Annotated in this window: 37 protein-coding genes, 1 tRNA gene and 1 CRISPR repeat array (2 of these 39 cut by a window edge); of the genes, 5 read left to right on the top strand and 33 right to left on the bottom strand. The window is 39.4% G+C overall.

Annotated elements, in window-relative coordinates; all coding sequences use genetic code 11:
• The 3 genes from TEL01S_RS05550 to TEL01S_RS11180 form a co-directional block, all read right to left on the bottom strand.
• Window positions 1–431, bottom strand: the start of a protein-coding gene (locus TEL01S_RS05550; RefSeq protein WP_028844059.1) for a DEAD/DEAH box helicase. The gene continues 2077 nt to the left of window position 1, outside the view; 431 of the gene's 2508 nt are visible here — the first part of the coding sequence; its start codon is at window positions 429–431; the stop codon falls past the left edge of the window.
• Complete coding sequence (locus TEL01S_RS05545; RefSeq protein WP_232504341.1) at window positions 432–2249, bottom strand: DNA methyltransferase; 1818 nt, start codon at window positions 2247–2249, stop codon at window positions 432–434. It lies immediately after the preceding gene.
• Window positions 2250–2251: 2 nt separating this feature from the next.
• Window positions 2252–7284: direct repeats of the CRISPR family, unit length 30 nt; unit sequence GTTTCCATCCCTCTAAGGTTCGATTGAAAC.
• A 309-nt stretch (window positions 7285–7593) separates the two neighbouring features.
• Complete coding sequence (locus tag TEL01S_RS11180; RefSeq protein WP_269764063.1) at window positions 7594–7716, bottom strand: hypothetical protein; 123 nt, start codon at window positions 7714–7716, stop codon at window positions 7594–7596.
• 54 nt (window positions 7717–7770) lie between these two features.
• Between TEL01S_RS11180 and TEL01S_RS05540 the strand changes: the two genes are divergently transcribed.
• Window positions 7771–8514 carry an MBL fold metallo-hydrolase gene (locus TEL01S_RS05540; protein ID WP_028843188.1) on the top strand — a complete coding sequence of 248 codons (744 nt, stop codon included), beginning with the start codon at window positions 7771–7773 and terminating at the stop codon, window positions 8512–8514.
• A 15-nt stretch (window positions 8515–8529) separates the two neighbouring features.
• Complete coding sequence (locus TEL01S_RS05535) at window positions 8530–9783, top strand: SLC45 family MFS transporter (RefSeq protein WP_012003138.1); 1254 nt, start codon at window positions 8530–8532, stop codon at window positions 9781–9783.
• 1 nt (window position 9784) lies between these two features.
• On the opposite strand, the gene TEL01S_RS05530 is transcribed toward TEL01S_RS05535, so the two are convergent.
• The 13 genes from TEL01S_RS05530 to TEL01S_RS05470 all read right to left on the bottom strand — a co-directional run bounded on the left by TEL01S_RS05530 (window position 9785) and on the right by TEL01S_RS05470 (window position 22228).
• Window positions 9785–11686, bottom strand: coding sequence for a VWA domain-containing protein (locus TEL01S_RS05530; RefSeq protein ID WP_232504340.1), 1902 nt, complete (start codon window positions 11684–11686; stop codon window positions 9785–9787).
• Entirely contained in the window at window positions 11683–12252 is a 570-nt protein-coding gene (locus TEL01S_RS05525) for a vWA domain-containing protein (protein ID WP_012003136.1), read from the bottom strand. Before TEL01S_RS05525 ends, TEL01S_RS05530 begins: the two co-directional genes overlap by 4 nt.
• 79 nt (window positions 12253–12331) lie before the next feature.
• On the bottom strand, window positions 12332–13501 hold the full coding sequence (locus TEL01S_RS05520) for a phosphopentomutase (RefSeq protein ID WP_012003135.1): 1170 nt from the start codon (window positions 13499–13501) through the stop codon (window positions 12332–12334).
• The gene (gene lnt, locus TEL01S_RS05515; RefSeq protein WP_012003134.1) at window positions 13498–14991 is read right to left on the bottom strand and encodes an apolipoprotein N-acyltransferase; all 1494 of its coding nucleotides are present in this window, start codon (window positions 14989–14991) and stop codon (window positions 13498–13500) included. Before lnt ends, TEL01S_RS05520 begins: the two co-directional genes overlap by 4 nt.
• Window positions 14992–16152, bottom strand: coding sequence for a DegT/DnrJ/EryC1/StrS family aminotransferase (locus tag TEL01S_RS05510; protein ID WP_012003133.1), 1161 nt, complete (start codon window positions 16150–16152; stop codon window positions 14992–14994).
• A 2-nt stretch (window positions 16153–16154) separates the two neighbouring features.
• On the bottom strand, window positions 16155–16982 hold the full coding sequence (locus TEL01S_RS05505) for a Cof-type HAD-IIB family hydrolase (protein ID WP_012003132.1): 828 nt from the start codon (window positions 16980–16982) through the stop codon (window positions 16155–16157).
• A gap of 49 nt (window positions 16983–17031) precedes the next feature.
• A tRNA-Leu gene (locus TEL01S_RS05500) sits at window positions 17032–17118 on the bottom strand.
• 45 nt (window positions 17119–17163) lie between these two features.
• Entirely contained in the window at window positions 17164–17991 is an 828-nt protein-coding gene (locus tag TEL01S_RS05495; RefSeq protein WP_012003131.1) for a DegV family protein, read from the bottom strand.
• Window positions 17988–18878 (bottom strand): acetamidase/formamidase family protein, encoded by an 891-nt coding sequence (locus TEL01S_RS05490; protein WP_228368993.1) that lies wholly within the window; start codon window positions 18876–18878, stop codon window positions 17988–17990. Before TEL01S_RS05490 ends, TEL01S_RS05495 begins: the two co-directional genes overlap by 4 nt.
• The gene (locus TEL01S_RS05485) at window positions 18862–20172 is read right to left on the bottom strand and encodes a replication-associated recombination protein A (RefSeq protein ID WP_012003129.1); all 1311 of its coding nucleotides are present in this window, start codon (window positions 20170–20172) and stop codon (window positions 18862–18864) included. Before TEL01S_RS05485 ends, TEL01S_RS05490 begins: the two co-directional genes overlap by 17 nt.
• A 16-nt stretch (window positions 20173–20188) precedes the next feature.
• A complete protein-coding gene (locus TEL01S_RS05480) occupies window positions 20189–21106 on the bottom strand; it encodes an NAD-dependent epimerase/dehydratase family protein (protein WP_012003128.1) in 918 nt (305 codons plus the stop codon).
• Between the two features lie 2 nt (window positions 21107–21108).
• Entirely contained in the window at window positions 21109–21639 is a 531-nt protein-coding gene (locus TEL01S_RS05475) for a metal-dependent transcriptional regulator (RefSeq protein ID WP_012003127.1), read from the bottom strand.
• A 4-nt stretch (window positions 21640–21643) separates the two neighbouring features.
• Window positions 21644–22228 (bottom strand): uracil-DNA glycosylase, encoded by a 585-nt coding sequence (locus TEL01S_RS05470; protein WP_012003126.1) that lies wholly within the window; start codon window positions 22226–22228, stop codon window positions 21644–21646.
• A gap of 231 nt (window positions 22229–22459) precedes the next feature.
• Between TEL01S_RS05470 and TEL01S_RS05465 the strand changes: the two genes are divergently transcribed.
• The 3 genes from TEL01S_RS05465 (at window position 22460) to cutA (ending at window position 24408) form a co-directional block, all read left to right on the top strand.
• On the top strand, window positions 22460–23017 hold the full coding sequence (locus tag TEL01S_RS05465) for a LemA family protein (RefSeq protein WP_012003125.1): 558 nt from the start codon (window positions 22460–22462) through the stop codon (window positions 23015–23017).
• Between the two features lie 9 nt (window positions 23018–23026).
• Window positions 23027–24001 carry a M48 family metallopeptidase gene (locus TEL01S_RS05460; RefSeq protein WP_012003124.1) on the top strand — a complete coding sequence of 325 codons (975 nt, stop codon included), beginning with the start codon at window positions 23027–23029 and terminating at the stop codon, window positions 23999–24001.
• Window positions 24002–24087: 86 nt separating this feature from the next.
• The gene (gene cutA, locus TEL01S_RS05455; protein ID WP_028843190.1) at window positions 24088–24408 is read left to right on the top strand and encodes a divalent-cation tolerance protein CutA; all 321 of its coding nucleotides are present in this window, start codon (window positions 24088–24090) and stop codon (window positions 24406–24408) included.
• Window positions 24409–24721: 313 nt separating this feature from the next.
• Here the strand turns inward: cutA and TEL01S_RS05450 are convergent, their stop codons facing one another.
• The 17 genes from TEL01S_RS05450 to TEL01S_RS05370 form a co-directional block, all read right to left on the bottom strand.
• The gene (locus tag TEL01S_RS05450; RefSeq protein ID WP_012003122.1) at window positions 24722–25516 is read right to left on the bottom strand and encodes an alpha/beta fold hydrolase; all 795 of its coding nucleotides are present in this window, start codon (window positions 25514–25516) and stop codon (window positions 24722–24724) included.
• Window positions 25517–25518: 2 nt separating this feature from the next.
• Window positions 25519–26502, bottom strand: a complete 984-nt coding sequence (locus tag TEL01S_RS05445) for a 3-oxoacyl-ACP synthase III family protein (protein WP_012003121.1) — start codon at window positions 26500–26502, stop codon at window positions 25519–25521.
• A 13-nt stretch (window positions 26503–26515) separates the two neighbouring features.
• Window positions 26516–28201 carry an alpha/beta fold hydrolase gene (locus TEL01S_RS10705; RefSeq protein ID WP_028843191.1) on the bottom strand — a complete coding sequence of 562 codons (1686 nt, stop codon included), beginning with the start codon at window positions 28199–28201 and terminating at the stop codon, window positions 26516–26518.
• Between the two features lie 3 nt (window positions 28202–28204).
• Window positions 28205–29083, bottom strand: a complete 879-nt coding sequence (locus TEL01S_RS05435) for a branched-chain amino acid ABC transporter permease (protein WP_012003119.1) — start codon at window positions 29081–29083, stop codon at window positions 28205–28207.
• A gap of 2 nt (window positions 29084–29085) precedes the next feature.
• A complete protein-coding gene (locus TEL01S_RS05430; RefSeq protein WP_012003118.1) occupies window positions 29086–29784 on the bottom strand; it encodes an ABC transporter ATP-binding protein in 699 nt (232 codons plus the stop codon).
• A complete protein-coding gene (locus tag TEL01S_RS05425; RefSeq protein WP_012003117.1) occupies window positions 29777–30547 on the bottom strand; it encodes an ABC transporter ATP-binding protein in 771 nt (256 codons plus the stop codon). Before TEL01S_RS05425 ends, TEL01S_RS05430 begins: the two co-directional genes overlap by 8 nt.
• Window positions 30548–30597: 50 nt before the next feature.
• On the bottom strand, window positions 30598–31761 hold the full coding sequence (locus TEL01S_RS05420; protein WP_028843192.1) for an ABC transporter substrate-binding protein: 1164 nt from the start codon (window positions 31759–31761) through the stop codon (window positions 30598–30600).
• A 14-nt stretch (window positions 31762–31775) separates the two neighbouring features.
• Complete coding sequence (gene fabG, locus TEL01S_RS05415; RefSeq protein WP_028843193.1) at window positions 31776–32522, bottom strand: 3-oxoacyl-[acyl-carrier-protein] reductase; 747 nt, start codon at window positions 32520–32522, stop codon at window positions 31776–31778.
• Window positions 32523–32535: 13 nt separating this feature from the next.
• Window positions 32536–33240 carry an ABC transporter ATP-binding protein gene (locus TEL01S_RS05410; protein ID WP_028843194.1) on the bottom strand — a complete coding sequence of 235 codons (705 nt, stop codon included), beginning with the start codon at window positions 33238–33240 and terminating at the stop codon, window positions 32536–32538.
• On the bottom strand, window positions 33240–33956 hold the full coding sequence (locus TEL01S_RS05405) for an ABC transporter ATP-binding protein (RefSeq protein WP_028843195.1): 717 nt from the start codon (window positions 33954–33956) through the stop codon (window positions 33240–33242). The genes TEL01S_RS05410 and TEL01S_RS05405 overlap by 1 nt, the downstream gene beginning before the upstream one ends.
• A 14-nt stretch (window positions 33957–33970) precedes the next feature.
• The gene (locus TEL01S_RS05400; protein ID WP_028843196.1) at window positions 33971–34882 is read right to left on the bottom strand and encodes a branched-chain amino acid ABC transporter permease; all 912 of its coding nucleotides are present in this window, start codon (window positions 34880–34882) and stop codon (window positions 33971–33973) included.
• Entirely contained in the window at window positions 34879–35793 is a 915-nt protein-coding gene (locus TEL01S_RS05395) for a branched-chain amino acid ABC transporter permease (RefSeq protein WP_028843197.1), read from the bottom strand. The genes TEL01S_RS05400 and TEL01S_RS05395 overlap by 4 nt, the downstream gene beginning before the upstream one ends.
• A 52-nt stretch (window positions 35794–35845) precedes the next feature.
• Entirely contained in the window at window positions 35846–37075 is a 1230-nt protein-coding gene (locus tag TEL01S_RS05390; RefSeq protein WP_028843198.1) for an ABC transporter substrate-binding protein, read from the bottom strand.
• Between the two features lie 21 nt (window positions 37076–37096).
• Window positions 37097–38398, bottom strand: a complete 1302-nt coding sequence (locus TEL01S_RS05385) for an acetyl-CoA hydrolase/transferase family protein (protein WP_028843199.1) — start codon at window positions 38396–38398, stop codon at window positions 37097–37099.
• Between the two features lie 11 nt (window positions 38399–38409).
• Window positions 38410–39441, bottom strand: a complete 1032-nt coding sequence (locus tag TEL01S_RS05380) for a 3-oxoacyl-ACP synthase (protein ID WP_028843200.1) — start codon at window positions 39439–39441, stop codon at window positions 38410–38412.
• Between the two features lie 181 nt (window positions 39442–39622).
• Entirely contained in the window at window positions 39623–40816 is a 1194-nt protein-coding gene (locus TEL01S_RS05375) for a TetR/AcrR family transcriptional regulator (protein ID WP_028843201.1), read from the bottom strand.
• Window positions 40817–40850: 34 nt separating this feature from the next.
• Window positions 40851–41743, bottom strand: partial view of a sigma-54 interaction domain-containing protein gene (locus TEL01S_RS05370; RefSeq protein WP_051366175.1) — the 3' portion only. Its footprint extends 820 nt past the window's final position; 893 of the gene's 1713 nt are visible here — the last part of the coding sequence; its start codon lies off the right edge, out of view; it ends in the stop codon at window positions 40851–40853.

Genomic DNA, 41743 nt, shown 5'->3' with positions numbered 1-41743 from the left:
TCCCAAATTGTATATTGCCTTGTATCGGACTTAGTTGTTAATAACTTGTCAGAACCGAGTTTTTGTGTGTTAATAAAATAAATACGTCCACCCTCCAAATACTCGGTATCAAAGTTTGAATCTACAGTTACTAAGTCCCGTACACGAATTTTGTCTGATTTGCTTTCAATTTTTAATCGCGTTTGCTCGTTAAGTTCCGGCGAATCGGAAAGCCAAACAAACACTGAATTCGGATCGCCGATATTATCTGAACCTCCATATAGGATTTCTTCAAAAAGTGCAGTCATAATTATAGTTTTTCCAGAACCCGTAGGTGCGGAAAACGATATTACCTGAGGGTCTTTTTCGCTCCACATTAAATGAGCTTTATTAATTTTCTCATGCAATTCTGCAAGAGCCGTTTCCTGAAATGGAAATAAAGTAACTCTCATTTATGAATCCCTCCTACTTCCCAACACAAAGTTATCAATGTAATCTCGGTATAGTTGGTATGTATTTTTTATTTTTATGCCATCAGTCATTTCGCGGAAAGCTTCCTCCGAGTTTGTTACAAAATATACCACTTTAATATTATTTACTTCTGAAATCTTTTTTGCAAACTCGGCATATTTTGCTTCATCAACCAGAACTGCAAAGCCGTTTTGAGGAAGAATTAACATATCTGGTTCTTCATCGCTGTTTATTTCTGGCCTCCGGCCGATAGCACCGGATTTTAGCCAAAGCAATGGTAATATTTCGCGGAATTGTTGACCTAGTGATACGCTGTTTTTATCTAAAAAACCTAGTTTAAAATACTCAACATTTGCAGGAAAACCATCGCTCATGGGACGTTTAACTTGCAATGTTACATTCATTGGACCGAGCAAGTTTGATACCTGTGCTTTAATTTCCTTGAAAGTGGCAGCAGATTTTACCACTATATAAAAGTCTGTGATGTGGTCTTGATCTTCTAAAGCTTCCAGCCATTCATTAACAGCATTTACATCAAACAAGATCGTCGCCGAATGTTTATCCGAAACAATGAATTTACTATCTGCTTTGACTAATGATTGTGGTAATTGCGACTTTCCATCCTTACCGCGTAGCAAAGAAACAAGCTGCTTTTTTGCATTAGTTGTTAGTTCCGTAGGATTATCAATAAAGCCAAGCTGATAGAATGAACGCTCTACCTCTTTTGATACTGTTTGGTTTGTGTAATACTCTCCTGATAGGATAGTGCCATCATCACGTTTTCCAAGGATACTATATTTTATCCTAGGCCAAGTAACCGAGCGACATATACCATGTTTTTCCCATTCTGGGTCGCCAGGTTGATATCCTTGTTCGCGTAAAGCTTTTGATTCTGCGTCTGATACTTCGTTATTTGTTACTAAAATACAACGACGGTTACCATTATCCTCTACGTTTAGTAAATTTACCGCATGGAGCGTTGTTCCACTACCAGCAAAAAAGTCGACAATTAAAGCATTTTTCTTTCCTGATACAGCGAATAACAATGCATCATGGACAGCATAGAGTGATTTTGGGTAAGAAAAACCGCCACCAATTATGGTTTTAAGCATATCTGTACCATGGGCTTCTGCATTATATAAAGGATCAGTCCAAACCGTTTTTGGAGGTTCGCTTTCTCTACGTAAAATAATTTCTATTCGATTTCCTCTTTTTTCAATAAACATTCTATCTTTTACTGATTCTACGGTATCACGTCCATATCGCCATTTCTTTTCAATGCCATTCTTATCAATTGGCCAAACATAAATTGTACCATCTGCATTATATTCTACTTGAGCTGTAGGGTGTAACTCTTCATCGAGTAAATCACCAAAACCGATGATGTTATAGTTAGAGTCTAGAATTACTGGATAAAAACATGTTGCACCTTCGTAGCGACCTGAAGTGCTTCCCCAACGTCTTAAATTATATACATCTCCACCAGTATGTTGCTTGCGAAAAATAGTACTTTCTGATGAATATGAAAATATTGCATATTCATGAGTCACAGAAAATTTTTTGCCCTGAGTTCCGCCGGGATTATGCTGAATGGTTATGCAGGTATGAGTTAGGTTTGGAAAAATTTCGTGAAGGAGAATCCATAGATGAGCATATTCATTGTCATCTATTGTAGTAATCAAAACACCATCATCAGCAAGTATTCTTTTTGCTATCTTTAAACGTTTCTGCATCATGGATAGCCATTTACTATGACGCCAATTATCAGTGGAATCAACATAATCATTATTATATTGCACACGTTTCCATCCCTCTAAGGTTCGATTGAAACTATCAAAAAAGTTCCAGAAGAAATTCCTTTTGGTGCGTTTCCATCCCTCTAAGGTTCGATTGAAACCGGATATGCATTACAACAAGGGGCTTGGCAAACTTAGTTTCCATCCCTCTAAGGTTCGATTGAAACTTAATCGCTGCAATCACGTTATCACTTCCTTATATAAGTTTCCATCCCTCTAAGGTTCGATTGAAACACGAAATAGAACACTCTAATTTTGAACTTCCTATAGGTTTCCATCCCTCTAAGGTTCGATTGAAACATCAGTTAGATCTCTCAGCATCTTGTACCATTGCTCGTTTCCATCCCTCTAAGGTTCGATTGAAACTTAAAGAAAGTCGAATAAATGATATTGTATATGTTATACGTAGTTTCCATCCCTCTAAGGTTCGATTGAAACTCATACTTCTCAAGATTTACAACTTTACCAAGCTCTTGTTTCCATCCCTCTAAGGTTCGATTGAAACAATTAATCCTTTTTGTTGCAGCCTGTTTCTTAGCCTGTTTCCATCCCTCTAAGGTTCGATTGAAACGTATTTGGGTCTATTTCAAGGATCTGTGTAGCACTAGTTTCCATCCCTCTAAGGTTCGATTGAAACAGGTACCCCCCATGGCTTTGCTTGGCGGAAGAATTTTGTTTCCATCCCTCTAAGGTTCGATTGAAACAAGATCTTGTGTATACCCGCTTCTGTGGCAAAAAAGGTTTCCATCCCTCTAAGGTTCGATTGAAACGTTGCTCATCACATCTGTTTCTCTGCTTAACCAAATTGGTTTCCATCCCTCTAAGGTTCGATTGAAACTATTTCCTGGAACTTCGAATTTTACTAGTGTATCGGGTTTCCATCCCTCTAAGGTTCGATTGAAACTTAAAGAAAGTCGAATAAATGATATTGTATATGTTATACGTAGTTTCCATCCCTCTAAGGTTCGATTGAAACTCTTCCCTGAAAATTGGCACCTGATAATCTTCGACGAGTTTCCATCCCTCTAAGGTTCGATTGAAACGTTCTTTCTCTACTCTTTTCTCTTAAAGGGGTTCTTTGTTTCCATCCCTCTAAGGTTCGATTGAAACAACAGCTTGTGTTAAGGCTAAATTGCTACTTGACGTGTTTCCATCCCTCTAAGGTTCGATTGAAACTGGAGAAGCTCGGTACTACTGCAAAAGATGATTTGGGTTTCCATCCCTCTAAGGTTCGATTGAAACTAGACTGCCAACCATATTCACCATTATGCAATCTTTGTTTCCATCCCTCTAAGGTTCGATTGAAACTCCTTAACACTCCATCCATTACCAACCAAAACATTAGTTTCCATCCCTCTAAGGTTCGATTGAAACTGAATATGTTTCTGTTCGCGATTTGCCGCGTGTTCGGTTTCCATCCCTCTAAGGTTCGATTGAAACACGAACAAAAATATCCAAAAGCGACACTACAGCATGTTTCCATCCCTCTAAGGTTCGATTGAAACTTCAATCATAGTTCTCGCAGCTTCCATTTCAGCTGCAGAAGGGTTTCCATCCCTCTAAGGTTCGATTGAAACTTCAATCATAGTTCTCGCAGCTTCCATTTCAGCTGCAGAAGGGTTTCCATCCCTCTAAGGTTCGATTGAAACAGAAATCCAACCAATCTGCACTGCAAGGAAAGTCGAGTTTCCATCCCTCTAAGGTTCGATTGAAACTTGATAATTCGAGCCGAAACTGTAGGATTTTGCTGTGTTTCCATCCCTCTAAGGTTCGATTGAAACTTTGAAGGGGGTAGAAAAATGACGATAAAAGAGAAAAGTTTCCATCCCTCTAAGGTTCGATTGAAACCAGACGCGCGTACAGCGAACTTGTTGAGCAAACTGAGTTTCCATCCCTCTAAGGTTCGATTGAAACATAAAATGAGAGGATATGTTTAGTTTTTTATCTCCAGTTTCCATCCCTCTAAGGTTCGATTGAAACAAATAACAATTGACCTCGATACTTCTTTGCTACCAAGGTTTCCATCCCTCTAAGGTTCGATTGAAACTAGAAGATTTATAATCAAAGAATAGGAGGGGAAAGTAGTTTCCATCCCTCTAAGGTTCGATTGAAACGTGCAACAATTATTGGATCCAATCGGAACAATTATTGTTTCCATCCCTCTAAGGTTCGATTGAAACAGAATAATGCCCTTCTAACACAGTTAGAAAGCATCGGTTTCCATCCCTCTAAGGTTCGATTGAAACGCGATTCTGAGATTGCTTTATTCTTTGCCATTTTGTCGTTTCCATCCCTCTAAGGTTCGATTGAAACGTAAACTTACAGGGCTAAAACAATTTCTGGAAGAAGGGTTTCCATCCCTCTAAGGTTCGATTGAAACTGGGAAGTTAAAATAGAAGTTGAAGTTGACAATACAAGTTTCCATCCCTCTAAGGTTCGATTGAAACCGATTATCGGGCAATTTGATCCAAAATGGCTTCCATGTTTCCATCCCTCTAAGGTTCGATTGAAACTTCAAAAAGGTGATGTTGTAGTTGAGGATTTTATTTGGTTTCCATCCCTCTAAGGTTCGATTGAAACAAGATTGAAAAGGGAAGAATTGATGATGAATGAAATTGGTTTCCATCCCTCTAAGGTTCGATTGAAACGCGTAGGAGACCCGATCTATGAGGATCTCAGAATGAGTTTCCATCCCTCTAAGGTTCGATTGAAACTTGATTAGTTGCCACAGCTCCGTCTTTTCTTTATAGTTTCCATCCCTCTAAGGTTCGATTGAAACCATCTCCGAAGCCTTTGCATTCGGTTATGCAGTGTTGTTTCCATCCCTCTAAGGTTCGATTGAAACGTGATCGCGTGACGCTGGAACTCATAGAGGTTCCAGGTTTCCATCCCTCTAAGGTTCGATTGAAACAGACCTCAAAAAGTTCTGCTCGGCAAATACAAGGGGGTTTCCATCCCTCTAAGGTTCGATTGAAACTGCGCTTCCAGCGCAGCCGCAAGGGCGAGTTATCGTGTTTCCATCCCTCTAAGGTTCGATTGAAACGGAAATTCAAAAAGCTCGGATAAAAAACATGGCACGGTTTCCATCCCTCTAAGGTTCGATTGAAACGTTGTACGAGCCCATTTCATGCGGATTTTCGAAAGTTGTTTCCATCCCTCTAAGGTTCGATTGAAACTTTAATGCATATATATGTAATATTCCATTGTATGCTGAGTTTCCATCCCTCTAAGGTTCGATTGAAACATATTCGGCGACAATTTTGAACTTGTAGTACCAGAGTTTCCATCCCTCTAAGGTTCGATTGAAACTCTTGCTTTGGCTCTGTGGTAGGTCCATAGAACTGGAGTTTCCATCCCTCTAAGGTTCGATTGAAACTCTTGCTTTGGCTCTGTGGTAGGTCCATAGAACTGGAGTTTCCATCCCTCTAAGGTTCGATTGAAACAGGACCAGTAGCGAAAGGGGGTGTATGTAGTAGGCCGTTTCCATCCCTCTAAGGTTCGATTGAAACGCGCTCTTGGATACAAGGCATATTACGTTACAATTTGTTTCCATCCCTCTAAGGTTCGATTGAAACATATTCGGCGACAATTTTGAACTTGTAGTACCAGAGTTTCCATCCCTCTAAGGTTCGATTGAAACTCTTGCTTTGGCTCTGTGGTAGGTCCATAGAACTGGAGTTTCCATCCCTCTAAGGTTCGATTGAAACAGGACCAGTAGCGAAAGGGGGTGTATGTAGTAGGCCGTTTCCATCCCTCTAAGGTTCGATTGAAACGCGCTCTTGGATACAAGGCATATTACGTTACAATTTGTTTCCATCCCTCTAAGGTTCGATTGAAACGATAAGATGGGGTAGGCTCCATTCCAAGGATTATCCGGTTTCCATCCCTCTAAGGTTCGATTGAAACGGAAAGTGCTCTGACAATTTCCAAATGGTTATTCTCGTTTCCATCCCTCTAAGGTTCGATTGAAACCGATATTAAAGATCTCCAAGGAAAGTTGAACGGTTACTGTTTCCATCCCTCTAAGGTTCGATTGAAACATGGCTATCACGATGACTGTGTGATGGCTCTCGCGCGTTTCCATCCCTCTAAGGTTCGATTGAAACTCCCTTCTTCAATCAATATAGCTCCATCTTTATACCTGTTTCCATCCCTCTAAGGTTCGATTGAAACTAATTGCTGGCTGCGTTCTCGCAACTACTTTTGGTAGTTTCCATCCCTCTAAGGTTCGATTGAAACGACGACTATGCTCTTTGGCATTTCGTTGGCGGTTACTGTTTCCATCCCTCTAAGGTTCGATTGAAACTACAGATGCTGTATAGATTGATGTATCATTTGGAAGGTTTCCATCCCTCTAAGGTTCGATTGAAACAAGGCTATGCGATAGCACGTATCTGCATCGAAATTTGTTTCCATCCCTCTAAGGTTCGATTGAAACCCGTCTGATGATATGCCATCTACGGTACTATCTATAGAGTTTCCATCCCTCTAAGGTTCGATTGAAACGCGAGCGCGTAAGCGGCTCTTTGCATTGCTTTATCAAGTTTCCATCCCTCTAAGGTTCGATTGAAACTATTGTTTTAAACCAAGATGGTAAATTAGTGTATTTGTTTCCATCCCTCTAAGGTTCGATTGAAACGTGCTCGCTGAACACTAGCTTCGACTGTTTTTTGCCAGTTTCCATCCCTCTAAGGTTCGATTGAAACAAATTGAGAATGGTGCACTTGTGGAGGTACCGATTTGTTTCCATCCCTCTAAGGTTCGATTGAAACGGAAACTGTCTTTCCAACTCAATCTTTCACTCCCTGTTTCCATCCCTCTAAGGTTCGATTGAAACAAACTGTCGTTAAGTTACACATACATTGCGGATGAGCGTTTCCATCCCTCTAAGGTTCGATTGAAACACAAGCTTTGCGAGTTCGGTCGGAAGCCCAGAGTTTGTTTCCATCCCTCTAAGGTTCGATTGAAACACCGCAAACGCTCTTTATCAAGTCATTTCCGCTGGTGTGTTTCCATCCCTCTAAGGTTCGATTGAAACCCATAAGATACTGAATAAATAATAATTCCCAGGAACAGATTTGTCAATAAATATTATACTATATGGCATGCAAGAATATATAAAGGCGAGCATTAAAAGCGGGAAAATTTATAAAGGCACATAGTAAAAAATGTACGGGGAAAAATTACCTATCGGAGGTTTTGAAAAAAAAGGCGATTTTTGGGGTGTTTGTTAACAAATCTTAGAAATTCAAGTGAAATGTCACAAGGTTATTGAATACAATCTTAATAAAAATTATTCAATCCACAAATTGCTATTCTATATAATAATTCACAAGGTTAGAATTATTTAATTTATAAATCTATCAATCACTTCTCTTAAGTAATTCTCGTCTATTATGCCAGGTTTTTCATGTATTTGTTTCTTCACTTTTGCAAAATGATGAACTCCACTTTCATAGAAATCAAACAATGAAGTGTCCTGGTTCAAAAAAATTCCAATATAATCTGCTTAGGAGGTTAGAAAATGAGAATAGCATTCTTAGGAACTGCTGCAGCTATAACCACAGAAAATAGAGACAACACCTCTTTTTTAGTTGGTGATACTCTCATTGAATGTTCGGGCAACGCTTTTGGAAAGATGAGAAAACTTGGTTATAACCCTTTAAGGCTCAAAAATGTAATAATAACCCATGGTCACGTTGATCACGTTTATGGATTGCCTTCATTGGTCGAAATGATGAGATTGTCAGGAAGGGAAAATCCTTTGAAAATTTATGTTTCAGAGGTTTTTTCAAATCTTGTAAAAACATATCTCGGTATGTTCAATTTTATGGAAAAAGAAAGAAGGTTTCCTGTTGAAGTTGAGGAAATACGATATGGTTTTCAGCTAATCGATGAAGACTTGATCATCGAATTTTTTCCTGTAAAGCATTCCGTTGAAAATTTCGGATTGAAGATTAAGTCGTTTGATTCAATTGTTGTTTATTCAAGCGATACAGAACCATGCAAAGAGGTTATAGAACAATCTTTCGGTGCTGATTTACTTATACATGAAGCAACATGCAGCTATCTTTTTTCAAAACGTATTGAAGGCCATACATGCGCTGAAGATGCTGCGAGAATCGCTCAACAATGTGGCGTAAAGATTTTGTGCCTGGTGCATTTAGGTCCGGATATTAACAATGATAAAAAGCTTATTGACGAGCTTAAAAAGTTCTTTCTGGGTGACATATTAATACCAGGCGATCTGGAAAAAATCATTTTGTGATAAAGGGGTGAAGGTATGCGGTTCAAATACTGGAAGATTTTTTTGCTCGGTTTTGGTTTTTTCGGTATAAGTGTTTTATGGCCCTTGTACAACGCTTATGTACCTATTTTTTTGAAAGATTTTGCACTGCCTTCGTTCGCAGTGGGGATAGTGATGACCATTGATAATATTTTAGCCATAATAATGCTTCCATATATAGGTACGTTGAGTGATCAGACAAGGACAAAACTTGGTAGGAGAAAACCATATATTCTTATCGGAGCGCCTGCTGGTGCTTTATTTTTTGCCTTAATTCCAGTTGCAAGAAATCTCAAATCTTTACTTTTAATGATGATAATAATAATAGTTATGAATATATCTATGGCTTTATTTCGTTCACCTTTGATAGCTTTGATGCCAGATGTGACGCCATCAAAATATCGAAGCCAGGCAAATGGAATCGTTAATTTCATGGGTGGCTTTGGAGCTCTTCTGGCATATTTTGCAGGTAAACCTCTCTATGACAAAAATTACGCTTACCCATTTTTTGCAGGGGCAATTATAATGCTTATTGCAAATATACTGGTGTTACTTTTCATAAGAGAATCAAGTGAGTATACTATTAAGTCGCAGGAAAATTCAAAATTGTTCGAAATTGTAAGAAAAGGGAATAGAGAATTGTTCGATAACCTGAGAGATGTTTTCAGGGCAAAGGAAAAGAGTCTTTTCTTTATTTTGGTATCTATACTGCTCTGGTTTATAGGATTCAACGCTCTGGAGACATTTTTTACAAGCTACGCCAAGTTTCATCTGAATATCTCTGAAAGCACCGGGGCTCTTATTTTAGGGGTATTTTCACTCACGTTCATGTTGTTTTCAATTCCGGCTGGATGGATTGGCAGCAAATTTGGAAGAAAAAGAACAATAAGTATTGGCTTATTAATATTAATGATTTGTTTGACCATAATTGCAGTGCTGTCGAAATTAATAACCGATGGCATGATAATAAATATCTTTTTTGTAATGTTTTCGATTAGCGGGATCGGCTGGGCGCTGATAAACGTAAATTCTTTACCAATGGTTGTTGACATGACCAGATCTGAAAAAGCGGGGGGATATACAGGGCTATATTATTTCTTCTCTATGGCAGCAAACATATTTGCTCCCCCGCTTGCAGGTGGTTTTATAGATATTGCCGGTTACGAATCTCTGTTATTTTTCTCCTTGATTTTCATAATTTGCTCCTTTATCACCATGAGGTTTGTGAAAAGAGGAGAAATAGTTTCGTGAATCATTTGAATTGAAAAACCATGTCTACTATTTGTTGAACACGTTCACTGAGCGGATTCAAATAATCCACCTTCAAGGCCAGTTCGTACGTTCTTGTGAGGGCACCCATGGTGTCCAGCGCTTCATACAACGTTTCGAGCCCGGCTTTAATTGAAGATAGCTCAGGGTAGCGAACTTCAAACAATTCTATGAATTCTACAATCAGTGGAATCAGCTCTCTCAGTGTCGATAAACAGCTCTCCCAGTCATCTATTGAATCTTTCTCACTCAATGCTTTGTAGGAAACATCAAAGAGATCACTCATCAAATCGTTGCGCATCTGATAAAAACTTTCTCTGATCAGCGATGATCTCTCGTCAATATCCCAGTGCTTTCCGATGTTTTCTTCCACGAGTTTTTGAGTTTCAAACAGAACCTTTTCTATTTGCTGTTCCATGTGAGAAGTGAATTTCTCATAAACAAGCTCTTCTTCAACAAAATTGTAAACATTATCTCTTATTTGATCTGGACTTAATTTTTGTTTTACCCAATCTTTGACATAACTCTGAAAATAATCAATGATTTTTTCTGGATCTCTTATTACTTCTGCCAATTTTTGCTCAACTGTTTCCATAATATCGTCAAGCAAGTCGTTTTTTACATAGTTCACCAAACGATCTACGAGTTCTTGTATAGTTAAATTTGATGCAGCACCGCTCCAGTTGCCGGTAATGATGTCTATAAAAGTGTTTACGATGGTCATGATTATTTGCTTTGCCGACTCAAGTTTTTCCACAATTTCTTCAGCTTTCCGTATCATTCCATTTATCTTTTCAACCACCTTGAGTGCATCATCGCTGGCTCTTGTTTGAACTGTACAGGCGTATCCTGAGCAGTTCACTATCGCAGCAAGAGCGGTGTTAAACCTTTTCACCGCTTCCAGTTCAACGAGCGTCAAGCCATTTTCTTTGAGACCTTCCAACCATTCTTCAGCATTCTCAACAAAAGCCTCAATTTTGTCGTTGTATATCTCTAATTCTCTGAGTTCTCTGAGCAAACCGAAAGCTCTGAACAGCTCAGCTGATTTACTCTTTGTAAAAGCAATCATCTCGGTTGGTGTAGCACTATCCAACCCAACCTCGATCCAGCCCCTTGCCGTGTAACACAGCTGATCGTACCTATCAGCTGGACGTCCGTCGGCATACAGCATGTAGTAATATCTTCCAACTTGCCTTTTTCCAAAATTCACAACACCATTTTCATCACTTTCACCTGTCACGGCTTCCATTCTGTCCAATTCACCCATAACTTTGTAAAGGCTTACCGAAACATTGTTTTTTCCAAGCATTGATAGACCAGATTCATCTTTTAAAACAAGAGCTATATCTTTTTCTGATACTCTTTCAGCGATAGTAGCATCGGGGTTATACAGAGGATAATAAACGAAATTTGCAATATTACCAGCACCTGACAAAGTTATTTTTACTTCAACTTTGCTGACAAAATCATACTCGCTCCAATCACTTAGCCATGCAAAATAATACTTTGAATCAACGAGCGGCAAGTTTTTCAATTCTATTTCTCGCTGATCAAAAGGCCAGCTGAGTCTTCTGACCTGGTTGTTGATTTTTTCAAGTGCATCAAAATTAGATAGCCTGACCCTATCGTTCACGAGCTGCGAATAGGATTCTTCAAGTTCCACCTGAGCCATTTTGTTTTGCTCTGGCTGGCAATAGTATAGCTGAATACCTGTTTCTCGCAATGCAAAATCTACCGCATACATCGACGTATTACACCCTGAAAAAAATACCAGTTCGGACCATAGACGGAATCTGTAAACACATCTGTGATGATCACAACAATTTTTCTGGCATCTTCTCGCCAGTCGAGATCTAAGGTCCATAGAAATGCATCGTACGCTCATGTAAAATTCCAACCTTCTCCTGCTGTGCCAAGCTCTTGAATCTCGTGCTTGATCTCATTTATCATTGCTGGTCCCAGGAATCTGTCTGCCTCATTTCCGCTTGGCCATCCTGGTTCATCTTCAACGCTGTACTCTGCAACAACAATCCTGAAGTCTGTGTTGTTTGCTCTGAGTCTGTCCACGAACTTGAGCAGCTCTTCTTTAATTTCCTCCATGCGTTCATACATAGAACCTGTGCAATCAATCAGAAAAACTATATCCAGTTTGTCTGAGTTCACAGATTTTTCCCAGAATCCTTCTCCGTCAAATTGATAATAAATGTTGTCAAAACTAACTGGTCTTTCCTCAATCAAATCACCATATTTGTCATAAGCAGTTTCCGTAATTTCGAAGTTATTGAGAGACAAATCTGGTACAAAACTCAAACCATCTTTTACAGTTACAGAGCACCATATTGAGTTCACCAGTCCATCCCGGTCCCAGAGTTCAAATTCTCTCAGTGAAATTTCGCGTGCAAGGAGAAAATTCGTGCAGAAAAGCACAGCAAGAAGGATTGCTCTCCTCATAAATATCCCCCCCTTGGATATATTAGTATTTTATAACATGACAGCGCAGCAAAAATCACTTATCGAGGCAAAATTATATTCAATGAAGAAGCAACGATTTGAAAGAAGTACCGTTATTTAATTTTCTTACGCCAAACAAATCAGCTATAGTCTGGCCAAAATCTGCGAAGCTTTCTCGAATACCGAGATAAACGTTCTTTCTAACTTTTGAACCGCATACAAGTATTGGAACTCTCTCTCTTGAATGATCTGTTGATGGCGTCGTTGGATCACAGCCATGATCAGCGGTGATGAATAAAAAATCATCTTCTTTCATATTTTTCCATATCTCAGGTAAATTAAAATCAAATTCTTCAAGTGCCTTAGCATACCCATGAGGATCATTTCTATGGCCGTACTTCATATCGTAATCCACCAGATTTGTATAAATAAAACACGTGTGCTGCTTTTCCATAATCAACTTTATGGTTTTCTGAATACCATCTATATTACTATCGGTCTTATAGCTCTCTGTGATTCCCCTTCCTGCATAGAGATCGTAGATTTTTCCAACGCCGTAAACAGGTATATCGCTTTGAACGAGCACATCAAGGAGCATTTCATCTTCAGGCTCAAGTGAATAATCATGCCTCCTTGGTGTTCTCACATAATCTGGATAATTTCCTGTAAATGGCCTGGCTATAACACGCCCAACTTTGAAACCAAATTCATCAAGTAAATCCCTCGCTATTTCACAGCAGCGATACAGCTCTTCGACTGGCACTATTTCTTCCTTTGCCGCGATCTGAAAAACGCTATCTGCGGATGTGTAAACTATCAGAGCACCTGTTTGTTCATGTTCCAATCCGAGCTCTTTTATTATTTCTGTACCAGAAGCTGGCTTGTTTCCAATAACCCTTCTTCCAGTTCGCTTTTCAAATTCTTTTATCAAATTTTCCGGGAAACCATTTGGAAACAAATCAAAAGGTTTTTTCAATATAATACCGGCCAGTTCCCAGTGACCGGTTGTGGAATCTTTGCCAGGGCTTTTTTCAAGCATAACACCATATGCGCCTTTTGCAGGCATTGAAGGTACTCCTTCTATGGTGTCTAAATTTCCAAGACCCATTTTGGCGAGATTCGGTAGATTCAGTTTTCCTACAGCTCTTGCTGTGTTGACAAGTGTGTTGCTGCCCTGATCTCCATACTCTGATGAATCTGGCATCTCACCTATACCAACACTGTCAAGAACTATTGCAATTACTCTCATTTCCAGATCCTCCTTTTCGTGCCTAAAGTCCTTTCTCCAGGAAAGAATAACATGAAAACTACTATACCAAGGCAAAACCATATGACAAGATCACCAGTTTTTGTGTAAATGGTTATTGCTTCATTTGGTATGATATCAAAATCTACTTTTTCAAAAGATCTGATTCTCGCTACCTCTACAATTCGCCCATAGGGATCTATTGAGCCAGTGATACCAGCATTCGAAACCTGTATCACCTGACGGCGTGTTTCAACAGCTCTAATAACTGCTTTAGCAAAATGTTGTTTTAACGCTGTATCAAAAGAAAACCATCCATCGTTTGTACAAACTAAGAGAACCCGGGCTCCTTTTTTGACAAGCTGCCTCGAAGGCTCAGAAAAATAAGATTCAAAACATATCTGAACACCTATCAAAGGATAATTTTCCACAGTCAGCGGTTCATACTCCTCACCAGGATCCAGGTAATTAAGCCCTTGCAGAAAAGAAAAAATACCAAAAACCTTTTCATATGGAAGTCTCTCGACAAACGGAAATAGCTTTACTTTTGAGTATTTGCTAACAAAGCCAAGCTCATTTACGAGAAAAACGGAATTCTGAATTTTTGAATTAACTGACAAAGTACCTATGAGTATCTGTAGATTGTTTTGCCTGCACAATTCTTTCATTTGTTGAGCTATGTCACTCCCTCTTGGGTCAAATGGAAAAACATCTTCAGGCATTACAACAAGCGTGTCTTTCAATTCAACAAGCATAGGCTTAAATTGCTCATAAAGATAGTACGAAGATTGGTTATACTTCACGTCTTGAGATGTGTTGGTTTGAATTGCAGCAAGTGACTGATCTGAAGTGTGAGGTAATGGAAGAAATATATTCGCCAGATGAGAAATGACGTTTATAGCAAGTACAACAAAAACTATTTTTTCAATGGGTCTTGAACTCTTCCTCCATATAATATACAACCAGCAATTCACCGCAACAATGATAAAAGTTAACCCGTACGAACCAATGATGGGAGCCAGTTGTAAAATACCCGTGTCTCTGTACAAGGCGTCAGACAAAGTACCTCCCGTAAACCCCATTTCGCCAAGGCTCCTGATAAAATCGAAAAGAGTATAAGCCGAAGCTGTAAAAAGAACCTCTTTGATGGGGTGTTTTTTTACAGAATTCTCTAACAAACCATAAAGAAAACCAAACGCAGCAAAAGGAAGAGCCTCAAAGGCAAGCATCAGTAAAAAAACGAGAAAACCAGTTAATGCATGGAATTTTCCAAATGTCCTCGGCATGTTTTCCATCAAAACCGGCAATACCCAGTACAGATTTATTGCCGAAAATGCGTAGAAATATAGAAATCCATACAATGCCCCAAAAAGTGGCCCTTTTTTCTCAAGAGATTTTAAAAATGGGACGAGAGAAAACCAAACTATACATCCTGCCACAAAACCCGGCATTGAAAGAGCTGTCAAAAAAGAAGAAAAGAAAAGCCAGAGCACCTACCCCACCCTTTCTACCGCCTCTTTCAAAATTTCTATAACTGTTTCCTGCTCTTGCAAAGTCAAAGTTGTATAAAAAGGCAATGCAAGTGTACTTTTTGAAACTCTTTCAGTTACAGGCAACATTCCCTCGGAAAAACCGAAAAGTTTTCTGTAAAATGGCTGTAGATGAATTGGCGTGAAATAATTTCTTACCTGAATACCTCTTTTATTCATATAATCCATTACCCTGTCTCTGTTTATTTTCTCATCGAGCTTTACAACATAAACAAACCAGCCTATTTTGGTTGTGTAGTCTTCTATATGAGGTATCTGAACCCAATTATATCTTGAAAGCAATTGATTATAGCTTAAAGCAACATTATTTCTCTTCTCAAGAATTTCCTCCAGATGGGTAAGCTGCGCATATCCCAATGCAGCTGAAAGTTCATCAATACGGTAATTGAATCCCAATCTCACGTGGTTCAACCAATCTTCTTCTTCCCCTCTTCCTTGATTTCTCATACTCTTGCAAAGCATGGCTAATTCTTTGTTATTAGTAACTATTATTCCTCCTTCACCGGTGGTAATTTGTTTATTCGGATAAAACGCAAATGCGCCAGCTTCACCGAAGCTGCCACAGGGTCTTGCTCTATATTCTGAACCAAGAGCCTCACAGGAATCTTCAATGACTTTTAAATTCCAGTCGTGAGCAATTGACAATACTCTGTCGTAATTAACAGGCTGACCAAAAACATCTACAGTCATCAAAAAACGAACCTTTTTGATATCTACGCGATTGTTTCCTATGTGCACGCAACCACGTTCAATATCTCTCAAAAGCTTTTCAAGTGCATCGGGATCCATGTTGTAGGTTCTCTCGTCTATGTCCACAAAAACAGGAATAGCACGTTCAAAAAGCGCAACATTTGCTGAAGCAACAAAAGTGAAAGAGGGAACGAGCATAAAATCAAATTCTTCCACACCAAGAGCTCTTAATATGAGATGAAGTGCTGAAGTTCCGCTGTTAACTGCCACTGCATAATTGACATTTGCAACAGATGCGATTTTTCTTTCAAAAAGATTCGTATATTCTCCCATACTTAATCTGTCGCTTTTCATGACATTCATGATTGTTTCAATTTCCACATCTGTCAAATATGGTTTTGAAAGTGGAATCATATTCAAACCTCCATTAAAAACTTTTTTATAGCTAATGAGACACCCGACTCGTCATTTGACGCTGTGATAAATCTTGCATATTTTTTTACTTCATCCGGTGCATTGCTCATAGCCACAGGCAAGCCTACTTTTTGCATCACACCAAGATCATTGTAATTATCACCTATGTACATAACTTCATCGGCATTAAGATGAAATAATTCGAGCAAAAAATCAAGAGCTATTTCTTTGCCAACGCCTTTAGAAAAAATTTCTAAGAAAACCTCCCCGTCAATATGCTGGTTTTTTATTGACGTGAACTCATCTGTTTGCTCACATAGCTGCTCTAAAAATAACTCAGCTGTATCTTCTTTTCCAATAACCGCTATTTCTGCTATTTCATCGCGCGATTTAAGAATCTGAAATAAGTTGTCAACTTTGTTTAGTCTCTGGCTGTTAAAAATCAAATATGAATTGAAAGCTCCGCAATATTCTCCTTTGACAAACATATCTTTGTGACTGAAAAAAGACTCATACACAATCGGATAGAGCCCATATTTGAAAGATAGTTCGACAGCATATAGAGCAACTTTTGATGGAAGTAGCAGACAGCGAAAGATATCACTTAATGATGGCGTTGCAATGAGTGCCCCATTCTGAAAAACCACAGGTATATTCAGACCGATTTCTTTCACATACGGCAGAGCAGAATAATAACTTCTTCCAGTCATCACGGTTATTTTTATGCCTTTTTTTCTTGCAAGTTCTATAGCGGTTTTGTCTTGAGACGAGACCTTTTTCTCTTGATTTAATAATGTCCCATCCAGATCTATGCATACAAGCTTTACCATTTTGATCACCAGAAAAAGTATAACAAAAAAGGGGAGCTTTTAGCTCCCCTGGTGCCGAGGGCGGGACTTGAACCCGCACGGGCTCATACCCACATGGCCCTCAACCATGCGTGTCTGCCAATTCCACCACCTCGGCAGGCACTAAAAATTCTACCATGCTACAATAATTTTTGTCAACAGATTATGCTTTACCTATAACTAAACCAAATACCTCCGGCCCTACATGGGCACTCACGGCCGGGCCTATCCTTGATATCCCAACCAGGCTCCCAGCAGGAAAAAATGAAAGCAACCGATCTAAATGTTCTTTCATCTGCTTCAATCCATAGCCACCAACTACAACGTATTTTTCGAAATCTGCGAATTTTTTGGCTTGCTCTGCTATGATTTCTATAACGTGCTTCATTGAGCGAGCTGAACCTGTGCTATGAACTTGACCATCGGTATCTGTTGAGAGAATCGGTTTTATTCTGAGTAATTTTCCCAGCAATGCCTTAGCTTTACCAATCCTGCCTCCTTTTTCGAGGTAATCCAGGCTGGTAACGGTAAATAACAGCAGTGATTCTTCTATGTATTTTCTGAAGATATCTTCAGATATTTCAATTTCGTTCAAAATATCGTTGATAAGTCGATGTACAACATAAAAACTTTTGACACTTCCACTTTTCGAATCTATTAGTGTCGCATTTTTAATATCAAATTGCTGCAACACAAGCCTTATCATATTCCAGGTGCCACTTAATTTACTTGATATTGTAACGATATAAATATGATCGTACTCTTTTGAAAGTTTTGTCAGTAACTCGACTGTTTCTGAAAAATTTGGCAGGGATGTCCTGACTTCTTTTCCAAGTATTGCCTGGCTATAAAATTCCTCTTCAGTAATATTCACTTTATCTCTGTACTCTTTTCCATCCACGTACACATTCAACGGGAGCATAAAAACAGGTACCTTAAACTCGTAACCAACAGGAACATCAATGCTGCTGTCAAAAACGACGGCTTTCACATAATTTCTCCTTTCCCATCAAAGAGGTATTTTGGTATGTATGCACGTACCGTTTTGTTCGGATCTACAAGCTGGCTTATTTGTATATCAACTACAAGACTTGCAAGCATATAAGCCGAGTTCATAGAAAGATTTAATTTTCTACTTAAAAACTTTACTGCCTGGTACGTAACTTCTTTTAAGGCTTCTTCAACTGTTCCCATAGAGACAACTATGAAAAAACCACTCTCTGTCTCAATTAATGGCCATTCTATTTCATAATTGATCAGTTCTACCTCAACTGTCACATTTGCACAAACTTCGCAAGCAGAAACACAGACTTCTCCATCAGCCATTGCAGCGTGAACATCTCCAAGAGCCAAACAGGCACCGGGCTGGAAAATTGGTAAGTAAACTGCACTCCCGGTTTTCACATACTTAGTGTCCATATTGCCACCATGTTTGTACGCAGTACCTGTGGTAAAATGCCCGTTTTCCGGAGCAACGCCTATAACACCTATCATTGGATTGGCGGGAATACTCAGCTTATCAAATCTAACAAACCCATCTTTTATACGAAGCATTTTAGCTTTGAAACCTTTTACCAGTTCCGGAAAAACCCCGAAACCTTCCTCGCAAACTATCACACCTTCTTCTGCCAAATCTATCTTTAATATTTTTACCTTAAGAGTATTTCCAGGCATCGCTCCTTTTATAAAAACAGGACCAGTTGCAGGATTAACTTTTGAAAAATCCAAATTGATTACATCACCTTCGAATTTGATTTGCCCACCCAGTGCGTCTATAGTTTCAAAAACAATCTGATCACCAGAAGCAACTTCCAAGACAGGGCTCATTGAGGATGAGAACGCATAAACAAGATTTGTTGAACTAACCTTCTTCATCATCTTCCCCCTTCGAATACTTTTCCTTTCCCCAGAGTTCTTCAAGCCTCTTTTTGATATTTTCTTCTTTGCCGATAGATTTTGGAGTGTATATTTTAATTCTGCTTAGCTCGTCAGGCATATAACTTCTTTTCACGAAGCCACCTGTCTCATGGGGGTAAATATACTCTTCTCCATAGCCAGAATTTTTCATCAATTTTGTGACCGGATTCCTCAAGAAAAGAGGTACCTGGACACCTGTTGAACGTTTTGCAACATCCTTTGCTTTTTCAAGTGCTAAGTAGACTGAATTGCTCTTGGGAGCAGCTGCAAGATATATGGCTGCCTGAGCAAGATTCAAAGCACATTCTGGTAATCCCACATATTCAACAGCCTGAGCAGCAGACGTTGCAACCAGTAAAGCCATCGGGTCTGCGAGGCCTATGTCCTCACTGGCAAGAATTATCATCCTTCTTGCTATGAACATGGGATCTTCCCCAGAATCTATCATACGTGCCATATAGTAAAGTGCCGCGTCAGGATCACTTCCACGCAAGCTTTTGATAAAAGCCGATGCAAAATCATAATGTTCTTCTTTCCTGTAACCATGGGGTTTGTAACCGCTGCTTGCCTGAAGTACATTGAAATCAACTATTTTTTGATTCATTCCTCGAGCAGCTTCGATAGCTATTTCAAGAGTATTCAAGGCGAATCGCGCATCTCCTTGAGACATCTGGGCTATAGCCTGAAAAACCTCGTCAGTTACATTGATCTCGTAACTTGCTATTTTCTCGTCTACTATAATTGCTCTTTTCATAATTTTTATCAATTCCTCGTTAGAAAGGGGTTTTAAAAAGATCACCCGACATCTCGAGAGGAGAGGAGGAATTATCTCAAAGGATGGATTTTCAGTTGTCGCTCCAATCAGTGTTATAGTACCATCCTCTACTTTCGACAAAAGAAGGTCCTGCTGAGCTTTGTTAAGTCTGTGGATTTCATCTATGAAAATAATAGTTTGTTTGCCATATCTTTTCATCTCTTGAGCTCTGTTCATCGCTTGCTTTATGTCGTTTGCGCCGTGTAGAGCCCCGCTGAAGAAGAAAAATTCCGCATCCACATGTTTTCTTATGAGTTCTGCTATTGAACTCTTTCCACATCCGGGTGGACCATAGAGTACACAAGAAAACATCATCCCTTTTTCAAGGGCTTTCCGTAGTATACCTTCTTTTCCCATCACATGTTGCTGACCGACCAAATCTTCTACATTTTTCGGTCTCACTCTTTCAGCAAGCGGAACATTGCTCAAATTCTCTGGCATGCGGAAGCCCCCAGAATCATCTGAAAAACTCAACTGTCATCTTTAAACCGTCGGAAAGTTCCGTGACTGGATGCCAACCAAGCTCTAACTCTGCCTTTTTTGAATCAAGAATACTCTTTCTCAAATCCCCTTTCCTCGGAGATGAGTAAATTGGTTGCTTCGAGTAACCAGTTATCGTTGAAAGCATTTTGAAGAGAGCGTTCACAGATGTTCCCACGCCAGTACCTATATTGTAAATTCCCGTGAAATCTTTTTCCATGGCAAGCAAATTCGCCGTCACAACATCTTTTACATATACGTAATCTCTTACATATTCTCCATCGCCAAATATATGAACATCCTCGCCTTTAAGCATTCTTGAAGAAAATATTGCAATGACTCCCGCTTCTCCATTCGGATCCTGACGAGGTCCATAAACATTTCCATATCTCAGCGCAATATAATTCAACGACTTTTCATTTTTATAGAATTCTAAATACATTTCCACAGATCTTTTGGCAATTCCGTAAGGTGACGCAGGATTTGGGCCAATTGCTTCATTTGTCGGTAAGGGTACGTTGTCACCATAGATAGCTCCACCAGTGGAAGAAAAGATAAATTTTTTGACGCCATGCTTAACACTTTTCTCAAGTAAAACAAGACTGCCCAAGATGTTAGTTTTTGCATCCTTAATGGGTTCTTTCACAGAAACACTGACACTTGCCTGAGCCGCGAGGTGAAAAACAAAGTCAAATCTGTGCAGCATGAAAACACGTTCCATCATTTCATCATCTTCTATACTCTGTTGATAAAAAAGCGCATTTTTGTTTAAATTTTCTATCTTTCCGCTGACTAAATTATCAACTACAACAACACGATGTCCTTTTTCAATTAAGGCATCAACAAGATGTGATCCTATAAAACCAGCCCCACCAGTCACCAGAACGGAAGCCATAATCATTCACCTTCTTCTTCGTCTTCTTCTGTTTCAACAGCTTTAATGTCTTCAAGAACCTCTGCTGGCAAATGCGTGACATTGATCAATTGCCTGCTTTCTTCAATGAAATTTCTGAGATCTTTTGCCTTGGTTTCGTCGAAATCAATTATAATCTTATAAAAATCTTTGATTCTGTCTCTTGTCCGGGCCGTCAAATAATGTGACAAATGTTTTGAAAGTTTCTCGGACACCTCTATTGGTATACCCAAAACGTAGTAGAAGAAGTTGCATATTCTTTGCTGAAGAGTTCTCATAGTTTGAGCTTTTCTTTTTCCTTTATTCGTTAGAATTATGAGGCCATATTTTTCATATTCCACATATCCAAGGTCAGCAAGGCGCCTCATTGCATTTGTAACACTCGGAAGGCTGACACCAACTTTGCGGGCAACTGTACTTATTCTCGCAGCGGGCTGTTTTTGCTGGATTTCATAAATTACTGTAAGATAATCTTCAAGAGCCGGTGTTAAAATTTTCTTTCTTCCCCTTGCCATATTTTTACCTCCTTTTTTGGTCGAAAAATTCCCGAACTTTTTTGATATCTTGCCAGGTTAAATCCTTGGGAGATCCCTTGGCTTTAGATGGATTTCTCAACAAATAACTGGGATGAAACATTGGGAATAATTTTTTACCAGCTTTCCAGTCAAGTTCCTTTCCACGGAATTCCGTTATGGATACATTCTGGCCAAGAAAAAAAGATAAAGCTGTGCTACCAAGAGGAACTATAATAGCTGGATCTACAATCATTATCTGTGCCATTAAATAATGGCCACATGCTTTTTGTTCCTCTGCCTTTGGAACTCTGTTCTCGGGAGGCCTGCATTTCACAATATTGCATATGTAAACATCCTCACGGTCGATGTTTACCGACTCGAGAATTTTTGTAAGAAGCTGCCCAGCTCTTCCAACAAAAGGTCTCCCTGTCTTATCCTCTTCTTCACCAGGACCTTCTCCAACAAACATAATGGGCGCATAAAGATTGCCTTCACCTACAACGACATTTGTTCTGGTATTGAATAAAGGGCAAGATGTGCACTTTTCGATCCTGCTTGCAACAATTTTCATAAGTTCTTCGCGTGTCACAGAATAACCTCCATTAAAGATAAACTGTGTTGCACATGCATAGCTTTTTTCTATTTTGATATTACCATGTTTACTCATACCTTAGGCTGCTGAATCTTAATTAAAGTTCAATCCATAAAAGTACCAAAAGAGACTGATTGCACCAAAATTGCCATTTTTCGTGATTGCTTTGATACAATTTCAAAAATCAATAAGATACAATTGTGGTATAGTTATTGAGGAGGTGTCGTTATGGTAATTTTTGGTGTAATTCTTGTAATTATAGTCATCTTAGTTGTATGGTTCATCGGTGCATACAACTCCCTTGTGGGAAAGAAAAAGCGTGTGGAGAATGCATGGAGCCAAATAGATGTTCAACTAAAAAGGCGACATGATCTTATACCAAATCTGGTAAATGCGGTTAAGGGATACATGAAATTTGAGAAAGAAACACTCGAAGCAGTTATAAATGCAAGATCTAAAGCCATTTCTGGTGGTTCTATCGGCGACCGAATCAAAGCTGAAGGTGAACTCTCTGGAGCTCTGTCAAGATTGCTCGCTGTTTTTGAAAAATATCCTGACCTGAAATCAAATCAACAGGTCAGCCAATTAATGGAAGAATTGACGAGCACAGAAAACAGGATAACCTATGCGAGGCAGTTTTATAATGACACCGTGATGAAATACAACACTTCAATAGAGATTTTTCCAGTCAACATAGTAGCAAATATGTTTGGATTTAAAGCCTATCCATTTTTCGAAGCTACAAGTGATGAGAAAGAAACCCCGAAAGTTGACCTTAGCCTCTGAGGTGGTTTAATGAATTATTTCGCCCAGCAGGCAAAAAATTTGCGTAGAACGTACCTTTTAATATTCTTTTTCATAGTTTTGATGATGCTTCTTGGATTTCTCGTAGATGTTATGTTCTCAAGCTTCCCTGCTGGAACACTTATTTTAGCACTGATAGCATCAATACAGGTTTTAATTGGGACACAGGCTGGTTCATCACTTGTACTCAGATCTGTGGGAGCTAAACCAATTAATGAAAAAGAACTTGAGGAGAGACAGCTCAAAAACATAGTTGAGGAAATTTCTATTGCTTGCGGAATAAAAAATGTTCCAAAGGTATATATAATGGAAGACGAAAATATAAATGCTTTTGCAGCAGGATTCAAACAGGAAGATAGCGTCATTTGTGTGACGCGGGGCTTGTTAAATAACCTGAACCGGGAAGAAACAGAGGGCGTAATTGCTCATGAAGTGAGTCATATAATAAACAAAGACACATTATTAATGACAACAGTTAGCGCTATTCTTGGAACAATGGTACTGGTACAACTTTTTGCCTGGCGATCACTCAAATTTGTGGGATGGCTTGGGCCAAAAGGCTCGAAGAGAAAAGAAAAAGATAGTGGTGCCTACATAATACTTGCACTTCTTGTGATTGCTGTTGTTGCCACCCTGTTCTCTCTAATTGGGAGGATAACAGTTTTTGCTGTTTCTCGAACTCGCGAATACCTTGCTGATGCGAAAGCAGTTGAATTGACAAGGAACCCTCGAGGTTTATCGGGCGCATTGAGAAAGATAGCCAAACTGCAGAAAATTCGCGGTAAAACCAAAGGGGCAACAATAGCAACTGCACATCTCTTTATATCTGATCCTCTCAGGCGAAATGTGAACAACAAAGAAGGTTTTTTTGCTGATCTGTTCAGCACTCATCCTCCCATTCACAAAAGAATAGCAGTGCTTGAAAACATACCGCCGGAAACTGTCTTTAAAGAACTTTATTCCTGAGAAATCCAGAAGAAAGCTTTCTCTGAAAGAGACAAATCACATTTATAGAGCCGGGAAAAATCAATATAAATTAAGGAGTGATTGCGATGATAATAATCTACACAACTTTTCCCGACAGAGAAAAAGCCCTGGAGATTTGTAAAAACCTGCTTTTGGAAAAACTCATAGCTTGTTTTAATGTCTTTCAAATTGACTCAGGCTACTGGTGGGATGGGAAAGTCTCTCAAGATAAAGAATTTGCGGCAATTTTGAAAACCAGCAACTTCAAAGAACAAGAAGTGTTCAAAAAGTTGAAAGAGCTTCACCCCTATTCTGTTCCGGCAATTTTCAGCGTTGAAATAAAAACTGTTGATGCAAACTACAAACAATGGCTTGAAGAAAGCCTCAGTAATACAGACAATCAATAATTTTAACCGGGATGTATGAAGTTGTTTACAACATAATCAGCATCACCGGGGTGTGAAACTTTGCTTGTGCAGGGAGTTTCTATCAAAAAAGATTGTCAAATTCAGAACAGAATTAAAAAATTCTATCTTAGTTGAAACTAAGTTCTATCTCAGGCATCCTGAAAGATTTTTAACGTGTTTTTTGACTCAAAACATTTCTCCAAAAGCTTTTTAGTTATTTTTGAGATTTTATATTTTCGTATATATATATTATGGAGAATGTCAACCGGGATCCTGGTAAAGTTGCCGTATCTTGGCATAGGTCTAATCTCTTTTAGTTTTTCAGGAAAAACAGATGCGCTTTTATCAGAAAAAGTACCTCCTTTGGCTTTTCAATTACCGCGGCATGGCCACAATCTGGAATGCACACATGCTTAGCGCCGGGTATTTGCTGTGCTATTTCCTGTGAAAAGTTCACTGGTTTTATGTTATCAAATTGGGCAGAAACAACAAGCGCAGGTGCACCTATCTTCGAAAGTTGATTTAACAAAGGTTTTCGCTCAAGCTCAAGGAAGGCATCCAGCAATTTTACTGCTCCTTCGTAATTGAACTGCGACATTCGTTGAATAATTGTGCCGAACAGGTTTGGATATCTGTCAAGAAATTGCTCGCTGTAGACATCGTTGATCCAGCTTCTGACAAATATCTCTTTATTTTTACTCATCGCACCATCTTTCCATCTCAGAGCTTTGTATTTGATAGATGGCGTTATACGGGCTGTCGCGGTTATAATCGTGAGAGATTTTACCAACTCTGGATATCTGACAGCGAAAAACATTCCAACTTCTGCACCATAAGATGTTCCAACCAGATGCACTTTGCTGATCTTTAAATAATCAAGGAGTTCTTTGAGATCTTCAACGTGCCTTTCGAAACTACACGAACCGTTTTGCGAGCTCCACTGACACCTGAAATTGTGAAGAATGATTCTATATTGACCTTTAAGCTGCTCTGTGATAAAAAACCAGCTGTTGTAATCCATGAAAATACCGTTGAGAAAAACAACAACTTCTTCTGATTCACCCTGAACTTTGTAATCTATCATAATTCCATCACTTGTTTTGAACATACCTACCACCTGAAAGCTACCGCAACCTGCTGAAATCCAACTCCTGAAGTCAAAAAGATCAGAACCTTACCCTCCATGTTTCTCATCTTCCCACAGTCGAAAGCATCATCATAAGCCATGTAAACACATGCAGAACCTGTATAACCATATTTGTCCATTATCATATGAGTTTTGTCTTCACTCATGCCAAGAATTTCCATGACTTTCAGTATGGTTTTCTTTCTCACCTGTGTGAAAAACATCATTCCGATTTCTTCTTTTGAGATCTTACATTTTTCAATTAATTTGTTGATTAGTACAGGCCAGCCTTCTTCGTTCACAGTAGCAGGATAAGCCGCCCTCAAGTCGAGTTTGTGAAGACCTCTATCAATGCCTTCGATATTCATAGTTCCAGCACCCATGTAGATGCCCCAGTTATGCCACCAGCTTCCATCACATCTTGAAACACTTCCAAGATAGCCTGGTTTATCATCTGCCGTCAATATCAAAGCACCAGCACCATCGGAAAACAGAGCTTCCCAGGAATATTTCCAGTTCAAAAACTTTGTCATAGCATAGACACCTATGACTAAAACATTTTTGTAATCTCCGAGTGCGATGTATCGAGATGCTATGTCAAGTAATAAAGCACCATTTGCGCATGAGGCATTAACGTTAAAGGCCAGTGGTTCAGCTTTATTTGCACCAATCAGATATTGAACTCGAGCAGCATCAGGTGGAGAAACAGCTTCAGGTGTATCTGTACCAAGTATTATCAAATCGATCTGCTCTGGTTTCATATTGATCCTCTCAAGAGCTTTTTTTGCAGCCTCTGCTGCCATAAATGTTGGCGTTTCATGAGATTGAGATATGTGCCTGTGATTTATACCTATCTGCTCGGTAAAATATGGATCGATGACCATATTGGTGATTTGTTCAAATTCTTTGTTAGTCATTATTTTTTGTGGGACATACATACCAGAAGAGATTATTTTCGCATATTTCATCGTTTTTACCTCCTCACAGATAATTTTTAACAGTTTCTATGAAAAGATCTGGAACTTCAACAAATGGAGTATGCCCGACATTTTCAAGCACAATTAACTTTGCTTTCAGTACTTCGGCTGTTTTTAACATCTGTTCTTTTGTCAGAAGCGGATCTAAATCTCCATAAACAACAACAGTTGGAACAGAATAAGTATCGATAGATAATCTGAACTTTCCAAGTTCTATCGCGTGAGTGTATATACTTTCCGGATTCATTTTGAGGGCATCGTCAACAAGTTGCTCGAAATACTTTTTATCTTTAAGTTTCCTCAGAAGGCCAGTTAATGATTTTTTAAGCAAAATCCTGCTTCTTTTGTAAAATTTCAGATATGGGAGATTCTCATTTGGAGTAACAAGTCCGTCGGCAGGGCATGGATCAACCAGTATAAGAGAAGCAATCGAATCTGGGTATTTCTTGGCAAGTAACATTGCCACTGCGCCACCAAGGGAATGGGCAATAACAGATGGTTTTATTTGCATCTTCTCGATAAATTCATGTACGGAATCTGCGTAAAAATCGAGCGAAACTGTTGATCGTGACGAATCGCCGAAATTTGGCAAATCTATGGCTATTATTTTATACCCATGAACTTTTTCCATCATTGGTTTGTACCATCTGTAAGAACCAAAATTTCCATGAATACACAGAATAACCTTTTCTCCATCTCCACTTTGAACATAATGCATTTTTCCAAAACTGAGTTCCACATAATCTCCATCGGGTGATACTTTTTTTCGCTTGAAGATTATCAGCGGTAGTTCGGCCCAGTTAAACCAAAAACGTTGCGCGTAATATGCTATACCTCTTGGCATAAAGAGCACAACAAGAACAAGAACCGAACCAAAAATGATTGAAAGTGAGAAACCTACCCGGCTCAGGAAAAAAGGTAAAACTGTATAGAACACAGCGCCAAAAATCGGCCCGGATACCATACCCATTCCGCCAATAACTACTACAGCGAGCAATTCTAAAGATTTACCAAGACCAAAATCAGCTGGTGATATATACCCAATAACGTGGGCATATAAAGCTCCTGCCAAACCAGCGTAAGCAGAACCTATTACAAAAGAAAGTACTTTGTAATGAGTTAGATTGACACCCAAAACATTTGCTACCAATTCGTTTTCTCTAATGGCTTTCAATGCCCTCCCGGTTTTTCCATTGACAAGTTTGTTGAAAAAATAGAATGCAACGATAATTAATATCAGAATGATGTAATAGCTTTCGAGCTCACTACCTAATTTTGTTATGTTGCGAATTCCTATGTGACCACCTGTAAAATTTTCGAGAGCGCCAAAAAGTTGCTCTATTGCTATACCAAAACCCATCGTGGCTATCGCCAAGTAAAAACCAGCAAGCCTGAGTGCTGGAAAACCCAGGGCCAGCCCGAAAATACCACCAATAGCTGTAGCACATATCAAGCTCAGTGGCAATGGTATTGATAGTCTTTGTGTTAATATTGCTGAAGTATACGCACCTATACTCATAAAAGCTGCGTGACCTATGGATACCTGTCCCGTATAACCCATTATCAAATTCAATCCCATACCAGCCATTGTGTAAATCATTGTCAGATTCATGATAGTTAAAATGAAGGTGCTTGATTTGAAAATAAATGGAAGGACAACAAGTGTAATTATCAATAAAAGCCAATGCATTTTTCACACTCTCCTGACTTCCCGGCTTCCAAAAAATCCCTGCGGTCTGATGAGCAAAACGGCAATTATCAATGCCAGCGAAAAAGTTGTTTTTAATTCATTGCTTATATATCCACCAACGAAAGTCTCTATAACACCGAGGGTGAGGCCTCCCAAAATCGCACCGGCAAAACTGTCGAATCCCCCTAAAACAGCTGCTGTGAATCCTTGGAGCTGATAAAAAAGCATCATGGTTGGTGAAACATATGTTTTTGGTGCCCCAAGCAGAGCGACAACAGTACCGACAGCGGTACCGATCATCCAGGAAATAGAAAATACACGCGAAGGATTAATACCCATTAATTGAGCTACATTTTCATTTTCTGAAACAGCTTTGATGGCAATACCTGATCTTGTATATTTCAGAATGAAAAAAATCGCTACAGATACAGCTATCAAGATGCTGAAAACAAGTATATCCTGCCTTCTGAACACAACTATGCCGAAATTTCCCCTCAAGATGAACGGGCGTCCCGTTACAAGCTCTGGAAAAGATTTATATTGTGTACCCCATATTTGAACCACAAGACCTTCCAGAATCATAAGAATTCCAAGCGTGATAATCAACATCGAACTGTGTGAAAGATTTCTTATTGGCCTGAGGGTATATTTTTCAACAGCAAAACCGAATAGAGCAGCTACAGGTATTGTGAAAAGCAAAGCCCAGACTGGCCCTACTCCAATTGTTACGAAGGTGTATGCTATATAAGCCATGAACATGGCCATATTTCCAAAAGCGAAATTCATCAACCCGGTTGTTTTGTATATAATTACAATACCGAGGGCTACTAACGAATAAAAAGAACCTGTCGACAATCCGAGAATCAGTCTATTTAATATCATAATCATCCTCCCAGATACTGCTCAACAATTGTTTTATCTTGTAATAAATCTTCTGCAGATCCTTCAAGAACCACTTTTCCTGTTTGAAGAACATACGCATAATCGGCAATTTTTAACGCGCTGAACGCGTTTTGCTCAACTAAAAGCACAGTTACACCTGTTTCATTGATCTGTTTGATTGCTGCCATCATTTCAACAACCAGATTTGGTGCTAAGCCCATTGAAGGTTCGTCAAGCATCAGAAGCTTTGGTTTACTCATCAAAGCTCTTGCTATGGCGAGCATTTGTCTTTCTCCTCCAGAAAGTGTCCCTGCAAGTTGCTTCGCTCTGTCTTTGAGTTTCGGAAAAATAGAAAAAACAAGGTCAAACTCCCCTGAAATACCACCTTTTCTCGTATATGCACCTGCTTTCAAATTTTCCATAACGGTCATTTTTTGAAAAACCAATCTGCTCTCGGGGCAGAGAACAATGCCTTTTCTCACTCTTTCATAGGCTGGCAACCTGTCTATTCTTTTCCCTTCAAAAAATATTGAGCCATGAGAAAGATCATTCAAACCAGCAATTGCCATTAAAGTAGATGTCTTGCCCGCTCCATTTGCCCCAAGTAATACAGTAATACCTTTTTGCCGTATATCCATGGAAATTTCCTTCACAGCAATGACAGGTCCATATTGTACTGTTATACTTTTTATCTCAAGCACTTTCACTCTCTCCCAAATATGCCTTTATAACTTTCGGATCTTTTCTAACCTGCTCAGGTGCACCTTCACTTATCTTTCTGCCAAAGTCCAGGACTGTTATTTTGTCTGAAATACTCATAACGATGGGCATATCATGTTCAACAAGCAAGATGGTTATCTTCAATTTGTCTCTTATTAATCTGATTATTTTCTTGAGCTTTTCTGTTTCAACTTCTGTCAAGCCAGCAGCTGGTTCGTCAAGAAGCAGCAGTTTTGGTTTGCTCATCAATGCCCTGCCAATTTCGACCATTTTTTGGGCGGCAAATGGAATCATTCCGGCATAACTCAAGAGCCTTGTTTTTAAATCAAGAAAATCTGCTATTTCGAGGGCAGATCTGTACATATTCCAGATTTGTTCTGAACTTTTTTTATTTGGAATAATCTCATTCAGCATACTGATATTCAACCTGCTGTGATAACCAAGGTACAAATTTTCCAGGACAGTCATATATTTAAACACAACAACACTTTGAAAAGTCCTGCTTATACCAAATTTGACAATTTTATGTGTTTCTTCTTTTGTTATATCGGTACCGTCAAATAATATTCTTCCAGCTACTGGTTTGACAACCCCTGTTATGACATTAAAGACCGTTGTCTTTCCAGCACCGTTGGGACCTATAAGAGAATGAATTTCACCTTCTTTTACATTCATAGAAAAATCTTCAATGGCCGTTAAGCCTCCAAATTTGACAGTTAAGTTCCTAATATCCAGAAGTGACAATTTTTCACCTCCATAATGAAGGGGCAATTTGCCCCTTCATTCCAAAAAAACTAATCCTGCAATGAGATGAGATCTGTTACTGGGACAAAGACGCCGTTTTCGATTTTTATGAAATACATACTGGACTTTCCTCGCCTCAAATTCGGGCCCCAGGTTATATCTTTTGCCAGGATGCCATTCCAATGATCAAAGGTCTCAAGAGCTTTTACAAGTCCTTCTCTGGTTAAATCAGAACCTGCTCGAAGCAGCCCCTGTACAAAAACTTCCGCAGCAATGAATCCGGCAACGGCATATGAGGATGGAATTTCTTTGGGATAAGTCTCCTGAAATATTGCAACAGCTCGTTCATAATCCCTGACAAATTCAGGTTTGTCTGGCGTTGCAAGTGGGACCCAGCCCGTTAGATAAATTCCTTCCACATATTTTCCTCCCAATGTAACAAGGCTTGGATCCGCGTTTGGATAGATAGTGACTATATCACTTGTCACACCATAATCTCTCAGCGTCTTGATCCATCTTATGGTATCTGTTATGAGCCCATATATAATAATTGCTTCGGGATTCGCATTCAGAACATCTACGGCGAGAGCACTGTAATCTGTTTCGGCCGGGTTGTAACTTATTTCAACGACAGGTTTCAAATTGTACGATTGTAATCTGCTGAGAGCTGCTGCATATCCTTCTTTTCCTATATCGTTTGCCATGTAAAGAATCGCTATTTTTTTCTTACCAAGCTCTTTAACAAGAAATTTAGCTATGAGCTGTCCCTCGAGGGTGTAATCTGGCTGCACCCCAAAAATATATTTCTTGGGTGGCATAACAAGTAAACTGGTCCCGGCTCCCTGATACACAAATGGTACTTTATTCTGCTCTAAATAATCCATAACAGCAAGACAACCGTATGTGCCAAGCCCTCCTACGATTGCAAAGACTTTGTCGGATTCAACAAGCCTTTTCACTTCTACCACAGTTTTTGATGGATTAAGTTGATCATCTGCTATTATGAGTTCGATTTTCCTTCCATAGACACCAGAGTTCTTGTTGACCCAGTTAAAATAGGCTTTCATTCCCTTAGACATCTCCTGCCCAATTATTGCGTAAGAACCAGAAAGAGCCTGGAAAGAACCTACGACTATTTTGTCGCTGTATACACCAACTTCAGCCAGAACAAGGATGCAAACCAGCGCTGCCAGAAGAGTTAAAAACTTCTTCATGAAAATACCCCCTTTCAGAGTTGTAAACCACCGTCGACACCTATGACCTGGCCTGTTACAAATGAAGACTCATCGCTTGCAAGGAACAGATAGACATTTGCGACCTCCTCAGGTTCTCCCATTCTCGCCAGTGCAGTTCGAGTCGTAACAGCTTCGATGATCTTGTCAGGTACCTTCTCGGTCATCGGTGTCTTGATGAAACCGGGTGCAACTGCATTGACTCTTATTTGGGCTCCTTTGCGTGCGAGTTCTTTTGCCCAAGTCTTGGTCATAGCTATCACGCCACCTTTTGTGGCAGCGTAGTTGGTCTGTCCGACATTCCCGTATATGCCAACAACTGAAGATGTGTTTATGATAGAACCTTTTTGAGCTCTGATCATGTAAGGTGCAACAGCTTGAGTCATGTTGAAAACACCTTTGAGGTTTACATTGATTACTGCATCCCATTCTTCCTCGGTCATCTTCACCAACAAAGCATCTCTTGTTATACCGGCGTTGTTCACAAGCACATCGATCTTACCGTATTTCGTGGCGATTTGCTCGACGACCTTGAAGACATCTTCCCTTTTTGTAACATTCAAAAGGTATGGATCGATCTTTCCGGGTAAATTATTCGCATCTTCAACCAACTTGTCCAACTGCTCTTTTGCCAGATCACAAGCACAAACTATTGCACCCTCCTTTGCAAAGAGCAATGATGCCTCCCTACCTATACCACTTGCTGCACCAGTGATAATACAAACCTTTCCTTCAAGTCTCATAAATCCACTCCTTTCATACACCGAGATATGCTTTCTTCACGTGCTCATTTTGAGCAAGATTTTTTGATTCGTCCTCGAGTACTATTCTACCGTTTTCGATTACATAACCCCTATCGATTACCTTTAAACCTTGTTTGACATTTTGTTCAGTCAAAAGTATTGCCACTCCTTCATTTTTTATCTGTCTGAGCTTTGCGAACATCTCTATTACTATCGACGGTTGAAGTCCAACAGAAGGTTCATCAAGGATCAATAACTTTGGACGAGCCATCAAAGCCCTACCTACCGCGAGCATTCTTTGTTCTCCTCCGCTCATTGTACCTGCCTTTTGAGAAAGCCTTTCCTTGAGAACTGGAAAAATTGTGAAAACAAAGTTCATACTATCAACAATGTGATTTCTCGCATGTGGAATATAGGCTGCGCCGACTTTGAGATTTTCTTCAACACTCATGAGTGGGAAGAGTTCTCTTTCTTGAGGTACTAAAGCAATGCCAAGACGTGCAATCTTGTGAGTTTCCATTCCAACTATATTTTGCCCTTCAAAGTTTATAGTACCACTCACCGGTCTGATCAAGCCAAGGATACAGTTTATCAGAGTTGTCTTACCTGCACCATTTGGTCCAAACAATCCAACAGCCTCTGAATCTATATTTAACGATAGGTCCCAGATAACTGGAATCTTACCATAAGCAACATTGAGATCTTTTATTTCAAGCATTAATCTTCCTCCCCCAAGTACGCCGTTATGACACGCTTGTCCTGAGAAACCTCTTGGTATGGACCTTGGGCAATTATCTCACCTCTGTCAAGGACTACGACTCTGTCGGTTAGTTCGCTTATAACGCTCATAACGTGTTCTATGACGCAAATTGCCATGCCTTTATTTCTCAAAGCTTTAACTATCTCTATCATCTCTTTCATCTCTTCATGATTTAAACCAGCCATCACTTCGTCCAAAAAGAGTACTTTTGGATCTGAAACAATTGCCCTTGCTATCTCCAATTTTTTCAACTCAAAGACGGTGAGTTTGTCGGGGTAAAAATCCTTACGCTCGAGTTTGAGAAATTCACATACTTTTTCTGCGCTCTCGATCGCTTTGCTGAGTTTTTCACCTTTTGCAAAAAGTGCTCCAACAACAATGTTTTCAAGTGCTGTAAAGTCTCTCAGTGGTCTCACAGTTTGGAAAGTCCTTGAGATACCCAGTTGGGCTCTTATATGTGCAGGTATTCCAGTGATATCTTTGCTATTGAAAAAGATTCTTCCAGCAGAAGGTTGAAGTGTTCCTGCCACCAAACTGGTAAGAGTAGTTTTACCCGCACCGTTGGGCCCTATTATGCCTAAGATTTCATTTTCCTGTATTTCAAAACTCACATTGTTTACTGCCACAAGTCCTCCGAAATATTTTGTCACATTTTCAAGTCGCAATAGTTCCATAGAAAAACCTCCGATCAATTTGATCTGATTTTATCTACTATCGTTCCATAAACACCTTTACGCAAAAAGATTATGACCAAAATGATTATTATCCCGTATATTATCAAGTGCCCATAAGGCATCAGCAACTTCAGATATTCCGAAGCAAATCCCAAAATTATAGCTCCCACTATCGGTCCAAGTGTTGAATGGATACCGCCGACTAATGCCATGGCGATAGGTAGCAATAAGAAATTTGCTGAAAAAGTACTTTCTGGTTCAACGAAAGCATATTGCTGGGCATAAATAGCTCCTGCCGCTCCCTGTATGGCAGAAGTAACAATAAAAACGAATAGCAAATACTTGAAAATATTTATCCCACTGGATTTCGCAACAAGTTCATCGTTTCTTATCGAGCTTATAGCATATCTTATTCTGGTCCTCTGAAAGATTTCAGAAATGCCTATGACCAACAATGTAAAAACCATTATCAACCAATAAGTTTTTTTTGGATCGCCATCGAATATCGCATTGAAAAGCACTTTGCCTGCTGCACCACCAGTGAGATCTGAAAGATTTCGAGCAAGTACCAAGAAAACACTGGTAAGGGCAAGGGTCGTGATGGCAAAGTACATTTCTCGGAGTTTTAGAACAGCAATCCCAACACCCAATGCTACAATTGCGGCAAATACAGCGCCAATGAATATGCTCATGATGGGAGTTATTGCAAAATCATCAACGGCTATCACCGCAGCGTAAGCACCGAGTCCGAAAAAACCAGCTGTGCCAAATGACAGTTGTCCAGTTCTCAACATCATGTCCCAGCTAAGTGCAAGGCACATGAACAACATTATCGAGCTGGCAACATGAATCAGATACATATCTACAAAAATCGGAAGAAATGTAATGAAAACCAGTATACCAATAATGAGAAGAACTTTTCTCATCTTTCAGCCCTCCGATAAGCCCTAATCGCTATCACCAAGATCAAGACGCCGAAAAACACAAGATCGGACCAGCCACTGTAACCGGGAATTGATTGTACTATTGCTTCTACTACTCCGAGAGTAATACCAGAGATCAAGATACCTGGAAGGTTTCCAAGACCAGCCATTGCAGTAAGACAGAAAGATTTCATGGTAAAAGGTCCGCCTACAGTTGGAAAAATGGAAACTCTTGGCATCATCAACGCTGCAGAAACAGCTGTCATAGCAGTTGCCAAACTAAAGGTGATAGTGTAAACCAGTTTTACGTTTATACCTACTATAGCTGCTCCTTTGGGGTTCTGTCCCACGGCAAAAGCCGCTTGCCCAAACCGTGTTTTTTTCAAAATGAACATTATCGCGAGCAAAATTAAAATAGCCGCGATGACATATAAAAATTCATATGCACCGACACTTATTCCTAAGATATTTACAGATCGAGCAGCATATGGCACGTAAATATTCCTTGGTCTTGAAGTCCAGAATACGTTCACCAGTTCAACAAAGGTGATCGATATTCCAAAGGTTATGAGTAAGAGATTCAAATGGTGTGATTTCAAAACTCTTTCAATCGTTGATTTATAAACAGCAAAACCGATCAGAAAGAGAAATGGTCCTATAAAAATCATCGAAACGATTGGATCAAAATGAAATTGGTTGAAAATCACATAACCCATGTACATTCCAAGGGTCAGGAAATCACCGTGTGCAAGATTCAACAATCCGACTATTCCAAGGATCAAAGCGAGTGGTAAGGCAACCAAAGAATAAAGACTCCCTCTCTGTAGTCCATAAAAGAAAGCATATGGACGAAAAATTGCAACTGCAATCAACATCAACAAAAAGAATATTTTCCAGTTGAAGATTTTTTTCATCTTTTCACCTCTCTGTAGGCAAAAGGCTGGGCTGTCGCCCAGCCTTTCTGTTTCATTTACCTGACCAACTCGGAAATGGATAGATGAGTTCGGCTGTGGCATATTCAAATGGCCAAATTACATGTTGCACACCATTCTGCCATTGAAGAATTTTTTGTGCTCGGAAACCTTGATTCTTAATGATTCTACTTGGTGAGATCTTTAATACTCCACCAACTGGAGATTCATATTCTATCTCTCTTAAGGCTTGAATTATTGCTTTATCATCAAGTGTACCAGCCTTCTTGATTGCTTCGATTAAGAAATAAATGTTTGTATAACCAAGTGGTGCAAAGTATGTTGCGGGTTCTTCGTTGAACTCTTTCACATATGCATCCCAAAAATGTCTTGCAATCGCACTGACATCTTTTAATGCGGGAGCCCACATGCCATAGAGAACGACTCCATTTGATAGTGGATTTTTGCCAAAATCGGCAGGCCATCCTGGAGGCGCTCCAACAAAGAGTTTCGGAGCAAAACCTATTTCCTTAGCTTGAGTCAACATTGGTATCGCATCGGCATCATAACCTGCCCAAATGAACAAATCTGGGTCATATTGTTTTGCTTGCAAAAGCATGGCTCTGTAGTCTCCTCCACCAAGAGCTGCACTTTTGAATGGTGCACCTTTTAAATCTTTCATCAATCCTGCCCAAACGCCAGTACCTTTTTTGGCAAGCTCAAATTCATCCAAGTAAGATTTAAAAGATGACGTACCAAAAGCACCTTCTTCATAAGCCAAAAATATTTTTTCGATCTTCACCTGAGGATATTTCTCTGTTATGGCTTTCCAACCTATTGCGTAACTTTCACCTTGTAGATAATCCCAAGGATGTAAGTGAAAATACCAATCTGCATCAGCACCAATGGCTTCTTCACATTTGTAAGACGCAGCTCCTATCCAAACAGTGATTTTCTTGTACTTTTTCAAAATTGGAATTTGTGCAAGATGAACACCGCTTGACATCCCACCAACAAAGAAATCCACTTTGTCGACTGTGGCGAGTTTATCCACGGCAGCAGCACCCTTCTCGGGTTTCATTTCATCATCTACTATGACCAATTCAATGGGTCTACCAAGTACACCGCCAGAATCGTTGATTTCTTTGACGGCTAATTTCATTGCATTGGCTGCTTGTCTACCGGTGATATCGGATAATGGCAAGATTGCACCGATCTTTATCGGTTTTTCAGCCAGGACAAAGAGTGCGACCAATAACACAAGAAACACAAAAAGCCTTCTCACAAAAAACACCTCCCCTCGTTTTTATAGAATTTGTAACCTACGAGCTTCACTTTTGAGAGTTTCTCGAAAATCCGGATGTGCAATTTCGATCAAAGCCTTTGCTCTTTCCCTGACAGTTTTACCTCTTAACCATGCCACACCCCATTCTGTAACTACATAATCCACTTCCTGCCGCGGCACGGTTATCGGTGAACCAGCCGGTAAAATGGGAACTATCGTTGAAACCGTTCCACCTTTTGCCGTTGATCTCAGCGCTATTATCCCTTTACCTCCCCTGCTCTTGACAGCACCCCTATGCGTATCGAGTTGACCACCTGTGCCACTGTAATGCTGAGTGCCCAATGCCTCTGAACAGACATTTCCAGTTAAATCGACCATTAATGCTGTATTAATACTCACCATTTTGTCATTCTGGCATATGACATAAGGATCGTTGACATACCTTCCTCTGAGGAAAAACACTGATGGATTATCATCAACAAACTGGTACATCCTCTTTGTACCAAAAGCAAAAGCACAGATGAATTTATCTCTCCAAACGCTTTTCTTTTTATTAGTGATCACACCAGATTCAAACAAATCTATCATAGATTCAGTAAACATCTCTGTATGAACACCCAGATCTTTTTTGTTTGTCAAAAACTTCGCAACGGCGTTTGGTATTCCCCCAATACCAAGTTGAATCGTCGAACCATCTTCAATCAAGTTACTTATATGCTGTGCAATCAGCGCTTCAGTTTCTGTAGGTTCAACCAGTTCAATTTGTGGGAGTTCATAATCCACTTCAACTACATAATGAACATCTTTTATGTGAATATGAGTATCACCATGAGTTCTTGGAGCGTTGGGATTGACCTCCAAAACGATATTCTTTGCCTGTTCAACGATATCTTTTTCATAAACTACCGATGCAGACAAGGTCAGAAAACCATTCTTGTCTATTGGTGATGCAACACCCACAAAGATGTCTATCGGACGACTGTCAAGTAGATTTGTCCCTGATTGGTGTAAATTGTTTGGAACATAACTTACGGTACCAAAATCAGCTTTCATTGCCTCTCTATTCGATTGACCAAAATACCAAGACGCGTTCTCAAAAATATTATTGAAAGATTTATCCATGTAGAATGGATAACTTTCCATATTTAGACATGTAAATACCGTGACATTGCTCACTCTATTAGCTATTTTGTGTAAATTTCTAAGAAAGAGTTTCGGTTCTGCCGGTGTCATTCCAACAACTATTGTTTGATTTGACTTTACAATACTCAGTATTTTCTCAATATCAACAACTTTGGAATTATAAACATCGTTCCAATTCACAGCAATCCCTCCTACCAATTAATCGGTTCTCTCAAGCTACCCCAACGAACAACTGCGGCATTCCAAGTCCAACCCACTCCAGCTCCCACAAGGACAACAACGTCGCCATCTTTTATCTTTCCAGAAAGTAATCCTTCTTTTATTGAAAAAACCTGATCGTTCTGGCCCATGTGCCCATATTTCTCCAAATAAGTAGTCTGATCTTCTCTAAGACCAAGTTCTCTGAGCACCGAGAGATGAGCAGATCTCTTAAAATGCAGCATTGCCAGATATGAGATGTCTTTTCGAGATAAATTGCTTTTTCTGAGGGCATCATCAATTACAAAATAGAAATTTTTGAGTGTCACTTCATTCAGTCGATTTTTGAAATTCTCTGGATCTTTTATCTGAAAATAATAGTTTTCAAGATCTTGAGGTTGTAAAGGCCATTTTTTTGTCCCGCCAACTGGTACTACACAGTCTTCGGCGAAAGATCCATCGACTATGCTTGAGATACCTAATAACACGTTTCTTCCTGAATTCTTCTTTAGTACCATTGCCGAACCGCTTGCCCCAATATCAAACATGAAAGAAGTGTGTTTGTATTGGTAATTCACAAGATCTACGTTTCTGTACCCACTTACAAGTAAAATAGTATCTATGTTTTTCTCAGAAAGCATGAGTGATCGCGCAACCTGAAGACCAACTATCATCGAGCCGCACATCGCTTCCATGTCAAAAGCCCAGGCGTTTTTTGCGCCTATTTCATGAGCTACCTTTGTGCTTGCAAGCCAGCACGGATAATCTTTGTGTTGCGCACCGTTCCAGATGACAACATCTATTTCTTCAGGTGAAATACCGGCATTTTTCAAAGCTTCTTTTGCAGCCATAATTCCCATGAAACTTGTCGTTTCATTATCACGCGGAATGTATTTCCCTCTTATACCAAACTTTTCAACAATTATATCAACAGGGATACACGCCAGATGACTCAGATCTTCGGCGGTCATGTACTTTTGGGGAAGATACGTTCCTACGCTTACTATACCTGCATGTTGCTCCACTGAAGCACCTCCAATAACATGTGACTCATTTATCAATATGAAAGATGATTCAGGTTAAATGATAACACAGCTGACTTAAGTAAGTCAATTTAAATATGCCAAAAGGAAGGCAGGTTTTCGGGCGTAAAATCTGGTAGGGGATGTAAAAACTCGTTATTACTCTCTGTTGCTCTTTAAATCATTATGATTTAAGAAACGATATACCTTTGAAAAGAAGAGGGGCGAGCTTTTGAAGATATACTGTTGTTTCCTGAATATTGCCGTGTTTTTGAACAACAAGATCTTCACCCATGAAATGACCAATTCCCATGAGGAAAAGAGCCAGATTATTTGGTGAATAGTTTTTTAACTGACCAGATTGAATTGCCTCACTCAAAGGAGAAAGATAGCTGTTAAAAATTTTTTCATAATAGTTGCGCGATATAGATGGATTAAAAAATTCCGCTTGCCTGACTATAAGATACATTTCCGGGTGCAACATAAAAAACTTAAGAAATGCCATGAAGCCTGCTATTTCTGCGTCGCGCCTATCATGAAATCTTTTTATAGCCGTCGAAAGTGTTATTCTCAAATTTTTATTTGTAGTCATAACCAGCTCCTCGAGAATCTCTTCCTTACTTTTAAAGTGCACATAAAATGTTCCAGAAGCCACATTAGCGGCTCTTGTGATATCGCTAATCATTGTGTTTCTATATCCCCTTGTTCCAAAAAGTTTTTCAGCAGCCTGTAAGAGCTTCATTCTCGTAGAAGTTACCTCTATTTTAAGGGGTTTAACGTCTATATAGAAAACAGACCTGTCAAGTTCATGGGCATCAGGATCAAATCCCTTCATGAGAAATTCAACCAAGTCGTCAATGGTTCTCCTGTCAACTTCGTAGTCGGCGTGAAGAGATTTATATATGGCTATAAAACGAATCGGACCTGTAATAAACCATCTGAGAATCATCTCTTTTGTTTTGTCAAGTGTTTCTGGAAAAAACCTGTGCAAAACTTCATTCAAAGTTTTCTCTACCCGCCGAAAAGTAGCCTTTCTTAAATAAACTGCCTCATGCAAAATTCTATAATGTTGCCTATTTCTGGAAAAGAAAGCAAGATAATTCATCAAAAAAGACTCCAGAATTTCCTCTGTGTCCCTTCCGTCAATTTTAATCATGAGGTTGAAGAATTTGTTGAAAGAATCTTCAAGTATTTTTCTATAAATAGATTCCTTATCTTTAAAGTACTGATAAAATGTTGCGTTTTTCACATTTGCTTCACGCGCGATCATAGGTATCGATACACCGTAGTATCCACGATCTGCAAAAAGCCTTGTGGCACTATTCAAAAGATTGCTCAAAGTTTTCTTTCCATCTGATCTTTTAGGTTGTCTGCGCACAGATGTTCCCCCAATTGATCCCATTATACTATATTTATGTGCGCCTTCCTTCTCTCTTTATTCCAAGCATTTTCATTCTGTAATAAAGCGTCCTGATGCTGATTTTCAGGTTTTCGGCAGTTTTTTGAACATTCCACGAATTCTCTTCAAGTGCCTTGAGTATCACTCCTTTCTCGTATTCCAAAAGCAATTGTTTATGACTCCCGGCCTTTGTGATTGACGAAATGTGGCGAATTTCCTCAAGAGGTGGAATATGATGCAATTTTATAATCCTTTCGTCAGCCTCCATATTTATCATAGCCCTGCCCATTATATTCTCAAGCTCTCTAACATTTCCCGGCCAATCGTAATGTATCAACTTACGAAGTGCATCCGATGAAATACCTTCGACAAGTCTTCCATATTGTTGATTCAATTTTTTTATTATGTGCTGTGCGAGATATGGTATATCTTCTTTTCTTTCTCTCAAAGGCGGTAAAAAGATGGGAAAAACATTTAGTCGAAAATACAAATCTGGCAGAAAAGATCCTTCCTGAACCATCTTTTCCAAATTCATGTTTGTTGCAGCTATTATCCTTGCATCTATCCTCACAGGTTTTGTTCCACCAACCGGAACAATTTCTTTGCTCTCCAGGAATCTCAACAATTTTGATTGAAGAAGAAGAGGCATTTTGCCAATTTCATCAAAAAAAATCGTGCCACGGTGAGCTTCTTCCAGCAAGCCTTTTTTTCCTTCCTTTTTTGCGCCAGTGAAAGCTCCGGAGGTATAGCCAAAAAGCTCTGATTCGAGTATTGATTCAGGAATTGCAGCACAATTAACACTTACAAAAGGTTTATCACGCCTATCGCTTGCATTGTGAATAGCATGAGCAAATAACTCTTTTCCAGTTCCGCTTTCTCCTCTGAGAAGTACTGTGGCAGGAGTTG

It is taken from the genome of Pseudothermotoga elfii DSM 9442 = NBRC 107921, from assembly GCF_000504085.1.
GTDB lineage: Bacteria > Thermotogota > Thermotogae > Thermotogales > DSM-5069 > Pseudothermotoga_B > Pseudothermotoga_B elfii.
Note: the sequence above shows the minus strand (reverse complement) of the source record. Positions and strands in the feature narration are given on the sequence as shown.

What these genes read in the sequence shown, in the direction of transcription:
- cutA (WP_028843190.1), top strand. Translation starts at nt 24,088, where the DNA reads ATGATAATAATCTACACAACTTTTCCCGACAGAGAAAAAGCCCTGGAG.
- TEL01S_RS05490 (WP_228368993.1), bottom strand. Translation starts at nt 18,878, where the DNA reads ATGATGAAGAAGGTTAGTTCAACAAATCTTGTTTATGCGTTCTCATCC.
- TEL01S_RS05475 (WP_012003127.1), bottom strand. Translation starts at nt 21,639, where the DNA reads ATGGCAAGGGGAAGAAAGAAAATTTTAACACCGGCTCTTGAAGATTAT.
- TEL01S_RS05460 (WP_012003124.1), top strand. Translation starts at nt 23,027, where the DNA reads ATGAATTATTTCGCCCAGCAGGCAAAAAATTTGCGTAGAACGTACCTT.
- TEL01S_RS05405 (WP_028843195.1), bottom strand. Translation starts at nt 33,956, where the DNA reads ATGGAACTATTGCGACTTGAAAATGTGACAAAATATTTCGGAGGACTT.
- TEL01S_RS05410 (WP_028843194.1), bottom strand. Translation starts at nt 33,240, where the DNA reads ATGCTTGAAATAAAAGATCTCAATGTTGCTTATGGTAAGATTCCAGTT.
- TEL01S_RS05520 (WP_012003135.1), bottom strand. Translation starts at nt 13,501, where the DNA reads ATGAGAGTAATTGCAATAGTTCTTGACAGTGTTGGTATAGGTGAGATG.
- TEL01S_RS05505 (WP_012003132.1), bottom strand. Translation starts at nt 16,982, where the DNA reads ATGGTAAAGCTTGTATGCATAGATCTGGATGGGACATTATTAAATCAA.
- fabG (WP_028843193.1), bottom strand. Translation starts at nt 32,522, where the DNA reads ATGAGACTTGAAGGAAAGGTTTGTATTATCACTGGTGCAGCAAGTGGT.
- TEL01S_RS05420 (WP_028843192.1), bottom strand. Translation starts at nt 31,761, where the DNA reads ATGAAGAAGTTTTTAACTCTTCTGGCAGCGCTGGTTTGCATCCTTGTT.
- TEL01S_RS05445 (WP_012003121.1), bottom strand. Translation starts at nt 26,502, where the DNA reads ATGAAATATGCGAAAATAATCTCTTCTGGTATGTATGTCCCACAAAAA.
- TEL01S_RS05480 (WP_012003128.1), bottom strand. Translation starts at nt 21,106, where the DNA reads ATGGCTTCCGTTCTGGTGACTGGTGGGGCTGGTTTTATAGGATCACAT.
- TEL01S_RS05535 (WP_012003138.1), top strand. Translation starts at nt 8,530, where the DNA reads ATGCGGTTCAAATACTGGAAGATTTTTTTGCTCGGTTTTGGTTTTTTC.
- TEL01S_RS05485 (WP_012003129.1), bottom strand. Translation starts at nt 20,172, where the DNA reads ATGCCAGAGAATTTGAGCAATGTTCCGCTTGCTGAAAGAGTGAGACCG.
- TEL01S_RS10705 (WP_028843191.1), bottom strand. Translation starts at nt 28,201, where the DNA reads ATGCATTGGCTTTTATTGATAATTACACTTGTTGTCCTTCCATTTATT.
- TEL01S_RS05435 (WP_012003119.1), bottom strand. Translation starts at nt 29,083, where the DNA reads ATGATATTAAATAGACTGATTCTCGGATTGTCGACAGGTTCTTTTTAT.
- TEL01S_RS05525 (WP_012003136.1), bottom strand. Translation starts at nt 12,252, where the DNA reads ATGAGGAGAGCAATCCTTCTTGCTGTGCTTTTCTGCACGAATTTTCTC.
- TEL01S_RS05530 (WP_232504340.1), bottom strand. Translation starts at nt 11,686, where the DNA reads ATGAGCGTACGATGCATTTCTATGGACCTTAGATCTCGACTGGCGAGA.
- TEL01S_RS05395 (WP_028843197.1), bottom strand. Translation starts at nt 35,793, where the DNA reads ATGAAAAAAATCTTCAACTGGAAAATATTCTTTTTGTTGATGTTGATT.
- TEL01S_RS05540 (WP_028843188.1), top strand. Translation starts at nt 7,771, where the DNA reads ATGAGAATAGCATTCTTAGGAACTGCTGCAGCTATAACCACAGAAAAT.
- TEL01S_RS05450 (WP_012003122.1), bottom strand. Translation starts at nt 25,516, where the DNA reads ATGTTCAAAACAAGTGATGGAATTATGATAGATTACAAAGTTCAGGGT.
- TEL01S_RS05465 (WP_012003125.1), top strand. Translation starts at nt 22,460, where the DNA reads ATGGTAATTTTTGGTGTAATTCTTGTAATTATAGTCATCTTAGTTGTA.
- TEL01S_RS05510 (WP_012003133.1), bottom strand. Translation starts at nt 16,152, where the DNA reads ATGATTCCACTTTCAAAACCATATTTGACAGATGTGGAAATTGAAACA.
- TEL01S_RS05400 (WP_028843196.1), bottom strand. Translation starts at nt 34,882, where the DNA reads ATGAGAAAAGTTCTTCTCATTATTGGTATACTGGTTTTCATTACATTT.